This is a genomic window from Pseudomonas sp. TE21435 (assembly GCF_056279265.1).
Genome location: NZ_JBWBQZ010000001.1, coordinates 4,741,332 through 4,796,770, shown reverse-complemented (window position 1 = coordinate 4,796,770; position 55,439 = coordinate 4,741,332). Strand labels below are relative to the sequence as shown.

Here is a 55,439-nt window from a genome sequence, read left to right as displayed (position 1 = left end):
AAGGAGTGACCAGCGTGCGCTCGAGCTTCGTGCTCAACCAGGTGCTGGCCAGCACCGAGCTGCCATTGACCCACCTGCGTTGAATCCCTGCGCGCCCGGCGTATGATCGGGCTTTGCGCTTGCCTGGAGTAAACCGATGGATCCCGCCGTATTCGAAGAGTGGATGATGATCATCCTCGTCACCGTGCTGATCGCCTTCATGGGCTTCATCGTCTGGGACCTGGCGAAGAAGTCCAAGGCGGGGCGCTTTGGCACGCTGATCCTGTTCTTTGTGCTGGGCCTTGGCGTGCTGGCGTTCATCATCAAGAGCGTGGTCGTGGGGTTTCTGGAAGGGGTCTGACGACCCCAACGCCGGGGCGGCGACTACAGCTTCGCCGCCACTTCCCGCCATCGCCCCTGCTCCAACCCTTCGATCGTCCAGTCACCGATACGCACCCGTACCAGACGCAAGGTCGGCAGCCCCACCGCCGCCGTCATCCGCCGCACCTGGCGATTACGGCCTTCACGGATCACCAGCTCCAGCCAGGCAGTCGGCACGCTCTTGCGAAAACGTACCGGCGGATTGCGCGGCCACAACTCGGGCTCCTCGAGCAGACGTGCCTGCGCCGGCAGCGTGGGCCCGTCGTTGAGTTCGACGCCCTCGCGCAGGCGCAGTAGCTGCTCCTCGCTCGGCTCGCCCTCTACCTGCACCCAGTAGGTCTTGGCCAGCTTGTGCCTGGGGTCGGCGATCCGCGCCTGCAGGCGCCCGTCGTTGGTCAGCAGCAGCAGGCCTTCGCTGTCGCGGTCCAGGCGCCCGGCCGGGTAGATGCCGGGGATGTCGATGAAATCCTTGAGCGTGGCGCGCCCCTCGCCGTCGCTGAACTGGGTGAGCACATCGAACGGTTTGTTGAACAGGATCAGGCGCGGCTCGGCCGGCGGCGCCTTGGGCTGGCGACGCGGGCCGGTGGTTCGCGCCGCAGGGCGGCGCGGGGTGCTACGGGGTGGCAGGGGCATGGATCCTCAGCGGAACGGCGGCTCATCGAAGCTGCGCAGTTTACGCGAGTGCAGCGAGTTGAGCTCGGTGCGCAGCAGGTCGAGGGCGGCGATGCCGATCTTCAGATGCTGGCTGACCGCGCGGTTGTAGAAGGCGTTGGCCGACCCCGGTAGCTTGATTTCGCTGTGCAGCGGCTTGTCGGAAACGCACAGCAAGGTGCCGTAGGGGACACGCAGGCGGTAACCCTGGGCCGCGATGGTGCCACTTTCCATGTCCACCGCCACGGCACGGGACAGGTTGATCAACGGGCGCTCCTGTGCCCAGCGCAGCTCCCAGTTGCGGTCGTCGTAGGTGAGCACGGTGCCGGTGCGCAGGCGCTTCTTGAGCTGCTCGCCACGTTCGCCGGTGACCTGCGCGGCCGCTTCCTGCAACGCCAGCTGCACCTCGGCCAGGGCCGGGATCGGGATGTTCGGCGGCACGACCCGGTCGAGGATGCCGTCGCGGCGCATGTAGGCATGCGCCAGCACGTAGTCGCCGATGGTCTGCGACTGGCGCAGGCCGCCGCAGTGGCCGATCATCAGCCAGCAGTGCGGACGCAGCACCGCCAGGTGGTCGGTGATGTTCTTGGCATTGGACGGGCCGACGCCGATGTTGACCAGGGTCACGCCATCGCCGTCGGCGGCGATCAGGTGGTAGGCCGGCATCTGGTAGCGGTGCCAGACCACGCTGGCGACCAGGGCCTGGGCCTCGCCGTTGTCCATGCCCTTCTCGATGACCACGTTGCCCGGCAGGACCATGCGCACGAAGCGTGGGTCCTCGCGCAGTTGCTCAAGGCCATGGGCGATGAACTGGTCGACGTAGCGATGGTAGTTGGTCAGCAGGATCCATGGCTGCATGTGCCGCCAGTCGCTGCCGGTGTAGTGCACCAGGCGGCGCAGGGAGAAGTCCACGCGGGCGGCGTCGAACAGCGCCAGCGGCAGGGTTTCGGCGCTTTCCCAGTCGTATAGGCCATCGGCGGTGTTGTCGGTGGCCGCCGACAGGTCGGTACTGGGGAACACCCGCGCCAGTTGCGCCGCGGTGATGCCGCTGCCCGCCAGCTCATCGCCCTGGTCAACCACGTAAGGGTAAGGAATGTTCTGTTCGCTGACACCGACTTCCACCGTCACGGTGTAGTCGTGCATCAACGGGCGCAGCTGTTCGAGCAGATAACCACGAAACGCCGCAGGTTGGGTGACAGTGACGCTGTATGTGCCATCCACCTGGACCTTGGCGTAGGCACGCGTGGTCGCGGCGACTTCACCCTGGCTGGAATAGATGAGGCGCAGGGCCGGGTAGCGAAACAGCGCGCGTTCTTCGTCACCGGGCTCGGTGCGGTCTTTCAGGTAGCGCTTGAGGGCCTGGCTCAGGGCACCGGTGGCCTGTTCATGCAAGGCCGCCAGACGGTCGACGGCCTGTTCGGGGGTATCAACGACTACAAACGCTTGGCTCACGCTGGGCTTCCTGTCTTATGGAATGCATGACAACCATCTTGCCTGCGTTGCAGGGTAAAAACACCCCCGCGATGGCGTTATCCGGCCCACACCGGCGTGGCCCTGGCTACCAGTGCCGCAGCATCAACCCCGCGCGGCAATGCGCCGTACACGCGACCACCGCCGCCCAGCCGACTGCCGATGAACGCGTCGCTCACCGTGGCGTTGCCCGCCTCCAGCAACAGCTTGGCCTGCAACGCCACGGCAATGTCCTCGGTCAGTTGCCGGGCGCGATACTGGATATCGCCGGTATCGGCGAACGCGCCCTTGAGGTTGCCGATGAACGCCGCCAGGCGTGGGTCGCCATGCCCGTCCCCCAGCTCGGTAAACAGCGCCTCCAGCACACCCGGCTCCTTCGACAAGGCGCGCAGCACGTCCAGGCACTGCACATTGCCCGAGCCCTCCCAGGTCGAGTTGACCGGCGCCTCGCGGTACAGCCGCGGCAGGATGCTGTCCTCGACGTAGCCGGCACCGCCCAGGCACTCGGCGGCCTCGTTGATCATCCCGGGGGCGCGCTTGCAGATCCAGTACTTGCCCACGGCCGTCACCAGGCGGGCGAAATGTGCCTGCTGCGGGTCGTCGAGCCGATCAAGCGCCTGGCCCATGCGCAGGCTCAGGGCCAATGCGGCCTCGCTTTCCAGGGCAAGGTCGGCAAGCACGTTCTGCATCAAGGGCTGCTCGGCCAGCACGCGCCCACCGACCTTGCGGTGGGCACAGTGATGCGCGGCCTGGGTCAGGGCCTGGCGCATCAATGCGCTGGAGCCGACCATGCAGTCGAAGCGGGTCATGGCCACCATTTCGATGATGGTCGGCACGCCGCGCCCCTCCTCGCCCACCATCCACGCCAGGGCGCCACGGAACTCCACTTCGCTGGAGGCGTTGGAACAGTTGCCCAGTTTGTTTTTCAGGCGCTGGATATAGAACTGATTGCGGTTGTCGTCAGGGCGGTGCCGAGGCAACAGGAAGCAGCTCAGGCCCTTGTCGGTCTGCGCCAGGGTGAGGAAGGCATCGCACATGGGTGCCGAGCAGAACCATTTGTGCCCCACCAGTTCATAGGGCTGGCCTGCACCGGGCGCGCCGACTGGGTAAGCGCGGGTGGTGTTGGCGCGCACGTCGGTACCGCCCTGTTTTTCAGTCATGGCCATGCCGAGGGTGACACCAGCCTTGTGCCGGTCGCCGACGTTGCGCGGGTCGTACTCACGGGCAAGGACCTTCGGCAGCCAGTAGCCGGCCAGCTCAGGCTGCAGCCGCAGGGCCGGCACGGCAGCGAAGGTCATGGTCAGCGGGCAGCCGGTACCGGCCTCGGCCTGGCTGTGCAGGTAGGTCATCGCGGCCCGCGCCACGTGGGCACCGTCCCGTGGCTCGGCCCACGGCAGCGAGGGCAAGCCGTGCTCGACGGCGGTACGCATCAACTGGTGATACGCGGGGTGGAACTCCACCAGGTCGATGCGGTGGCCATAGCGGTCATGGCTGCTGAACTCGGGCTTGTGGGCATTGGCCAGGAAACCCGCCGTCATCAGCGGCCCACCGGCCAGGGCACCGTAGGCATCGATCCGCGACTCGGCCCAGCCGGCGCCGAAACGCCGCGACCACTCCTGCAAGGGCTGGTCTAGGCGGTAGAGGTTGGCACCGTCGAGGGACGGCGGCTGGTTGGTGACTTCGTGGGTTTCAGCGAACTGGTGCAGGTTCATCGGGGCCTCCTGGATCCGCTCATGGCTGGATAACCCAGTGAAGCACCGCGGGCCGGTCAGTCAAAGTGACAAAACGGACTACATCGGGGGCACCTCTGTTCAGAAGCGGTCCAGGCTCGAGGCGGCACGGGCCGGTGGAGCCTGCACCTGTGCCACCATCAGGGGCAGCGTCAGCTCGAACCGACTGCCCAGCCCCTGCGTGGACTCATGGGACAACGTGGCCCCGATCAACTCGCTCAACTGGCGGCAGATGGACAGGCCAATCCCCAATCCGCCATAGCGCCGGGTCATCGAACCGTCCACCTGGAAGAAGCGCTGGTACAGCACCGCCTGATCCAGGTCGTCGAAGCCGATGCCGCTGTCACTGACCGTGAGGCTCAGGGCCAGGCTGTCAGGTCCGGTTCGCCGGCCACGGGCCTGCACGGTGACACCGCCCTGGTGGGTGAACTTCAGCCCGTTGTCCACCAGGCACGCCAGGCAGCGGGCGAGCTTCTGTGCATCGCCGACCAGGCTGTCGGGCAGGTCGGCGGGGATGTCCAGGCTCAGGTACAGGCCCTTGGCCAGCGCCTGGCTGGCATAACCGGCCCGCAGTTCCTGAAGCAGCCGCCGCAGGCTGAACGCCATGCCATGGTTACGCAGGCGCCCGGCCTGCAGCTCGGTGAGGATGAGGATATCGTCGACCATCGCCATCATGTCCTGGGCTGACCCCCTGGCGGTGCGATGATACTGGGCCTGCTCGGCGCTCATGGGCAGGGTGTGCAGCAGTTCCAGCGAACCGATCACGCCGTTCATCGGCGTGCGCAACTCGTGGGTCACGGTGGCGAGGAACTCGTCCTTGAGCCGGTTGCTGCGGGCCAGTTGCAGGTTCAGTTGCTCCAGGGTGCGTCCGGTGTCACGCAGGGTCTGCGCCTGCTGCTCGCGCAAGCTGTTGATGCGGTCGGCCAGGGCCAGCGACAACAGCGCCACCTCCAGCGCCGCGCCAAGCTGGCTGGCGTACATGGTGATGAACACGTTGGGCAGGTGCCCAAGCACCATCAAGGTGTTGACCAGCCCGCCGACGAGGAAGGCCGTCCAGGCGATGATGAACCAGCGCGCAACGCGCAAGCCGCGCCACCAGGCATACAACCCCGCACTGAAGATGCTCACGGTGAACAACAGTGCCAGCAGCGTGGCCATGCGCAGCGCCACGCCGTAACGCAGGGTCACCGCCAGCACCATCACCAGCGCACCACCTGCCATCAACCCCTTCAGCAGGCGGTCGAGGCCACGGCTGAGGTTGCCCAGTTGCAGGAAATGGCGGGCGAACTGGCAGCCGAACAACCCGGCGGCGCCGATGAACAATGGCGTGGCGGCATTTGCCCACCAGGGGTTGTCCGGCCAGAAGTAGGCGATGCCGGCACCGTTGACCGAAACCTGGTACAGGCCGAACGAGGCAATGTAGAGGATGTAGTACAGGTAGCTGACATCACGCACGCTGAGGTACAGGAACAAGTTGTAAACCAGCATTACCAGCAGCACGCCGTAGATCATGCCCAGCACGTAAAGACGCGTGGGCTGGTCTTCCAGATAGGCCTGGGCCGACCACAATGTCAGCGGCGCCTGGATCGAACCCTGGCTGTGCAGGCGCAGGTAGACGGTCGTCGCCTGGCCGGGGTGCAGCGGCAGCTCGAACAGGTAGTTGTTCTGGCGGATCTGCCGGCTGGCATAGGGCAAGGCATCACCTGTGCGCTGGGCCAGGCGATAGGTGCCCTGCGCGTCCGGCAGATAGAGTTCCAGATGATCCAGCGGCGGGTAGGCAAGCTCCAGCAACCACTGGCGTGGTGCTGGCGAAGATGTGGCTGAATAGGCGAGATCGACACGGAGCCAGAAAACGGAGGTCGAATAGCCGGCGTTGAGCACCTCGTCGTGATGGGCATGGAAGCGTCCGGCGAATGCGGCGGTACTGACCTGGGCGATGCTGGCGCTGCCATCGTGGTCTTCATAGACCTGCATGTAGCGGCCCAGCGGCAAGCGCCCGGTGGAGTCGTCGAATTCGACCGCTCCGGCAAGCAGGGGCAAGCAGCCCAGAAGCACAATCAGCAAATAGCGCATACAGCCCCAGCATGGCCTGTCCGGTCGCGTCGCGGTTGCCTCCCTTCCCTTTGAGACGACGTGATCCGGCAGAACCCGTTCATCGAGTTATCCGAGCACTCTAGCATAGCCTCCAGCACTGCTCGGCAGCTACTGAGATTTTCAATGCAGAGGCTCTAGGACGCACGTTTCAGAATATCCAACAAAACCAACCTGACCACTTGATCAGCAATTCTCTCGCCGCGACCGAACCGCACAAAAAGGTTTGGTGATAAGCTCGCCGACCATGAATACCTACAGCTCCCGCCCCGTTGTCCTCTGTCTCTCCGGCCACGACCCCAGTGGTGGCGCCGGGCTGCAGGCAGATATCGAAGCCCTGATCGCCCAGGGTTGTCACGCCGCACCCGCCGTGACCGCCCTGACCGTGCAGGATACCGTCAACGTTTCCGACTTCCGCGTGCTTGACCGCGAGTGGGTGCTGGCCCAGGCCAACGCCGTGCTGGCCGACTCCCCGGTAGCCGCGGTGAAGCTGGGCATGCTCGGCTCGATCGAGATGGTCGACACCGTCGCCGAACTGCTGTCCGCCCACCCGCACCTGCCTCTGGTCTGCGACCCCGTTCTGCGCGCCGGTGGCGGTGGTCGCCTGGGCAAGGACGAAGTCGGCTACGCGTTGCGCGAACGCCTGCTGCCGCTGGCCACCATCGCCACGCCGAACCTGCCGGAAGCACGCATTCTGGCGGAACTGCCCGAAGGCACCGCGGACGAGTGCGCCGAGAAATTGCTGCCGTTCTGTAGACACCTGTTGATTACCGGCGGTCACGGCGACGAGGTGGAAATCCACAACCGCCTGTATAGCCGCGACGGTCAGCAGCACACCTGGACCTGCCAACGCCTGCCGGGGAGCTACCACGGCTCGGGCTGCACCCTGGCCAGCGCCCTTGCCGGCCGCCTGGCTCTCGGCGAAGCATTGACCAGCGCCGTGCGCAGCGCCTTGGACTACACCTGGCGCACCCTGCGCGACGCAGAACAGCTGGGCAAGGGCCAGTACGTGCCGCGCCGCCTGCCCCTGGATTTCTGTTCCTGACACGAGGCCCTCCGATGAAGCTCCGCGGTCTGTACGCGATCACCGACAGCCAGCTGCTGGCCGGCCGTTTCCTCTCCCACGTTGAAGCGGCGCTGGAAGGTGGCGTTCGCCTGTTGCAATACCGCGACAAGAGCGACGATACCGCCCACAGACTGCGCGAGGCAGAAGCGTTGAAGACGCTGTGTGAGCGTTACGGCACCGAGCTGATCATCAACGACGACGCCGAACTGGCGGCCCGCCTGGGCGTTGGCGTGCACCTCGGCCAGACCGATGGCCCGCTCACACCGGCCCGCGCCTTGCTCGGCCGCGAGGCGATCATCGGTTCGACCTGCCACGCCAGCCTGGACCTCGCGCGGCAGGCCGCCAGCGAAGGCGCCAGCTATGTCGCCTTCGGCCGCTTCTTCAATTCCGTCACCAAACCGGGCGCGCCCGCCGCCAGCGTCGAACTGCTGGAGCAGGCCCGCGCCCAGGTCAAGCTGCCGATCGCGGTGATCGGCGGCATCACCCTCGACAACGCCGCCCCGCTGGTTGCCCATGGCGCCGACTTGCTGGCGGTTATCCACGGCCTGTTCGGTGCCGACAGCGCGCAGGAAGTCACCCGCCGCGCCCGCGCCTTCAACGCCCTGTTCGCTTGCTGATTTCGAGAGAAGATCCCATGTCCCGTTCCGAAGCCCTGTTCGCCCAAGCCCAGAAACACATCCCCGGTGGCGTCAACTCGCCGGTTCGCGCCTTCAAGAGCGTCGGTGGCACTCCGCTGTTCTTCAAGCACGCCGAAGGCGCCTACGTCATCGATGAAGACGACAAGCGCTACGTCGACTATGTCGGTTCCTGGGGCCCGATGATCCTCGGCCATGCCCATCCGGACGTGCTGGACTCCGTACGCAAGCAGTTGGAGCACGGTTTGTCCTACGGCGCGCCGACCGCCATGGAAACCGAGATGGCCGACCTGGTCTGCTCGATCGTGCCGTCGATGGAGATGGTGCGCATGGTCAGCTCCGGCACCGAAGCGACCATGAGCGCCATCCGCCTGGCCCGTGGCTACACCGGCCGTGACGCCATCATCAAGTTCGAAGGCTGCTACCACGGTCACTCCGACAGCCTGCTGGTCAAGGCCGGCTCCGGCCTGCTGACCCAGGGCGTGCCAAGCTCGGCCGGTGTGCCGGCGGACTTCGCCAAGCACACCCTGACCCTGCCGTTCAACGACATCGCCGCCGTCGAGAAGACCCTGGCCGACGTCGGCCAGACCGTGGCCTGCATCATCGTCGAGCCAGTGGCCGGCAACATGAACTGCGTGCCGCCGGCGCCGGGCTTCCTCGAAGGCCTGCGCGCATTGTGCGACAAGCACGGCGTGGTACTGATCTTCGACGAGGTGATGACCGGCTTCCGCGTTTCTCTCGGCGGTGCCCAGGGCCACTACGGCATCACCCCCGACCTGTCGACCTTCGGCAAGATCGTCGGCGGTGGCATGCCGGTCGGCTGCTTCGGCGGCAAGCGCGAAATCATGGGCTGCATCGCCCCGCTGGGCCCGGTCTACCAGGCCGGCACCCTGTCGGGCAATCCGCTGGCCATGGCCGCCGGTCTGACCACCCTGAAGCTGATCAGCCGCCCGGGCTTCCATGACGAGCTGAGTGCCTTCACCAGCCGCATGCTCGATGGCCTGCAACAGCGTGCCGATGCCGTGGGTATCCCGTTCGTCACCACTCAGGCGGGCGCCATGTTCGGCCTGTACTTCAGCGGCGCCGACGATATCGTCACCTTCGACGACGTGATGGCCAGCGATGCCGAACGCTTCAAGCGCTTCTTCCACCTGATGCTCGAAGGCGGCGTGTACCTGGCGCCAAGCGCCTTCGAAGCGGGTTTCACCTCCATTGCCCATGGCGACAAGGAGCTGCAGATCACCTTGGATGCGGCCGAGCGGGCATTTGCCAAGCTGAAGTAAGGGTGTTCCTGTCTCGGCCTGATCGCGGCCTTGCCCCACGATCAGGCCGGGCCAAGCAAGCCTGTGAACCCCATCACAACCCGCTACGTCCCATCCGGCTGTAGAAATTCGCGTAAATCTTTGTAAGGTAGGCGCTGCTTATCCCATAATGTGCCACCAGAGACATTGGCCGTAGCTTTGCAGAGGTAAGTCGATCCCCATGAACCGCACCGGCCGCGCCCTTACCCTGGGCTGCCTGTTGCTTCTTCAGCCCCTGCTGGCCTTGGCGGAGGGCGGTAATTCGTTGCTGATTCCAGCGACGGGCCGCTGCGCCCTCGATACCGCGCCCGAAGACCTGCCCAATGCCCTGAAGGCCTGCGAGCAGACCGCTCAGTCAGGGGATGCCGAAGCGCAGTACGAGCTGGGCGAGTTCTACTACAGCGGCACACCGCGCCAACTCGACAACGCGCTCAAGTGGTTCGAGAAAGCCTCGCTGCAAGGCCAGGCGCAGGCACAATACCGTCTTGGCTCGATGTTCTTCCACGGTGAAGGGGTCAAGGCCAACAACGTGCAAGCCTACATCCTGCTCAAGATCGCCGCGGTCAACGGTGCCGAAGACGCCCTGGACATGGCCGACGAAGTCACCGAACAGATGCCCCGCGACGAGCTCGAGCACGCTACCCAGGTACTCGGCCAGATCTTCCGCAAATACCTGCTGGAACTGCAGAACGCCGAAGGGCGCACACCTTTCTCTCCTCTTCCCTGAACCGTTGCCCGGCCCGGCGCTGGCCCCGGCATCATCGATTCGTCAACTTGCCCTGCCATGCTTTGACGCACGGATCGGACGCTTCCCAGCGACCCTTGATCGTTTCAGTGCTTTCGCCACTGCCACTCAAGGGTTATTCTTGAGTTCACATTCATTGCCGTCGAGCGGCTAAAAACGACCTTGAACGCACCCATACAACCCCATCGCTTTATCCTCGAGCCCTTCGAGGCCCATCGCTTCGCCAACCTGTGCGGCCAGTTCGACGAGCACCTGCGCCTGATCGAACAACGCCTGGCCATCGAGATCCGCAACCGCGGCAATCAGTTCGAACTGATCGGCGAGCCCAAGACCACCTCCGCCGCCGAGCAACTGCTGCGCCGCCTCTATCGCGAAGCCAAGGCGAACGAGCTGTCACCGGAAACGGTGCACCTCTATCTCCAGGAGTCGACGATCGAGAACATCGAGAATCCGGCCGTCAACGAAGTCAGCGTCTCGCTGCGCACGCGCAAGGGCAATATCCGCCCGCGCGGCGTCAACCAGCAGCGCTACGTCAAGGAAATCCTGGCCAACGACATCAACTTCGGCATCGGCCCGGCCGGTACCGGCAAGACGTACCTGGCCGTGGCCTGCGCGGTCGATGCGCTGGAGCGTGAACAGGTGCGCCGCATCCTGCTGGTGCGCCCGGCGGTCGAGGCTGGCGAAAAGCTCGGCTTCCTGCCCGGCGACCTGGCCCAGAAGATCGACCCGTACCTGCGCCCGCTCTACGACGCGCTCTACGAGATGCTTGGCTTCGAGCACGTGGCCAAGCTGATTGAGCGCCAGGTGATCGAGATCGCGCCGCTGGCCTACATGCGCGGCCGCACCCTGAACAACAGCTTCATCATCCTCGACGAGAGCCAGAACACCACGCTCGAACAGATGAAGATGTTCCTCACCCGCATCGGCTTCGGCTCGACCGCGGTGATCACCGGTGACATCACCCAGGTCGACCTGCCCCGCGGCACCAAGTCGGGCCTGGCCCATGTGATCGAGGTGCTCAAGGACGTGCCAGGCATCAGCTTCACCCATTTCCAGCCCAAGGACGTGGTACGCCACCCGTTGGTGCAGCGTATCGTCGAAGCCTACGACCGCTTCGAAGCCCGTCAGTCCAAGCCCGAGGCACCCGGCAAAGATGCTTGAACTCGATCTGCAACGGGCCACGGACGCCGCTGCCCCCGATGACGCCGCCTTCCGCCGCTGGTGCGAACTTGCCCTGCGCCAGCGCAGCGCCGACTCGGAAATGACCATCCGCCTGGTCGACGCCGCCGAAGGTCGCGAGCTGAACCACACCTACCGGCACAAGGACTACGCCACCAACGTGCTGTCCTTCCCCGCCGACGTCCCCGACGAGCTGCTCGACATCCCGCTGTTGGGCGACCTGGTGATCTGCGTGCCGGTGGTCGAGCGCGAGGCCGCCGAACAGGGCAAGTCCCTGGAGGCGCACTGGGCGCACCTGGTCATCCACGGCTGCCTGCACCTGCTCGGCTACGACCACATCGAAGACGATGAAGCCGAGGAAATGGAAGCGCTGGAACGGCAATTGCTGGCGGAACTGGGTCACCCGGACCCTTACGCCGACGACGAAACCGAAACAATCACACACTGATACTGCAAGGATCACGAGTAACCGCCATGAGCGAAGACCGATCGAGCAACGGGCAGAAGTCCTGGTTGGGTAAGCTGACCCAGGCTTTTGCCCATGAGCCGAAAAACCGCCAGGAGCTCCTTGAGCTGCTGCGCGAAGCCCATCAGAACAAACTGCTCGACAGCGAAGCGCTGACCATCGTCGAAGGCGCCATCCAGGTCGCCGACCTGCAGGTACGCGACATCATGGTGCCGCGCTCGCAGATGATCAGCATCAAGGCCAACCAGTCGCCCCGCGAGTTCCTGCCGGCAGTGATCGATGCCGCGCACTCGCGCTACCCGGTGATTGGCGAGAGCCACGACGATGTGCTCGGCATTCTGCTCGCCAAGGACCTGCTGCCGCTGATCCTCAAGGAGAATGGCGACAGCTTCAACATCAAGGACCTGCTGCGCCCGGCCACCTTCGTGCCCGAGTCCAAGCGCCTGAACGTGCTGCTGCGCGAGTTCCGCGCCAACCACAACCACATGGCCATCGTCATCGACGAATACGGCGGCGTGGCGGGGCTGGTGACCATCGAGGACGTGCTCGAGCAGATCGTCGGCGATATCGAGGACGAGCATGACGTCGAGGAAGACAGCTACATCAAGCCGCTGCCCAGCGGCGACTTCCTGGTCAAGGCACTGACCCCGATCGAGAACTTCAACGAGTTCTTCGACAGCGAATTCTCCGATGACGAGTTCGACACGGTCGGCGGCCTGGTGATGAGTGCGTTCGGCCATTTGCCCAAACGTAACGAAACCACCGAGATCGGCGGCTACCGCTTCCGCATTCTCAATGCCGACAGCCGCCGGATACACTTGCTGCGCCTGACACCGATCAACCGTTAAGGACGAACATGCGCTGGATCACCCGCCCCGGCTGGCCCGGTAACCTGCTGGCCATGGCGGCCGGCGCCTCCACCCTGCTGGCCCTGGCCCCCTTCGACATCTGGCCGCTGGCCCTGCTGTCCATCGCGCTGTTCTATGCCGGGCTGCGCGAGCTGAGCCCGCGACAGGCCCTGGGCCGGGGCTGGTGCTTCGGCTTCGGCCTCTACGGCGCCGGCACCTGGTGGATCTACGTCAGCATGAACACCTACGGCGGCGCCTCGCCGCTGCTGGCGATCCTGCTGCTGCTGGCATTCTTCGCCTGCCTGGCTTTCTTCTTCGCCTTGCCCGCCTGGCTCTGGGCACGCTGGCTGCGTCGCGACGAGGCGCCGCTGGCAGACGCCTTGTGCTTTGCCGCCCTGTGGTTGCTGCAGGAGGCCTTCCGGGGCTGGTTCCTCACCGGCTTTCCTTGGCTCTACGCAGGCTACAGCCAGCTCGACGGCCCACTGGCGGGCCTGGCGCCGCTGGGCGGCGTGTGGCTGATCTCGTTCGCCCTGGCGCTTACCGCCGCCTTGCTGTGCAACCTCCATCGCCTGCGCCAGCGCCGCTCGTTCCTGGCCGTTGGTGCGGTGCTGCTGGTGGCGCCATGGATCATCGGCCTGGCCCTGAAGGATCACGTCTGGACCAAGCCGGCAGGTGATCCGCTGAAGGTCGCGGCCCTGCAAGGCAACGTCGAGCAGGACCTGAAGTGGGACCCGGCGCATGTCGATGCGCAACTGGCGCTGTACCGCGACATGAGCTTCAGCTCCAGGCCCGTCGACCTGCTGGTTTGGCCGGAAACCGCCGTGCCGGTGCTCAAGGACCAGGCCCAGGGCTACATCGACATGATGGGCAACTTTGCCGCCGAGAGGCACTCGGCACTCATCACCGGCGTGCCGGTGCGGCAGATGGTCCACCACCAGCGCCGCTACTTCAACGGCATCACCGTGACCGGCGAGGGCGACGGCACCTACCTCAAGCAGAAGCTGGTGCCCTTCGGTGAATACGTTCCATTGCAGGACATGCTGCGCGGCCTGATCGAGTTCTTCAATTTGCCAATGTCGGATTTCGCCCGTGGTCCCGAGGACCAGCCATTGCTGCAGGCCAAGGGTTACCAGATCGCTCCGTACATTTGCTACGAAGTGGTCTATCCCGAATTCGCCGCAAGCCTGGCCGCACGCAGCGACCTGCTGCTGACCATCAGCAACGACACCTGGTTCGGCACCTCGATCGGCCCGCTGCAGCACCTGCAGATGGCTCAGATGCGCGCGCTGGAGGCCGGCCGCTGGATGATCCGCGCCACCAACAACGGTGTGACCGCGCTGATCGACCCGTTCGGCAGGACCACCGCGCAGGTCCCGCAGTTCCAGCGTGCGGTCCTGTACGGCGAGGTGGTGCCGATGCAGCAACTGACGCCGTACCTGCAATGGCGCTCGTGGCCGCTGGCGATCGTCTGCGTGCTGCTGGTGGGCTGGGCCTTGCTGGCCGGGCGCATCGCACGCACCGTCTGAAGCATCCCTTGGGCCGCGTAGCGGCCCAAGTCTTAGTAGAACAGGCGATACCCCACTAACCCCGCCGCCTCGTTGAGCAACTGCCCGCTCTGCCACATTGCCCGGTTTTCCGGCAGCAACCCCGCGAACGGCCGCGCATGATCGCGCCCCAGGAACCCCACCGGCGCCGGCACCACTTCGAACCCGGCCCGCTCGAAACTCCAGCGCGAGCGCTGCATGTGCCAGGCCTGCGTCACCACCACCACCCGCTTGATACCCAGCGGTTGCAACACCTTGGCGCTGAACTCGGCGTTTTCCCAGGTGGTGTGGCTGGCTTCCTCCTTCCAGGAAACCTTTACGCCAAAGTCCGCCTCCAGGCGGTCAGCCATCAGTTGGGCCTCACTGGGCGGCGTGCCATAGTGCAAGCCACCGCTGGTCAGCACCGGCAGCCCTGAGGCCTTGGCCAGTTGCGCGGCGTAGCGCATGCGCTCGAGGGCAACATAGGTTGGCTGATCAAGGCCACCCCAGGCCGGATCGCCGCGCTCCCGTCCGGCGCCCAGGACCACGATGGCGTCGGCCCTGGATGCCAGGCCTGCCCACCCCTCGAGCGCCAACGCAGGTTCTGTTTCAAGGGTTCGGGCAACTTGCTCGACCGTCAGTGGCAAGCTCATCAGCCACAAGCCACCCAGCCCCAGGGTGAAACAGGCCGCGGCCAGGCGCGGACGGCGCCGGCGCCACCACCAGGCGGCCAGCAGCAACAGGAACAGGACGCCAGGCGGCATCAACCATTGTTTGATGAAAAAGCGGATCGGCATCACACACCTCCATGGAAGGCGTGCAGCCTAAGAGGATCGGCACCGGGCCTCAAGGGCAACCGGCGCCGATCGATGCGTGCATTGCGAAAACCGGCGCGTCGTCGCGCCTGCAACCCTGAACGGCTATCGGGACGGCAATGTCCTGGAGCTGGCTGGGGCGCCGGGGCGCCTGCGGTCCTTGAGCCAGACAATCCTGGCCGAGGACGGCTCCGGTTGCGGGTAGGCACCGGCACTGGCAAATCGGCCTTCCGGGAGGGATTCCAGGTAGGCTTTGATCACCTCGAACTCGGCATGGCTCAGGCCACGCAATTCCAGTTCGGCAGGCATCTCGTCGCGCAATCGCACGGAGGTTCTGGCCACTTCCAGTGCCAGGCCCAAACGGTCGATCAAGCGCTCGTAAAGCTCCGGTTTGCTTGCGGTTAGTTGCGACTCTCCCATCCGTTCACCTCATTGAAGGTAAGAATATCTCCCCCCACAGATGAGCTTAGCGTCACTCGTAAAAGCGGCCGGGCGCCGCGACCAACGGCCCGCGCGGCGGGCGATGCAATCAGGGTTTCCCACGATGCGCGGCGCTCATGTATGCTACGGCGTTCACTCTTGCAGATCCCGGAGTGCCGGACGCAGCGAGGTCGAGCTGCCTGGAACATGTCTCTTATCTCTCAATACAAAGTAGCCATGCACGAACAATACACGCCCCGTGATGTAGAAGCCGCCGCCCAGAATGCCTGGGACGAGCAACAATCGTTCGCTGTCACCGAACAGCCAGGCAAAGACACCTACTATTGCCTATCGATGTTCCCGTACCCGAGCGGCAAGCTACACATGGGCCACGTGCGCAACTACACCATCGGTGACGTGATTGCCCGCTACCAGCGCATGCTGGGCAAGAACGTCCTGCAACCGATGGGCTGGGACGCCTTCGGCATGCCGGCGGAAAACGCCGCGATGAAGAACAACGTCGCCCCGGCCAAGTGGACCTACGAGAACATCGACTACATGAAGACCCAGCTCAAGAGCCTGGGTCTGGCCATCGACTGGTCGCGTGAAGTCACCACCTGCAAGCCGGACTACTACCGCTGGGAGCAGTGGCTGTTCACCCGCCTGTTCGAGAAAGGCATCATCTACCGCAAGAACGGCACCGTGAACTGGGACCCGGCGGACCAGACGGTCCTGGCCAACGAGCAGGTCATCGATGGCCGTGGCTGGCGCTCGGGCGCGCTTATCGAAAAGCGCGAAATCCCGATGTACTACTTCCGCATCACCGACTACGCCGACGAGCTGCTGGAAAGCCTCGACGAGCTGCCGGGCTGGCCCGAGCAGGTCAAGACCATGCAGCGCAACTGGATCGGCAAGTCCCGCGGCATGGAAGTGCAGTTCCCCTATGACAAGGCGAGCATCGGTCATGAGGGCACCCTGAAAGTCTTCACCACCCGTCCGGACACCCTGATGGGCGCCACCTACGTTGCCGTCGCCGCCGAACACCCGCTGGCCACCCAGGCCGCCCAGGGCAACCCGGCGCTGCAGGCGTTCATCGACGAGTGCAAGAGCGGCAGCGTCGCCGAGGCCGACATGGCCACGCAGGAGAAGAAGGGCATGGCCACTTCCCTGTTCGTCGAGCACCCGCTGACCGGCGAAAAGCTGCCGGTATGGGTCGCCAACTACGTGCTGATGCACTACGGCGATGGCGCTGTCATGGCCGTGCCGGCGCACGACGAGCGCGACTTCGAGTTCGCCCACAAGTACAACCTGCCGGTCAAGGCGGTGGTGCGCACCAGCGTCGGCGACGAAGTCGGCAGCGAGTGGCTGGCCGCCTACGGCGAACATGGCCAGCTGATCAACTCCGGCGAGTTCGACGGCCTGGACTTCCAGGGCGCCTTCGATGCCATCGAGGCCGCGCTGATCAGCAAGGACCTCGGCAAGTCGCGCACCCAGTTCCGCCTGCGCGACTGGGGCATCAGCCGCCAGCGCTACTGGGGTTGCCCGATCCCGATCATCCACTGCCCGTCCTGCGGCGACGTGCCGGTGCCGGAAGACCAGCTGCCCGTTACACTTCCGGAAAACGTGGTACCGGACGGTGCCGGTTCGCCCTTGGCGCGCATGCCCGAGTTCTACGAGTGCACCTGCCCGAAATGCGGCACCGCGGCCAAGCGCGAAACCGACACCATGGACACCTTCGTCGAGTCGTCCTGGTACTTCGCCCGCTATGCCTCGCCGAACTACGATAAAGGCTTGGTCGACCCTAAAGCCGCCAACCACTGGCTGCCTGTCGACCAGTACATCGGCGGCATCGAGCACGCCATCCTGCACCTGCTGTATGCGCGCTTCTTCCACAAACTGATGCGTGACGAAGGCCTGGTCACCTCCAACGAGCCGTTCAAGAACCTGCTGACCCAGGGCATGGTCGTCGCCGAAACCTACTACCGCGTCGCCAGCAACGGCGGCAAGGACTGGTTCAACCCGGCCGACGTCGAGATCGAGCGTGACGCCAAGGCCAAGATCATCGGCGCGCGCCTGAAGACCGATGGCCTGCCGGTGGAAATCGGCGGCACCGAGAAGATGTCGAAGTCGAAGAACAACGGCGTCGACCCGCAGTCGATGATCGAGCAGTACGGCGCCGACACCTGCCGCCTGTTCATGATGTTCGCCTCGCCACCCGACATGAGCCTGGAATGGTCCGACTCCGGCGTCGAAGGCGCCAGCCGCTTCCTGCGCCGCGTCTGGCGCCTGGCCCAGGCCCACGTGGCCCAAGGCCTGCCGGGCACGCTGGACATCGCCGCCCTGAGCGACGAGCAGAAGGTCATCCGTCGCGCCATCCATGCCGCGATCAAGCAGGCCAGCACCGACGTGGGCCAGTACCACAAGTTCAACACCGCCATCGCCCAGGTGATGACCGTGATGAACGTGCTGGAGAAGGCGCCACAGGCGACCGCCCAGGACCGCGCCCTGCTGCAGGAGGGCCTCGAGGCCGTGACCCTGCTGCTGGCACCGATCACCCCGCACATCTCCCATGAGCTGTGGAAGCAGCTGGGCCACGACCAGGCGGTGATCGATGCGAACTGGCCGATTGTCGATGAAGGCGCCCTGGTACAGGACACCGTGACCCTGGTGGTACAGGTCAACGGCAAGCTGCGTGGCCAGGTGGAGATGCCAGCCGCTGCCAGCCGCGAGGAAGTCGAGGCCGCCGCTCGCAACAACGAGAACGTCCTGCGCTTCACCGACGGCCTGACCATCCGCAAGGTCATCGTCGTTCCGGGCAAACTGGTCAACATCGTCGCCAACTGATGGCAACGCCCGCCTGTATATCCTGCAGGCGGGCGTAATCGGTCCACGAGGGAGCAACACACATGATCAAACGCAATCTGCTGGTAATGGGCCTGGCTGTCTTGCTCAGCGCCTGCGGTTTCCAGCTGCGCGGCACCGGCACCAACGAACTGAGCATCAAGGAAATTGACCTCGGCGCCCGTAACGAATACGGCCCGACCGTCATGCAGCTGCGCCGCACCTTGCAAAGCAGCGGCGTGAAAGTCTATTCCGGCGCCCCCTACAAGCTGGTGCTCACCAACGAGCAGGAAACCCAGCGCGCTGCAACCTACAGCGGTGGCAACCGTTCGGCCGAGTACGAACTCACGACCGTGCTGAACTATACGATCGAAGGCCAGAACGACAGCATGTTGCTTGAAGACAAGCTGCAAGTGCAGAAGTACTACGTCTACAACGGCAACAACATCACCGGCTCCGGCCAGGAAGCGAACCAGGTCCGCGAGGAAATGCGTCGTGACCTGGTACAGGCCATGATGGCTCGCCTCCAGCAACTGACCCCGACGCGCCTTGACGAGCTGCAACGCAAGGCCAACGAGCGCGCCGAAGCCGAGGCTCGCGCCCTGAAGGAAGCCCAGCGCATCCAGGACGAGACGCCTCAGCAGTCGCCGCTGGAAGTCCCGGCTCCCTGAGCCTGAACGGGGCACCTGAGGTGCCCCGCCCTTCGCCATGAAGCTCTCCCCCGCCCAACTCAACAAGCACCTGCAAGGCCAGCTGGCGCCCGTCTACATCGTCAGCGGTGACGACCCGCTGCTGTGCCAGGAGGCCGCCGACGCCATCCGCGGCGCCGCGCGCCAGCAGGGCTACGACGAACGCCAGGTGTTCAGCGCCGATGCCAACTTCGACTGGGGCAACCTGCTGCTGGCCGGGGCCAGCCTGTCGTTGTTCGCCCAGCGCCGGCTGCTGGAGCTGCGCCTGCCCTCGGGCAAGCCCGGCGACAAAGGCGCTGCCGCGCTGATGGAATACTGCGCCAACCCGGCCGAGGACACGCTGCTACTGATCAGCCTGCCCAAGCTCGATGGCAGCGCGCAGAAAACCAAGTGGGGCAAGGCCTTGATCGAAGGCGCGCACTGCCAGTTCATCCAGATCTGGCCGGTGGACGCCCAGCAACTACCGCAATGGATCAACCAGCGCCTGTCCCAGGCCGGCCTGTCGGCCCAGCGTGACGCCGTCGACTTGATCGCCGCCCGGGTCGAGGGCAACCTGCTGGCCGCCGCCCAGGAGATCGAGAAGCTCAAGTTGCTCGCCGAGGGCAACCAGATCACCGTTGAAACCGTCCAGGCCGCTGTCGCCGACAGCGCCCGCTTCGATGTGTTCGGGTTGGTCGATGCCATTCTCAATGGCGAAGCAGCCCATGCCCTGCGCATGCTCGAAGGACTGCGCGGTGAAGGTGTCGAGCCGCCGGTCATCCTCTGGGCCCTTGCCCGCGAACTGCGCTTGCTCGCCGGGCTCGCACAGCAGTTCAGCCAGGGCGTGCCGCTGGACAAGGCCTTCAGCCAGGCGCGCCCACCGGTGTGGGACAAGCGCCGACCGCTGGTGAGCAAGGCCCTGCAGCGCCTTTCGGCGCAACGCTGGGCCATGCTGCTGCAGGATGCCCAGCGGATCGATGCGCAGATCAAGGGCCAGGCCGAAGGCTCGCCGTGGACCAGTCTGGCACGCCTGTCGCTGCTCATGGCCGGACAGCGCCTGGCGCTGCCCGCCGAATAAAGCGCATCGCGGGTCACGCCCGCGATGAGCCCCGCTGCCATAAACACAATCAATTGGCTCACATGGCGCTACAGGCCTACAGTGCGCCCGCAATCCACCCCGACCGGGAATCCACCATGAGCAAGAAGCAAAAAAAGCACGGTCCCAACAAGGCCAAGTCGATCATCGCCCAACCGCTGTTCCGCTGCCGCCAGGAACAGGCAGGAAAAGGCAAAGGCAGCTACCGCCGCGAAGCCTTCCAATCGAGAGATTGGGAGGCTTCCTGCTTTATGGCCGCCTGAAAAGGCATGAAATGCGCAGGCATGGTATGGTCGGCACCTGACCTGCAATTCTGGATCTGTGCATGCCCTCTCGTCTCACTCTCCGCTGGCAACCCCGCCAGCTGATCGCGGCCACAAGCTTCATCCTGCTCGTCGCCTGCGCCGAGAAACCCACCGCCGCCGATGCCCTGCCGCTGGCACCCGCCCAGCCCGCACCCGTCGTTACGCTGCCCGGCACCACGCCCGATAGCAGCAGCGAAATCCAGCCCCTGCAGACCTTCGCCCAATGGCAGGCCGGTTTCCGCGAGCAAGCCCTGCAAGCCGGGATCAGCGCCAGTCTGTTCGACCGTGCCTTCCTCGGCGTCACCCCGGACATGGACGTGATCAAGGCTGACCGCAGCCAGCCGGAGTTCACCCGCCCGGTCTGGGAATACCTGGACGGTGCCCTGTCGCCGCTGCGCGTACGCAACGGCAAGAAACTGCTCGAACAGAATGCCGAGCTGCTGGCACGCATCGAGCAACGCTACGGCGTCGACCGCCAGGTGCTGGTCTCGGTGTGGGGCATGGAGAGCAACTTCGGCCAGTTCCAGGGCAGCAAGTCGGTGATCCGTTCGCTGGCCACCCTGGCCTATGAAGGCCGCCGCCCCCAGTTTGCCCAGGACCAGCTGATCGCCGCCCTGCAGATCCTGCAAAACGGCGACATCCAGCCTGACGCGATGCGCGGCTCCTGGGCCGGCGCCATGGGCCAGACCCAGTTCATCCCGACCACCTACCTCACCCACGCGGTGGATTTCGACGGTGATGGTCGCCGTGACATTTGGAACAGCACCGCCGATGCGCTGGCCTCCACCGCGCACTACCTGCAGGCCTCCGGCTGGAAGCGTGGCCAGCCTTGGGGCTTCGAGGTACAGGTACCTGCCGGCTTCGACTGGTGGCTGGCCGATGGCAGCCAGCGCAAGAGCGTCAGCGAATGGTTGCAGCTGGGCGTGAAACTGCCCGCCGGCACCGCATTGCCCGCAGGCAGCAACCAGCTGTCCGCTGCCCTGCTGCTGCCCGCCGGTGCCCGTGGGCCGGCGTTCCTGGTGCTGGACAACTTCCGCGCGATCCTCAAGTACAACAACTCGTCCTCCTACGCGCTGGCGGTGAGCCTGCTGGGGGATCGCTTCTACGGTTGGGGGTTCATTGCCGGCAGCTGGCCGAAAGAAGACCTGCCGCTGAGCCGCAGCGAACGTATCGAGCTGCAGACCTTGCTCAACGCCAGTGGCCATGAGGCGGGCAATCCCGACGGGATCATCGGCGCCAATACCCGCAAGGCCATTCGCAATGCGCAGCAGGCGCAGGGCTGGCCGGCGGATGGTTATCCGACGCACAAGCTGCTCGACAGCCTGCGTCGCTAGCAAATACTGGGGCCGAAAAACGGCCCCAACTTTTTCAGGCCTTGAACAAGGCCTGTTCGAGCACCAGGCGCTTTTCTCCCGCGTCGAGCCTTACCCGTGCCCCCAACGGCAGGCACACATTCGGGTCACAATGCCCGCTGCGCCACCCCGCCAGCACCGGCACCCCGAGCGGGCCGAAGGTATCCAACAGCAAGGGCGTCATGGCCGCGACCGTGATACCGGCAAAATCCCCCACCAGTACGCCACGCACACCCTCCAGCTTGCCGGCCAGGCGCAATTGGGTTAGCAGGCGGTCGACACGATAGAGCGGCTCGTTGACGTCCTCGATGAACAGGATGCTGCCCTGGGTATCGACTTCGCCCAAGGTCGCCAATGTTGCCCCAAGCACGGAAAGGTTGCCGCCAACCAACCTGCCACTGGCCACTCCGGGAATGACTCCGGTCAGCGCAAAATCCGCCGGATGGGCAATCTCGTCCCCCGCCACCACCTGCCCGCCAAGCAGGTCGAACAATGAGCGCACGGTCGGCTCCGGCTTCGCTCCCAGCAAGTCGGCATTGAGCATCGCCCCATGGAAGGTCACCAACCCCGCATGCCGGTTGATCGCCGTATGCAACGCGGTGATATCGCTGTAGCCCACCAGTGGCTTGGGGTGACGGCGGATCAAGTCGAAGTCGATACGGTCCAGCAGGCGCATGCTGCCGTAGCCACCGCGCATGCACAGGATCGCGTCGATGTCCGGGGCGCGGAACGCGTCATGCAGGTCTCGCAGGCGCTGCTCGTCGCTGCCCGCCAGGTAGCCGTCCGCCTGCAGCACCCCGGGGTAGATCCGGCACTGGTGGCCACGCTTCGCGAACCATTGGCGAGCCTTGTCGGTATCCAGCCGCGCCGGGCCAGCCGGGGCGATGATGGCGAAACGGGCGTTGCCAGGCAGTGCCTTGGGCAACAGGGGTTCAGCGGTCTCCAGGCAATTCATCGCGCCACTCCTTGCAGCTCGTCGCTTGAAACATGCAGCTCAAAAAAAATGCCGATGCCGCCTTCCGGCGCGCATCGGCATATCCCGCTCAAGCCCGACTCAGAGCTTGATCTTGGCTTCGTGAGCCTGCTGGTCGGCATGGTACGACGAGCGTACCAGAGGACCGGAGGCGACGTTCTTGAAGCCCATCTTGTAACCTTCCTCGGCGAACCAGGCGAAGGTGTCCGGGTGCACGAAGCGCTGTACCGGCAAGTGGTTGCGCGACGGCTGCAGGTACTGGCCGAGGGTGAGCATGTCGATATCGTGCTCGCGCATGCGGTGCATCACCTCGATGACCTCCTCGTCGGTCTCGCCCAGGCCCAACATCAGGCCGGACTTGGTCGGTACGTGCGGGACCATCTGCTTGAACTTCTGCAGCAGGTCCAGCGACCAGTCGTAGTCCGAGCCCGGGCGTGCGGCCTTGTACAGGCGCGGCACGGTCTCGAGGTTGTGGTTGAACACGTCCGGCGGGGTTTGCGCGGTGATTTCCAGCGCCACGTCCATACGGCCGCGGTAGTCCGGCACCAGGGTTTCCAGTTGCACGCCCGGCGACAGCGCGCGGATCTCGCGGATGCAGTCGGCGAAGTGCTGGGCACCGCCATCACGCAGGTCGTCGCGGTCCACCGAGGTGATCACCACGTACTTGAGGCGCAGATCGGCGATGGCCACGGCCAGGTTCTTCGGCTCGTCGACATCCAGCGGCTTCGGCCGGCCGTGACCGACGTCGCAGAACGGGCAGCGGCGGGTGCAGATGTCGCCCATGATCATGAAGGTGGCGGTACCGCCAGAGAAGCACTCACCCAGGTTCGGGCAGGAGGCTTCTTCGCATACGCTGTGCAGCTTGTGCTTGCGCAGCAGTTGCTTGATGCGGTCGACTTCCGGGGAAACCGGTATGCGCACGCGAATCCAGTCGGGTTTTTTCAGCAGCTCTTCGGTGGGGATGATCTTCACCGGGATACGTGCCACTTTGTCGGCCCCACGCAACTTCACGCCGGCTTCCACTTTTTTAGGAGCAGGGCGTGGGGTGACGTCTTGCGTCGGGATCAGGTTCGGCACGGCTTCTTGCACAGTTGTCATAATCAGTCGATTCCGCCCGTCAGGGTCGTCTGCTCAGCATAGTCGAGGTGCTTGACCAGCTGTCCGCGCAGCCTTGTCCTGACCTCAATGAGTTCGATCGGACCTGCCAGGTCGCGCAGCTGGGTCATGGCCAGCCCCGCATACCCACAGGGGTTGATTCGGCGGAATGGCGCAAGGTCCATGTCCACGTTCAGGGCAAGGCCGTGGAACGAACGGCCATTGCGGATTCGAAGGCCAAGGGACGCGATCTTCGCGCCATCGACATAGACGCCCGGGGCGTCGGGTTTGGCCAGCGCCTGCACGCCATAGCTGGCGAGCAGGTCGATGAGGGTCTGCTCGATGCGGCTGACCAGCTCGCGCACGCCGATACTCAGGCGGCGCACGTCCAGCAGCAGGTAGGCCACCAGCTGGCCGGGGCCATGGTAGGTGACCTGGCCGCCGCGGTCGGTCTGCACCACTGGTATCTCGCCGGGGATCAGCAGGTGCTCGGCCTTGCCGGCCTGGCCTTGGGTGAACACCGGAGGATGCTCGACCAGCCAGACTTCGTCCAGGCTGTCCGGGCCACGCTGCTCGGTAAAGCGACGCATGGCCTCCAGCACCGGTTCATAGGGCTGCAGGCCAAGATCGCGAAAACCGAGGCAAGCGGGCATCACAGCACCATTTTCACGATGCCGGTAGCGCGCAAGGCGCTGTTGATGTCGTGCAACTGGTCCTCACCGGTGGCAACGATATGCAGTTGCACCGTGGTGTACTTGCCTTCCTTGCTCTGGCGTTCGGCCAGCGTCGAGAGGTCGACCTTGGCGTACTTGCTGAGAATCTCGATTACCGTGTCCTTGAAACCGACAACGGTGTCACCGATCACCTTGATCGGGTAATCCTCGCAGGGGAATTCGATCTTGTGCGACTTGACGTCTTCTTCGCTCATGGCGGAAACGGCCTCGTAAGCCGTGGCAGCAGCGCCCCCGCCTGGTTCACGGGGGCGTGCAAGTCACGTATCAGTTGAACAAACCGTAGAAGAACAGGCGGATGCTGTCCCACATACGGCCGAAGAAACCTGCTTCCTCGACACCGTCAAGGGCGATGAGGTCGGCACTGTGAACCACTTTCTCGTCCAGTTTGACTTCCACTTTGCCGATCACGTCACCTTTGGCGATGGGCGCGGTCAGTTGCGGGTTCATGGTCATCGAAGCCTGGAGGCGTTTCAATTGGCCTTTAGGCATGGTCATGGTCAGGTCGTTGGCCAGGCCGGCTTTCACCTGGTTGGTCGCGCCTTTCCATACCGGGGCTTGGGTCAGCTCGGTGCCTTTCTGGTAGAAGGTCTGGGTTTCGAAGAAGCGGAAACCGTAAGTCAGCAGCTTCTGGGTCTCGGCGGCCCGCGATTGCTCGCTGTTGGTACCAAACACCACGGCGATCAGACGCTGGCCGTCACGCACGGCCGAGGCGACCATGCAGTAGCCGGCTTCGTCGGTGTGGCCGGTCTTCAGGCCGTCGACGGTCTTGTCGCGCCACAGCAGCAGGTTGCGGTTAGGCTGCTTGATGTTGTTCCAGAAGAACTCTTTCTGCGAATAGATGGCGTAGTGCGCAGGATCTTCGTTGATGATCGCGCGCGCCAGCAGGGCCATGTCGTGGGCCGAGGAGTAATGCTCCGGGTTCGGCAGGCCGGTGGGGTTCATGAAGTGGCTGTTGGCCATGCCCAGGTCGGTGGCGGTCTTGTTCATCATGTCGGCGAAGGCATCTTCGCTGCCGGCGATGTGCTCGGACAGGGCGACCGATGCATCGTTGCCGGACTGGATGATGATGCCGTGCAGCAGGTCGCTGACGGTCACCTGGCTGCCGACCTTGATGAACATGCGCGAACCGCCGGTGCGCCAGGCGTTCTCGCTGACGGTCACCGGGTCGTTCTCGCCAATCTGGCCACGACGGATGTCCAGGGTGGCGATGTAGGCGGTCATCAGCTTGGTCAGGCTGGCTGGCGGCAGGCGCTCGTCACCGTTGTTCTCGACCAGCACGTTGCCGCTGGACGCGTCCATGAGTACATAGGACTTGGCGGCCAGTTGCGGTGGTGCCGGCATCATCTGCTCCGCTGCGAAGGCAGCAGGGGTGATCAGCAGCAGAACAGGCAGGCAAAGTCGTTTGGCAAGGTTGGTGATGTTCATCCGTCTCTCGTAAATCGCTAATGGTCTGATGTTCCGTGGGCAAGTTCATTTGCCCAGCGCCCCGTCAGTCTAGTTTTATGGCCTGTGGCCTGGCCCAAAAAGTGCGGCGTAATGCCGCTGCGGGCAAAAACGGGCATTGTACATATCATTGCCCGGCAATTCATGAACAAACCGACAGGTCGGCGTATCGGTTCATCGCGGGGCAAGCCCGCTCCCACGCCGTTCGGAGCACCTGACGTGGGAGCGGGCTTGCCCCGCGATGAAGCTGAAGCGACCGATCAGTCAGTGACCACCTTGGCCTGACCGAGATTGGCCAGGCGAATGCTGTCCTGGGCCTGCTGGATCTCACCCTGGCTGCTGATCGGTCCCAGGCGTACACGGTGCAGGGTCTGCTGGTTGCGCACGACGGAGCTGATGAATACCGGCGCGCTGACCATGGTGCTCAGCTTCGAGCGCAGCAATTCGGCGGCGTCCGGGTTGGCGAACGCGCCCACTTGCAGGATGCTGCCGCCGCTGGCGTTCGGCACATTGTTGCCGCCCACCTGCACCGGCACCACCGGCGCCGCGTGCTGCTGCGGCGGCGGGGTCCACTGCTCGACGCGTCCGGTGCTGGCGGCGATCGGCTGGGCCTGGGCCACCTGCGGCTCCTTGAGCACCATCGGCGGCTGCTGGCCACGCTGGGCCCACCATTGCTGCGGGTCGATGCCTTCGACGCGCACGTGCGCGGTGCCGCTTTCGGCATAGCCCAGCTTCTTCGCAGCAGCGTAGGACAGGTCGATGATACGGTCGGAATAGAACGGGCCACGGTCGTTGACCCTCAGGATCACGCTGCGCCCGTTGGCCAGATTGGTCACCCGCACGTAGGCCGGCAGCGGCAGGGTCTTGTGCGCCGCGCTCATGCCATAGAGGTCATAGAGCTCGCCGTTGGCGGTGTTCTGGCCATGGAACTTGGTGCCGTACCACGACGCTGTGCCTTCGGCGCGGTAGTTGCGCGAATCCTGCATCGGGTAGTAGGTCTTGCCCAGCACCGTGTACGGGTTGGCCTTGTAGTTGCCGGTGTGCACGGTCGGGGTGGCGTCGGGGATCTTGTTGACGTCCACGTCCCACCAAGGCGCGCCATCCTTGTGGGCACGGTTGATGTCCAGGCCCGGTTGCGCACGCACGGTGTTGCCGCTCTGCGGGGTGGAGGGCCGACTGGACGAGCAACTGGCCAGCACCAGGCCGACGGCGACGCAGGTCAGCAGTTTTGCGGCATTTGCAGTGAAGAGTTCGCGCATTTACTTGACGCCCCGTGCCAGAACCAGCTGTTCCGAAAGCTGATGCACCGCCATGGCATACATCACGCTGCGGTTGTAGCGAGTGATCGCGTAGAAATTCTTCAGGCCCATCCAGTACTCAGGGCCGTATTCACCTTCCAGGCGGAAGGCGGTGACCGGCAGATCATCGCGCAGCGCATCATGACTCGACCAGCCCAGCGCCCGCAACTGCGCGACCGTCTTCACCGGCTCGATGCCGCTGGTCAGGCCTTCGTCGGCGCGCTCGCCACGCACGCTGGCGCGGCTGACCACAGGCTCCCCGGCCACCCAGCCGTGGCGCTTGAAGTAGCTGGCGACACTGCCGATGGCATCGTCCGGGTTGTTCCAGATATTGATGTGCCCGTCGCCGTCGAAGTCCACGGCATAGGCACGGAAGCTGCTCGGCATGAACTGCGGCAGGCCCATGGCGCCGGCGTAGGAGCCCTTGAGCGTGAGCGGGTCAAGTTGCTCTTCGCGGGCCAGCAGAAGGAATTCGCGCAACTCCTTGCGGAAGAATTCGGCGCGTGGCGGGTAATCGAAGCCCAGCGTGGACAGCGCGTCGATGACGCGATAGTTGCCGGTATTGCGGCCGAAGAAGGTTTCCACCCCGATGATCGAGACAATCACCTGCGCCGGCACGCCGTATTCCTGCTCGGCGCGGGCCAGCACGGCCTCGTGCTGGCGCCAGAAGTCCACACCACGGGCGATGCGCGCATCGGTGATGAACATCGGGCGGTATTCCTTCCACGGCTTGACCCGTTCGGCCGGCCGCGAGATCGCATCGAGGATCGCCTGCTTGCGCTGCACCTCGCGGAACACACCCATCAGCTGCTCGCCGGCAAAGCCATAGTCGCGAGTCATCTCGCCAACGAACTCGGCCACTTGCGGCGACCCGTCATAGTCACCGGCATTGGCCTGCTGGACTGCGCCGAGCAAACCCAACGCGCCGAACCACGGCGCCAGGCGGGCAGCCCAGCCACGCACTGCTTGCATGAAATTCTTCACCTTTTTCAAACCTGTGCGATCCATTTGCGGTGCGTATGGATCGACATCAGAACGCCAAACGCTGACAGCAGCGTCACCAACGAAGTTCCGCCATAGCTGATAAAGGGCAGCGGCACGCCCACCACGGGCAGAAGGCCGCTGACCATACCGATATTGACGAACACATAAACAAAGAAGGTCATGGTCAGGCTGCCCGCGAGCAGCTTGCCGAACAGGGTCTGGGCCTGGGCGGTGATCATCAGCCCGCGACCGATCAACAGGATGTAGATCAGCAGCAGCAGGCAGATGCCGACCAGGCCGAACTCCTCGCCGAGCACGGCGATGATGAAGTCGGTGTGGCTCTCGGGCAGGAAGTCCAGGTGCGACTGGGTACCCAGCAGCCAGCCCTTGCCGAACACACCGCCCGAACCGATCGCCGCCTTCGACTGGATGATGTTCCAGCCGGTACCCAGCGGGTCGCTTTCCGGGTCGAGGAAGGTCAGTACGCGCTGCTTCTGGTAGTCATGCATGACGAAGAACCACATCGCCACCGCCACCGGCACCGCCGCCGCGATCACACTGACGATCCAGCGCCAGCGCAGCCCCCCCATGAACAGCACGAACGCTCCCGAGGCCAGGATCAGCAACGCCGTACCCAGGTCGGGCTGACGCACGATGAGGATGAACGGCATGCCGATCAGGATCAGGCTGATCGCCACATGCTTGAGGTGTGGCGGCAAGGTGCGTTTGGACAGGTACCAGGCGATGGTCGCCGGCATGATGATCTTCATGAATTCCGAGGGCTGGAAGCGGATCACCCCGGGAATATTGATCCATCGCGTCGCGCCCATGGCGTTGTGGCCCATCACGTCCACCACGATCAACAGGAACACCCCTGCCAGGTAGGCCAGTGGCACCCAACGCGCCATGAAGCGCGGCTCGAGCTGGGCGATGATGAACATTGACACCAGCCCGATGCCGAACGAGCTGGCCTGCTTCATCAGCAGGTCCCAGTTCTTGCCGCTGGCCGAATACAGCACGAACAGGCTGCCGGCGGCGAGCGTCAGCAGGATAAGCAGCAAGGGGCCGTCGATATGGATGCGCTGCAGGAAGCTGGCGCGCCTGCGCATCACGTCCTCGCTGGAGAGCATGCGGTCGAAGTTGTTCTTCACGGGGCCGATTCCTGGGCGACTGTAGCAGGGGCGAACTCGGGCTTGAGCCGGCCATTCTCGTCAAGCAGCCAGGCATCCATGACCTGACGTACCACGGGGGCAGCGACACCGGAGCCGGACTCGCCGTTCTCGACCATCACCGAGACCACGATCCTGGGGTCGTCGGCCGGGGCGAAGGCGACAAACAGGGCATGGTCGCGGTGTCGTTCCTGGAGTTTGTTGCGGTCGTACTTCTCGCCCTGCTTGATCGCCACCACCTGGGCGGTACCGCTCTTCCCGGCGATGCGGTACTGCGAGCCGATGGCGGCCTTGCGGGCGGTCCCGCGGGCGCCATGCATCACCTGCTCCATGCCGTGGGTGACCCGGGCCCAGTCGGACTTATCGCGCAGAACAATGTTTTCCATGGGGTTCTCGTCCACCGGTGGCTGGCCTTCTATGGTCTTGGCCAGGTGCGGGCGGTTCCACACGCCTTTGTTGGCGATCAGCGCGGTGGCCTGGGCCAGTTGCAGCGGCGTGGTCTGCATGTAGCCCTGGCCAATGCCGAGAATCAGGGTTTCGCCGGGGAACCAGGCCTGGCGGCGGGTGGCGCGCTTCCATTCGCGGGACGGCATCAAGCCGGGCGACTCCTCGAACATGTCCAGGGCGACTTTCTGCCCGATACCGAACTTGTTCATGTAGCTGGACAGCCGGTCGATGCCCATCTTGTGCGCGAGGTCGTAGAAGTACGTGTCGTTTGACCGCATGATCGCCACATCCAGATCAACCCAGCCATCACCGCTGCGGTTCCAGTTGCGATATTTGTGATCGTAGTTGGGCAGTTGGTAGTAACCCGGGTCGAACACCCGGCTGCCCGCCGTCACCACGCCACTGTCGAGCCCGGCGATCGCCACCGCAGGCTTGATGGTCGAGCCCGGCGGGTAGAGGCCGCGCAGCACGCGGTTGAACAGCGGCCGGTCGATCGAGTCGCGCAGTTCGGCGTAAGCCTTGAAGCCGATGCCGGTGACGAATAGATTGGGGTCGAAACTCGGCTGGCTGACCATCGCCAGCACTTCGCCGGTGCGCGGATCGAGGGCGACGATGGCGCCACGGCGCCCGCCCAACGCCTGCTCGGCGGCTTCCTGCAGCTTGATGTCGAGGCTCAGGACAATATCCTTGCCCGGCTTCGGATCGGTACGCTTGAGCACCCGCAGTACGCGCCCCCGAGCGTTGGTCTCGACTTCCTCATAGCCCACTTGGCCATGCAGTTCGTCTTCGTAGAAGCGCTCGATGCCGGTCTTGCCGATATGGTGGGTGCCGCTGTAGTTCACCGGGTCGAGTGTCTTGAGCTCCTTCTCGTTGATCCGCCCGACATAGCCCACCGAATGGGCGAAGTGCGCGCCCTGGGGATAGTGGCGGACCAGCTGCGCGGCCACTTCCACACCAGGCAGACGGAACTGGTTGACCGCGATGCGGGCAATCTGTTCTTCGTTGAGCTCGAACAGGATCGGCACCGGCTCGAATGGCCTGCGCCCCTGCTTCATGCGTTTCTCGAACAGGGCACGGTCGTCAGGGGTAAGCTCGAGCACCTCGACGATCACGTCCAGCACTTCCTGCCACTTGCCAGCATTGCCGGCGCGCTCGCGGGTCATCACCAGGCTGAAGCTGGGGCGGTTGTCGGCCACCACCACACCGTTGCGGTCGAAGATCAGCCCGCGGGTCGGCGGGATCGGCTGCACATGCACCCGGTTGTTCTCCGACAGCGTCGAGTGATAGTCGTACTGGATGACCTGCAGGTAATACAGCCGGGCGATCAATACGCAGACGAGCAGCACCACCGCCACGGCGCCCACGACGACGCGGTTGCGCACCAGGCGGGCGTCTTTCTCGTGGTCCTTGAGGCGGATCTGCTGCGGCATCGGACAGGCTTACAGGTTCATTTGTGGTAGGGATGCCCGGACAACACGGTCCAGGCGCGGTAGATCTGCTCGCCGATGAGTATCCTTACCAACGGGTGCGGCAACGTCAGCGGCGACAGCGACCAGCGCTGTTCGCTGCGCGCGCAGACTTCCGGCGCCAGCCCTTCCGGGCCACCCACCATCAGGTTGACCGTGCGCGCATCCAGGCGCCAACGGTCCAGTTCGCCCGCCAGTTGCTCGGTACTCCAGGGCTTGCCATGGACCTCGAGGGTGACGATGCGTTCCCCAGGCTGCACCTTGCTCAGCATCGCCTCGCCCTCCTGACGGATCAGGCGGGCGACATCGGCGTTCTTGCCGCGGGTGTTCAGCGGGATTTCCACCAGCTCCAGCGCAAGCTCGGGGGGCAGGCGCTTGGCATATTCATGCCAGCCTTCCTCGACCCACTTGGGCATGCGCGAGCCGACCGCGATCAGACGCAGACGCACGGCGCTTCCTTATTCCCGGTCTTTGAGCTTGTCGGTGAAGTAGTCGCTGGCGTTTTCCGGGCTGTGGTGCTTGGCATCGGCGGCACGGCTCTGCTCGGCGCCCAACCACAGGCGCTCCAGGTCGTAGAACTGGCGGGCAGCGGCAGTCATCATGTGCACGATGACGTCGTTCAGGTCCAGCAGCACCCAGTCGCTGTCGCCCTTGCCTTCTTCACCCAGCGGCTGTGCGCCTTGTTTCTTGACCGCTTCACGGACCTTTTCCAGCATCGCGTTGATCTGGCGGTTGGAGGTACCGGTGGCAATGATCATGTAGTCGGTCAGGCTGTGCTTCTCACGCACGTCGATGACCTGGATGTCCTGGGCCTTGACGTCCTCCAGAGCCGTGATGGTCAGTTTGACCAGCTCTTCGCCACTGATGCCATTGATTTTCTGCTTGCTCATATAAAACTCGTTCAACTCGTTGGATGAGGCGCCCACTGGCGCCGTCAGTTGGACACACGATACAGGTCGTGTGCCTCGATATAGGCCAGTACTGCGTCCGGCACCAGGAACCGCACCGACTTGCCGCTGGCCAGCAGCTGTCGGATTTGCGTGGCGGACACCGCAAGCGGAGTCTGCCAGACGAACGAAATGTGCCCCGCCGGGCCGGACATGGCGGTGGGATCGCTCTCCGAGCGCGCCGCCAACAGGTTGCGCAGCTCGTCAGGGGGTTCGACATCGGCATCCGGGCGTTGCAGCACCAGGATGTGACAGTGTTGCAGCAGCTCTTCCCAGCGATGCCAGCTGGGCAGGCCGCAGAATGCGTCCCAGCCCAGCACCAGGAACAACTGGTCGTGCGCGCTCAGTTCGCCGCGGATCGACTCCAGTGTGTCGATGGTGTACGACGGCTTGTCGCGGGCCAGCTCGCGGGCGTCCACGCTCAGGCGCTCGACACCCTGCACGGCGCCGCGCACCATGGCCAGGCGATCCTGCGCGGCCACCTGCGGGGTGTCGCGGTGAGGCGGCCGGGCGTTGGGCAGCAGGCGCAGTTCGTCCAGGCACATGAATTCGGCCACTTCCAGCGCACTGCGCAGGTGACCGATATGCACCGGGTCGAAGGTGCCGCCGAGAATGCCGACGCGCCGGACTGCGACAGGGTTGCTCAACTCAGCACGGCTCCTGGCCGCGCAGCTGGCCATCGCCGATCACCACGTACTTCTCGCAGGTCAGGCCTTCCAGGCCGACCGGGCCGCGGGCATGCAACTTGTCGGTGGAGATACCGATTTCCGCGCCCAGGCCGTATTCGAAGCCGTCGGCGAAGCAGGTCGGGGTGTTGAGCATGACCGATGCCGAGTCGACCTCGGCCATGAAGCGCCGGGCCTGGCCCTGGTGCTCGGTGATGATCGAATCGGTGTGGTGCGAGCCGTAATGGTTGATGTGCTCGATGGCCTGCTCCAGGCCGTCGACAACGCGAATCGACAGGATCGCGTCGAGGTATTCAGTGTGCCAGTCGTCTTCGCTGGCTGGCTTGGCGGCGATGAACGCCCGGGTGCGCTCGCAACCGCGCAGCTCGACGCCCTTGTCCTGGAAACGGCGGGCCATTTCCGGCAGGAAGCGCTCGGCCACCGACTGGTCCACCAGCAGCGTCTCCATGGCGCCGCAGATACCGTAACGGTAGGTCTTGGCGTTGAAGGCAACGCGCCAGGCCTTGTCCAGATCGGCGTGGGCATCGACGAAGATGTGGCAGATACCGTCCAGGTGCTTGATCACCGGTACCCGGGCATCGCGGCTGATGCGTTCGATCAGGCCGCGGCCGCCACGGGGCACGATGACATCGACGAATTCCGGCATGCTGATCAGCGCGCCCACGGCTTCGCGGTCGGTGGTCTCGACCACCTGCACCACTGCCGGCGGCAGGCCGGCCTCGGCCAGGCCCCGCTGGATGCAGGTGGCGATGGCACGGTTGGAATGGATGGCTTCGGAGCCGCCACGCAGGATGGTGGCGTTGCCCGACTTCAGGCACAGGCTGGCGGCGTCGATGGTCACGTTGGGGCGCGACTCGTAGATGATCCCAATCACTCCCAGCGGCACGCGCATCTTGCCGACCTGGATCCCCGACGGGCGGTAGCTCATGTCGCGGAGGGCACCGACCGGGTCCGGCAGGCTGGCCACCTGGCGTAGGCCGGTGATCATGCCGTCGATGCGCGCCGGGGTCAGCGCCAGGCGCTCGAGCAGCGCGGGTTCCAGGCCGTTCTTACGGCCATTGGCCAGGTCCTGTTCGTTGGCTGCGGTGAGCGCGTCGCGGGCCGCGTCGAGAGCGTCGGCGGCGGCCTGCAGGGCGCGGTTCTTCTGCGCGGTGCTGGCACGGCCGATCACCCGCGAGGCCTCACGGGCGGCGCGACCCAGGCGGGTCATGTAGTCAAGAACGGACTCGGTCATGGGTTCGGTGTCTTGGCAAAGGGGAAATCGGCTGATTATAACTGGAGCGCTCGGGTACGCCCAGCGGCGGGTGGCGGATGGTAGAAAATGGCTGCCGCCAATACGTAGGAAAGATGTAACCACCCGTATCGAAAATTACTTCGCCATGATCGCGGGGCAGGCCCGCTGCCACGCCCGGCGCGCCGTCCAGGCTTTGACGCGGGAGCGGGCGTGCCCCGTAGTGGGGTCAATCTGATTCAGCCTCGATTAAGCCATTCATTGCTATCATCCCCGCCTTCACAGCCACGAACCGCCCGTATGTCCGCCCCAGCCCCCTGCCCGGCCCGCGCCCTGCCCGACAGTTTCTTCGATCGCGATGCGCAGACCCTCGCCCGCGACCTGCTGGGCAAGGTCATCCGTCACCGCCAGGGCGACCTCTGGCTGGCGGCGCGCATCATCGAGACCGAGGCCTACTACCTCACCGACAAGGGCAGCCACGCGTCACTGGGCTTCACCGAGAAGCGCAAGGCGCTGTTCCTCGATGGCGGGCATATCTACATGTACTACGCCCGCGGTGGCGATTCGCTGAACTTCAGCGCCCAGGGCCCGGGCAACGCGGTGCTGATCAAGTCCGCCTACCCCTGGACCGACGCCATTTCCGATGCCAACAGCCTGGCCCGGATGCAACTGAACAATCCCGACGCCAGCGGCGGGCTGCGCCCGCCCGAGCGCCTGTGCAACGGCCAGACTCTGTTGTGCCGCGCCATGGGCCTGAAGGTACCGCACTGGGATGCCCGGCGCTTCGACCCTGAGCGCCTGTACGTCGAGGACTGCGGCATCGAGGTACCCCGGGTGATCAAGACCACGCGCCTGGGCATTCCCCATGGCCGCGACGAACACCTGCCCTATCGCTTCGTAGACGCCGAATTCGCGCGTTTCTGCACCCGAAACCCGCTGCGGCGCGGCCAGGTCGAAGGGCAAGATTTCTTCATGCTTGAACAAGGAAACTGAACCATGGGCCAATGGCTGGACAGCCTGACCACCTGGCTTGGCGCCAACCCTCAGTGGCTGGGCCTGGCAATCTTCCTCGTGGCCTGCGTCGAATGCCTGGCCATCGCCGGCATCATCGTGCCTGGCACCGTGCTGCTGTTCGCCGTCGCCGTGCTGGCCGGCAGCGGCACCTTCAGCCTGGGCGAAACGCTATTGCTGGGTTTCCTCGGTGGCATGCTCGGCGACGCGATCTCTTATGCCATCGGCAAGTACTTCCACCAGAACATCCGCCGCCTGCCGTTGCTGCGCAGCCACCCGGAGTGGATTGGCAGCGCCGAGGCGTACTTCCAGCGCTATGGTATCGCCAGCCTGCTGGTCGGCCGCTTCATCGGCCCGCTGCGGCCGATGCTGCCGATGGTCGCCGGCATGTTCGATATGCCCCTGCCGCGCTTCATCGCGGTCAGCCTGGTGGCTGGCGCCGGTTGGTCGGTGGCCTACCTGCTGCCCGGCTGGGCCACCGGCGCGGCGATGCGCCTGCCACTGCCGGAAGGCTTCTGGCTGGACGCGGGGATTGTCATGGGCACCCTGGCGGTGCTGATCGGCCTGAGCCTGAGCACCAGCATTCGCGATCAACGCCACGGCACCCGCCTGATCGCCGCCCTCAGCGGCCTGGCGGTAGCAGCACTGTTCATCGGCTGGCGCTATTTGAGCGAATTCGACCAGGGCGTGATGACCCTGGTGCAGGAGCACCGCAGCCAGGCCATCGACGGCGCCGTGGTGGTGATCACCCGCCTGGGCGACTTCCGTACCCAGTTCTTCCTCGGTGGCTTGCTCACGGGCCTGTTGCTGCTGGCCCGGCAATGGCGCCACGCGCTGTTCGCCGGCGCGACACTGATCGGTACAGCCCTGGCCAACGGCACGCTGAAATGGCTGTTCGCCCGCGCCCGCCCCGAGGTGTTGACCGACCCGCTGACCAGCTACAGCATGCCCAGCGGGCATAGCTCGGCATCGTTCGCCTTCTTCCTGGTGCTGGCGGTGCTGGCTGGGCGCGGCCAGCCGCCGCGCATGCGCCTGACCTGGGTGCTACTGGGGTGCATTCCAGCCCTGTCCATCGCGCTGTCGCGGGTATACCTGGGTGCGCACTGGCCGACCGATATCCTTGCTGGCGCGCTGCTGGCATGCTGCGTGTGCGCGCTGAGCCTGACCTTGGTGCAATATCGCCAGCCGCTCACGGCGCTGCCGCAGCGGGTATGGTGGCTGGTATTGCCTGCGTGCATCGCGTTGCTGACATTCTTTGCCCTGCACGCACTGCCCAAGGCGTTGCTGCGCTACCAATACTGACGGCCATCACTGGGCAGCCCGCTCCTACCGAACATCGGAGCGGGCCTGGATGGTTCAGGCGAACAATTCGCCCTGGATGCGCTCCAGCAACGCCTGGATTGCCTCCAGCCTGAGCTGTGGCGAATCGATTGCCAGCAAGTCGAGCTTGTCCTCCTCCATGAACGGCAACAGGTAGGCCAGCTGGTTGCCCAACGATTGGCGCCCGTCTACGTCACGCGGCATGTCCAGCGCCTCAACCATCGGGTGTTCGCCCAGGGCCAGCAGCAGCGCCAGCAGGTCATCGTCCTGCTCCTGCAGCGGCCCATCCGCCAGTTCCGACAGCCACTGCACCTGGCCGACCATCAACTGGTCCTTCTGCACCTCGGTGCGCTCGACACGAAAACGCCGCACGCCCTCTACGCGGATGCCCAGCAGGCCGTTGTCCTGCTGCACGAAGTCGCGGATCAGCGCCTCGCAGCCGACCGACGCCACCACCGGCGCCGCCTTGCCCACCTGCTCGCCTTCCAGGATGCATACCACGCCAAAGCCTTCACCCTGCTTCATGCAACGGCCGATCATGTCCAGGTAGCGCGCCTCGAAGATCTGCAGATCGAGCAGGCAACCGGGGAACAGCACGGTATTGAGGGGAAACAGCGGTAATGTCATGTCGATTCCTCAAGCCACCAGGCTGACCGCCAACGGCAGGAACACCGCCGTGGCCACCCCCATCAGGCTCATCGCCAGCGCGGCGAAGGCGCCGCATTCGTCACTTTCCTGCAAAGCCACCGATGTGCCCACCGCGTGAGCGGTGACGCCCAGCGCCATGCCCCGGGCCTCGGGGCTGAGCACGCCGAAGCGGCTTAGCAGCGCCGGGCCGAAGATCGCACCGATCACCCCGGTGATCAGCACGAACACCGCGGCGAGGGCCGCCACACCACCAATCTGCTCGGCCACCAGCATGGCAATCGGCGAGGTAACCGACTTCGGCGCCATGGTCATCAGGATCATGTGCTCGGCGCCAAACCACCAGCCCAGCGCCAGGCATGCCACGGTGGCGAACAGGCCTCCGATTACCAGCGTAGTAAATGTCGGCCAGAACAGCTGGCGGATCCGCCGCAGGTTCAGGTAGAGCGGCACCGCCAAGGCCACGGTGGCCGGGCCCAGGAGGATGTTCATGATCTCGGTGCTCTTGCGGTACTCGGCGTAGTCGATGCCGCAGACAAGCAGGATGCCGATCACCCCCAGCATCGACACCAGCACCGGTTGCAGGAAGATCCAGCGGGTCTTTTCATAACCTGCCAGCACCAGCTGGTAGGCGGCCAAGGTGATGCCGATGCCGAACAGCGGATGGTGGATGACCGCGTCGAGCGCGCCTTGCCAATCGAGGGTCATAGCTGCTCCTCGTGCTTGCCCTGGCGCTGGATGAGTTTCTGCATCAGCACGCCGACGAACACCAAGGTCGCCAGGCAGGAAATCAACAGCGCCCCGACGATGGCCCAGAAGTCCGCCGCGATGTCCCTGGCATAGACCATCACCCCCACCGCCGGCGGCACCAGCAGCAGCGGCAGGTAGCGCAGCAGGCTGCCAGCGGCCTCGTTGAGCGGCTGGCCGACTTCGCCACGAACCATCAGGAACACCAGCAGCAGCAACAGGCCGATGATGGGTCCGGGCAGGATGTGCAGGAACAAATGGTTGATCGCCGTTCCCAGCAACTGGAACAGCACCAGCCAGGTCAGACCACGCAACAGCATAGGGACCTCCGTCAGAACATGGCGGCCATTATAAGCACGCTAAGCAATTGCCTATAAGGCGATATTCGGCGAAAAACGGGCAACTTGACTGAAACGGTGCAGCGTGCTGATCTTGAACATTCGTACCAAATGACAATCTGGAGATGTCGCGATGCCCTATGTACCCGTTACAGAGCTTTCGCAGTACGTTGGCAAGGAGCTGGGCCGTTCCCAATGGCTGAAGATCGACCAAGAACGCATCAATCTGTTCGCCGAAGCCACCGGCGATTTCCAGTTCATCCATGTCGATCCGGTGAAAGCGGCCAAGACCCCGTTCGGCAGCACCATCGCTCATGGCTTCCTTACCCTGTCGCTGATCCCCAAGCTGATGGAAGACATTCTCGTGCTGCCCGAAGGGCTGAAGATGGTGGTCAACTACGGCTTGGACAGTGTGCGTTTCATCCAGCCGGTGAAGGTCGACAGCCAGGTACGACTCAAAGTCGACCTGACCGACGCCACCGAAAAGAAGCCCGGGCAATGGCTGCTCAAGGCCACGGTCACCCTTGAAATCGAAGGCGAAGAGAAGCCGGCCTACATCGCCGAACCACTGTCACTCTGCTTCGTCTGATCACCACACCGCGCCTGGTGCAGACGCACGGGGCGCGCAGCGCCCCAATTCACGGCCTGGCGTATTCTGCGGCATACTCGGCGCATCGTTTTCCCCGGAAGCCGCCATGCGCCCCCTGCTCCCTCTCACCCTGATCCTGCTGCTCGCCGCTTGTGGCGAAGGCGAATCCCTGTCTCCGCCGGACGCGCGCCTGCCCGATGGCGGTCGCTACCGTGGCCAGGTGGTGAACGGCCTGCTGCAGGGCGAGGGGCGTATCGACTACCCCAACGGCAGCTGGTACGCCGGCAACTTCAAGGATGGCCAGTGGCACGGCCAAGGTGAATGGCATGGCAGCAACGGCGAGGTCTACCGTGGACAGTTCAGTGAAGGCCTATTCCAGGGCCTGGGCGACCTGACCACGCCCGGCAGCCACTACGCCGGCACCTTCAAGCATGGCCGCCGGGATGGCGAAGGCACCCTCAAGCAACACGACCAGACCTACCGCGGCCAGTTCAAGGACGACCAGTACGAAGGCGCGGGGCAGTTGGAGCTGGCTGACGGCAGCCGCTACCAGGGCCTGTTCGCCAAGGGCAAGCCGAACGGTGCCGGGGTACGCAGCGATGCCAGCGGCAACCAGTTCAGCGGCCACTTCATCGAGGGCCAACTACAGGGTGCCGGCACCTACGACAGCGCCGACGGCGAACAGTACATCGGCGAGTTCAAGGATAATCGCCTCGAGGGCCGTGGCCGCTACGAGAGCGCCGAAGGCGACGTCTGGATCGGCGACTTCAAGGACGGATCGCTGGCCGGCCAGGGCGAACTGCTGGGCAGCGATGGCAGCCGCTACAAGGGTGGCTTCCGTGACTGGCGCTTCGCTGGCACCGGCACCTTGCAACTGGCCGACGGTAGCCAGTATGTCGGCGGTTTCGCCGACGATGCCTACCACGGGCGTGGCAAGCTGACCCACCCGGATGGTCGCAGCGAAGCCGGCACCTGGGTCAACGGCGTGCGCGTGCGCGACGCCCAGGGCAAGCTTTTGCCCGACCCGCTCGACCTTGCCCTGCTCAACCAGGGCAAGCTGCTGGCCGACGCCCTGGCCAAGGTGCCGGCGTCGATCCCGCCGGTGCAGCTGTACAGCCTGGTGGTGGCCGGCGACGGCCAGCAGAGCGTGTTCCTGCGCGAAGCCGACTATGTCAGCAACATGCTCAAGGTGCGTTTCGGCGCCCATGGCCAGGTCACCCTGGTCAACCACCGCGACCACCTGGCCGATCGGCCCATGGCCACCCGCGAGAACCTCACCCGCGCCGCCCGCACCCTGGCCGAGCGCAGCGGCCCCGAGGACCTGGTGTTCATCTACCTGACCAGCCATGGCAGCCACGATCACCAACTGGTGCTCGACCAGCCACGCCTGCAACTGGCCGATTTGTCCGCCGACGAGCTGGCCAGCGCCCTTGCCCCACTGAAGGACCGCGACAAGGTGATCGTCATCTCCGCCTGCTATTCCGGTGGCTACATCGCCCCGCTCAAGGACGACCGCACCCTGGTCATGACCGCCGCCCGGCCTGACCGGGTGTCATTCGGCTGTTCGGAAGAGGCCGACTTCACCTACTTCGGCGACGCCCTGTTCGCCCAGGCGTTGAACCAGACCGACGATCTGAAACAGGCGTTTGAACTGGCGCGGCAAAGCGTTGCCGAACGAGAACGAAGGGAAGGTTTCGAAGCCTCTGAGCCGCAGCTCTGGGCGCCGCCGGCGGTGATCAGCCACTGGCAGCGTCTGCGCCGCCAACAAGCCGAGCACGCCCTGCGCAATGAAGCCCAGCCAGCTTCGGGGGATCAGGCAAAAAACCCTGCTGCCCACTAAGCTGTGTAGTAACGAGGGAGAGACACCATGTACCTGACGCCTCAGCATGTCCTGCTTGCCGGTGCCACGGGTCTGACAGGTGAACACCTGCTCGACCGCCTGCTCAACGAGCCCACCATCAGCCGCGTACTGGCGCCCACGCGCCGCCCACTGGCCGAGCACCCGCACCTGGAAAACCCGGTGGGTGACCCGGCCATGTTTCTCCCGCAACTGGCCGGACGTGTCGACATCGCCTTCTGCTGCCTGGGCACCACCCTCAAGCAGGCCGGTTCCGAGACGGCCTTCCGCGCTGTGGACCTAGACATGGTCGTGGCCTTCAGCAAACGCGCCCGGGAGTTGGGCGCCCGCCATCTGCTGGTGATCAGCGCCCTGGGCGCCGATCCGAAGTCGTCGATCTTCTACAACCGGGTCAAGGGCGAGATGGAGGAAGCCCTAAAGCAGCAGGATTGGCCGCAATTGACCATCGTGCGGCCTTCACTGTTGCTGGGCGAGCGGATCGAGCCACGGCTGGGTGAGCGCATGGCCGCACCGTTCGCCCGCCTGATACCGGGCAAGTACCGCGGCATCGAGGCTTGCACCCTGGCCCGGGCGCTGTGGCGCCTGGCGCTGGAGGAGGAGGACGGGATTCGCGTGGTCGAGTCGGACGAGTTGCGCAAGCTGGGGAAAAAATAGTCAATCCTGAGCCGCCCCAATCGCCGGCAAGCCGGCTCCCACAGGTGATTGCGTAACCCTGTGGGAGCCGGCTTGCCGGCGATTGGGCTGCGCAGCAGCCCTTGGTTATTAAAGACCGCCCGTGGCGTTGAACCCCACCCCCGCCGCTGTCAGCAACGACAACGGCAGCAGCAGCGTATCGAGCAACGCGCTCCCAGGCAGGTCCAGCCCCGGATAGGCCGGCGCCTCGGCCCCGAACCGGTCCTCTGGGCAGCACCCGCCATTGATCACGTACAGGTCAAGCCGTGTCCCGGCATACACCACCGGCGCCCCGGGCTTGTTGGCATCCAGGGTGCGCACCGTGGCGCAGCCACCGAGCTGGGCCAGCATCAGCAGCCCCAGCACCAGCCGCCTCAATCATCGACCCCATGATGATGCTCGCCCCAGCGCGGCAGCATGTCCTGCGGGATATTCAGCAGGTTCAGGATGCGTGCCACGACGAAGTCGACCAGGTCGTCGATGGTCTGCGGCTGGTGATAGAAGCCCGGCGCCGCCGGCAGGATCACCGCACCCATCTGCGACAGCTTGAGCATGTTCTCCAGGTGGATGGTCGAGAATGGTGCCTCGCGCGGAACCAGGATCAACTGACGACGTTCCTTGAGAGTCACGTCGGCCGCCCGCTCGATCAGGTTGTTGCAGGCACCGGTGGCAATCGCCGACAAGGTGCCGGTGGAACACGGCACCACCACCATCGCCGCCGGCGCGCCGGAGCCCGAAGCCACCGGCGACATCCAGTCCTCCTTGCCATACACGCGGATCTGCCCGTCGGCCGCGCCGGTGTACTCGGTCAGGAACGCCTGCATGGCCTGGGGCTTGGCTGGCAACACCACGTCGGTCTCTGTAGCCATCACCAGTTGCGCGGCCTTGGAGATGAGGAAATGCACCTCGCGGTCCTCGCGCACCAGGCAATCGAGCAGGCGCAGGCCATACTGCGCCCCGGAGGCGCCGGTCATGGCCAGGGTGATGCGTTCCGGTCCGCTCACTTCAGCGCCTCGGCCAGCTTGCCGTGCAGGCCGCCGAAGCCGCCGTTGCTCATGATCACCACATGGGTGCCCGGGCGGGCCTGGCCCTTGATGCGCTCGATGATCGCCTCGAGGCTGTCGGCCACCACGCTCGGCACCTTGCACTGCGCGGCGGTGCCGGCCAGGTCCCAGCCCAGGTTGGGCGGTGCGTACCAGATCACCTGGTCGGCGTCGTTGACGCTTTCCGGCAGGCCGTCGCGGTGCGCGCCCAGCTTCATGGAGTTGGAGCGCGGCTCGATCACCGCAATCACCGGAGCCTCGCCTACGCGCTTGCGCAGGCCATCGAGGGTAGTGGCGATGGCGGTCGGGTGGTGGGCGAAGTCGTCATAGATGGTCACGCCCTGAACCTCGGCAACCAGTTCCATGCGGCGCTTGACGCTCTTGAACGCGCTCAGGCCTTCGATACCCATGGCCGGCGCGACACCGACATGACGGGCGGCTGCCAGGGTGGCCAGGGCGTTGGCGACGTTGTGCTGGCCGGTCAGCGCCCAATCGACCACGCCTTGCGCCTGGCCTTCGAACAGCACTTCGAAGCGCGATCCGTCGGCGCTGAGCAGGCGCGCCTGCCACTGGCCACCCTCGCCCGTGGTCTGCACCGGGGTCCAGCAGCCCATGCCGATGACGCGCTCCAGCGCCTGCTCGGTGGTCGGGTGAATGACCAGGCCCTCACTGGGAATGGTGCGAACCAAGTGGTGGAACTGCCGCTCGATGGACGCCAGGTCGGGGAAGATGTCCGCGTGATCGAACTCGAGATTGTTGAGGATCGCGGTACGCGGATGGTAGTGCACGAACTTGGAGCGCTTGTCGAAGAAAGCGCTGTCGTATTCGTCGGCCTCGACCACGAAGAACGGCGTATCGCCCAGGCGCGCCGACACCGAGAAGTTCTGCGGCACGCCGCCGATCAGGAAGCCCGGGCTCATGCCGGCGTGTTCCAGCACCCAGGCCAGCATGCTGCTGGTGGTGGTCTTGCCATGGGTGCCGGCCACGGCCAGTACCCAGCGGCCCTGCAGCACATGGTCGGCCAGCCACTGCGGGCCCGATACGTACGGCAGGCCCTTGTTCAGCACGTACTCCACCGCCGGGTTGCCCCGCGACATGGCGTTGCCAACCACCACCAGGTCGGGTGCTGGCTCCAGCTGGGCCGGGTCGTAGCCTTGGGTCAGCTCGATGCCCTGGGCCTCGAGCTGGGTGCTCATCGGCGGATACACGTTGGCGTCGGAGCCGGTGACGCGGTGGCCAAGGTCCTTGGCCAGCACCGCCAGCGAACCCATGAAAGTGCCACAAATACCGAGAATATGAATGTGCATGATCGACCTCGCAAAACATCGAGGCAGGGTAGCCCAGGGCGAGGGAAATCGCACCCGCTGTTTCGCTCAGCAGGCCTTGGCTATGCCATGTTTGCGCAGTTTTCGATACAAGGTATTGCGGCTGATGCCCAGGTGCTCGGCGACGCGGGTCATGTGCCAGTGGTTTGCCTCCAGGGCGCTGAGCAAGGCCTGGCGCTCGGCATCTCCAAGACACACACGACCATCGTGGGAGCGGCGGTGCGCCGATGCGACTTGCTCCACGATGGCGTTGGCAGGACCCGCTCCCACGTTGCGCACCATTTGCGGGAGGTCCGGATACTCGATTCGCCCCTCCTCGCACAATGCCACCAGCGTGCGCAGCACATTGCGCAACTGCCGCACGTTCCCTGGCCAGGCAAAATCCAGCAGCGCCTGCCGTGCCTTCGGTTCGATTTCGATAACCTGCCCCTCGGCCTCCTGTGCCAGCAGGAAATCCAGCAGCTGTACCTTGTCGCTGCGTTCGCGCAACGCCGGCAAGGCCACCTCCAGGCCGTTGAGCCGGTAGTAAAGGTCTTCGCGGAACCCGCCTTGCGCCACCCGGTCCAGCAGGTCACGGTGGGTGGCGCTGATGATCCGCACATCCACCGCCTGCGGCTCACCACCGATCGGCACTACCTGGCGCTCTTCCAGTACCCGCAGCAAGCGAGTCTGCAGCGCCAACGGCATGTCGCCGATCTCGTCCAGCAGCAAGGTGCCGCCATCGGCCTGCAGCAGCTTGCCGCGCATGCCTTCCTTGCGCGCACCGGTGAAACTGCCGCCGCGATAGCCGAACAGCTCGCTCTCGATCAGACTCTCCGGAATCGATGCGCAGTTGATCGCCACGAACGGCTTGTCATGGCGTGCGCTGGCCTGGTGCACCGCCTGGGCAAAAGCTTCCTTGCCGCACCCGGTTTCGCCGCGCAACAGCAGCGGCACGTCACGTTCGAACACCCGCACGGCGCGGCGAAAGTCCTCGCGCAAGGCCGGATCGAGCAGGCAGATGCCCGGCGCAGCGGTCTGGGGCAAGGCCACCGGCACCGACCACACCGGTGCCCGCGCCTGGCCGCGCAGGCTGGCGAAGACCTGGCGACCGTCGCGGGTATACAGCGGCCACGCGCTGCTGCCCTGGGGCGTGGCGCGGCTGAACAATTCGTCGTGGCTGCAGGCGAAGAACCTGTCCAATGGCTTGCCCAGCACCCCACCACGGATAGTACCCAGCAGGTTCAACGCGCTCTGGTTGGCGGCGCAGATCCGCCCGTCGCCATCAAAGGCCAGCAGGCCCTCGCTGAACAGCCCGACCGACTCGGCCTGCAGGTGGAAACGCAGCAGCCATTGCTGCTCGAAGTGGCGCAGGAAGTAGCAGCTCTCGATCATCTTCGCCGACAGGTTGACCAGCGCCATGGTGTGGAACTGGCTCTGGCGCGAGACATCGGGCCGCGCCGACGACACATCGAGCACCGCCAGCAACTCGCCGTGTGGGTCGAATACCGGGCTGGCCGAGCAGGTCAGCCCGGTATGGCGGCCACGGAAGTGCTCGTCCTGGTGAATGGTCAGGGCCTGGCGCTCGACCAGGCAGGTACCGATACCGTTGGTGCCCTCGCGGGCCTCGCTCCAGTCGGCGCCGAGCCACAGCCCGGCACGCTCGAAGATGCGCTGCTCGCTGGGCGCGGTGACGCAGTTGAGGATCACCCCGCGAGCATCGGTCAGCAACACCGCGTGCCCGGCACCGGACAACTGCTGGTGCAGGCTGTTCATCTCGTTGTCGGCGATCTGCAGCACCTGGCGCAGGCGCTCGCGGCTCTCCAGCAGGCGGCCGTGTTCGAGCACCACCGGTGCCTGGATCCGCGCGGGGTCGAGGTGGTAGTCCTCCAGGCAACGTAGCCAGGAGCGGGCGATGGACGGGTCGCTGCCCGGCCCGCTGGTCTGGCCTTGGGCGACCGTGAGCACTTGCTGGGCATGGCGGCTGAACGGATTGCTCTGCATTTCTTGTTGTTCTCCGCAGATAGAGCGTGCCGTCAGCATCCTCCAGGCGTGGACGCTTTGCAACGTTGCACCGACCCTGCGGTCACGACCTGTGTCGCAAAGGGTACAAAGTGTCACCCTGGCCGTGCCGAGGCTGGCACAGGTCATTTCGATAGCAGCGCTGCCCTTGACCCAAGTCATTGATACACAAGGGCCTCCAGGCGCTGGCCCGACCTTTGCTCTACGCTTGGTAACTCCGCAACAATCACAACGACCAGGAGACACATCATGCGTTATGCACATCCCGGCACCGAAGGCGCGAAGGTCAACTTCAAGAGCCGCTACGGCAACTACATCGGTGGTGAGTTCGTGGCGCCGGTGAAGGGGCAGTATTTCGAGAACACCTCCCCGGTCAACGGCAAGCTGATCGCCGAGTTCCCCCGCTCCACCGCCGAAGACATTGAAAAGGCCCTCGACGCGGCCCACGCTGCCGCCGATGCCTGGGGCCGCACTTCGGTGCAGGACCGTTCCAACGTCCTGCTGCGCATCGCCGACCGCATCGAACAGAACCTCGAGCTGCTGGCCATCACCGAAACCTGGGACAACGGCAAGCCGATCCGCGAGACCCTCAACGCCGACATCCCACTGGCGGTCGATCACTTCCGCTACTTCGCCGGCTGTATCCGCGCCCAGGAAGGCGGCGCCGCCGAGATCAACGAAAACACCGTGGCCTATCACATCCACGAGCCGCTGGGCGTGGTCGGGCAGATCATCCCGTGGAACTTCCCGCTGCTGATGGCCGCCTGGAAGCTTGCCCCGGCCCTCGCTGCCGGCAACTGCGTGGTGCTCAAGCCCGCCGAGCAGACCCCGCTGGGTATCACCGTGCTGATGGAACTGATCGGCGACCTGCTGCCCAAGGGCGTGCTCAACGTAGTGCAAGGCTACGGCCGTGAAGCGGGCGAAGCCTTGGCCACCAGCAAGCGCATCGCCAAGATCGCCTTCACCGGCTCCACTCCGGTCGGCGCGCACATCATGAAATGCGCCGCCGAGAACATCATCCCCTCCACCGTCGAACTGGGCGGCAAGTCGCCGAACGTGTACTTCGAGGACATCATGCAGGCCGAGCCGAGCTTCATCGACAAGGCGGCCGAAGGCATGGTGCTGGCGTTCTTCAACCAGGGCGAGGTGTGCACCTGCCCATCGCGTGCCCTGGTGCAGGAGTCAATCTACCCGCAGTTCATGGAAGTGGTGATGAAGAAGGTGCTGCAGATCAAGCGCGGCGACCCGCTGGACACCGACACCATGGTCGGCGCCCAGGCTTCGCAGCAACAGTTCGAGAAGATCCAGTCCTACCTCAAGATCGCCCAGGAAGAGGGCGCCGAGCTGCTGACCGGCGGCAAGGTCGAGCAACTCGAAGGCGCGCTGGCCAGCGGTTACTACATCCAGCCGACCCTGCTCAAAGGCAACAACAAGATGCGCGTGTTCCAGGAGGAGATCTTCGGCCCAGTGGTCAGCGTCACCACCTTCAAGGACGAGGCCGAGGCCCTGGCGATTGCCAACGACACCGAGTTCGGCCTGGGCGCCGGCGTGTGGACCCGCGACATCAACCGCGCCTATCGCATGGGTCGCGGCATCAAGGCCGGCCGCGTATGGACCAACTGCTACCACCTGTACCCGGCGCATGCCGCGTTCGGTGGCTACAAGAAGTCCGGTGTCGGCCGTGAAACCCACAAGATGATGCTCGACCACTACCAGCAGACCAAGAACCTGCTGGTGAGCTACGACATCAACCCGCTGGGCTTCTTCTAGATCGTGGATTAGGGCTGCTTTGCAGCCCTTTCGCCGCGGTTCGTCGCCACGGCAAGCCGGCTCCCACAGGGACTGCGCATTGCTCTGTGGGAGCTGGCTTGCCAGCGATGAAGCAACCACCGTTATCAGGCCATTTGCGGTTGCCGTGCAGCACCTGCTCTGGCTCGCTTCCTGCAGTACCTATCACCATCGGCCCGGAACCCTTCCGGCCACCAAGAAGAAAAACAGGTGAATCCATGCCAAGCGATCATTCCGCCGGCGCGCCGGCAAGCTCCTCCGTCGACTTCGAAAAGGTCGGCTCGGACTATTTCCAGCAACGTGAACTGAAGAAAGGTGCCGCCGGCTGGGTCCTGCTGGTGGGCCTGGGCGTGGCCTATGTGATCTCCGGCGACTACGCCGGCTGGAACTTCGGCCTGGCACAAGGCGGCTGGGGCGGCATGTTCCTCGCCACCCTGCTGATGGCCACCATGTACCTGTGCATGTGCTTTTCCCTGGCGGAACTGTCGTCGATGATCCCCACCGCCGGCGGCGGCTACGGCTTCGCCCGCAGCGCCTTCGGCCCCTGGGGCGGCTTCCTCACCGGCACGGCGATCCTCATCGAGTACGCCATCGCGCCCGCAGCCATCGCCGTGTTCATCGGTGCCTACTGCCAGTCGCTGTTCGGTATCGGCGGCTGGATGATCTACCTGGCCTTCTACATCGTGTTCATCGGCATCCACATCTTCGGGGTCGGCGAGGCGCTGAAGCTGATGTTCATCATCACCGCGGTTGCCGCCATCGCCCTGGCCGTATTCCTGATCGGCATGGTGCCGCATTTCGATGCAGCGAACCTGTTCGACATCGCCAAGACCGACGCCGTCGGCGCCAGCAGCTTCCTGCCGTTCGGCTATGTCGGGGTCTGGGCGGCGATCCCCTATGCGATCTGGTTCTTCCTCGCGGTCGAAGGCGTGCCACTGGCCGCCGAAGAGACCAAGAACCCGAAGCGTGACCTGCCCCGTGGCCTGATCGGCGCGATGCTGGTGCTGCTGGCCTTCGCCTTGTTGATCCTGGTGGTCGGCCCCGGTGGCGCCGGTACCGAAGCCCTCAAAGCCTCGGGCAACCCGCTGGTCGAGGCGCTGTCGAAGGCCTACGGCGGTTCCACCTGGATGGGCGGCTTCGTCAACCTGGTGGGCCTGGCCGGCCTGATCGCCAGTTTCTTCTCGATCATCTATGCCTATTCGCGGCAGATCTTCGCCCTTTCCCGCGCGGGCTACTTGCCACGCAAGCTGTCCGAAACCAACAAGAGCAAGGCCCCAGTGCTGGCCCTGGTGATCCCCGGGATCATCGGCTTCGCCCTGTCGCTGACCGGCCAGGGCGACCTGCTGATCCTGGTGGCGGTGTTCGGCGCCACGCTGTCCTACGTGCTGATGATGGCCGCGCACATCACCCTGCGTATCCGTCGCCCTAAAATGGAGCGTCCGTACCGCACCCCCGGCGGCATCTTCACTTCGAGCGTGGCCCTGGTGCTGGCCTGCATCGCCGTGGTCGCCGGCTTCCTGGTCGACCCCCGGGTGGTGATTGGCGCCGCGGTGATCTATGCAGTATTAATTGCCTACTTTGCGTTCTACAGCCGCCACCACCTGGTGGCCGGTACACCGGAAGAGGAATTCGCCGCGATCCAGAAGGCCGAAGAGGCCCTGCACTGATTGCCGACTTGCGCCGCAGGCCAGCCCTGCGGCGCCCTGGAGATTCTGTATGGCAAGTTTCACGCATACCGTGGGCCACCAGGTCTACCGCTTCGACAGCCTCAAGGAGGTGATGGCCAAGGCCAGCCCGGCACGCTCGGGCGACTACCTGGCCGGCGTCGCCGCCAGTAACGACGGCGAGCGGGTGGCCGCGCAGATGGCCCTGGCCAACATCCCGCTCAAGCACTTTCTCAGCGAAGCGCTGATCCCCTACGAACAGGACGAAGTCACCCGCCTGATCATCGACACCCACGACACCGCAGCCTTCGCCACGGTCAGCCACCTGACCGTCGGCGGCTTGCGCGACTGGCTGCTCAGCGACCAGGCCGACGAACACAGCCTCAGGGCCCTGGCCCCTGGCTTGACGCCGGAAATGGCCGCCGCGGTGTCGAAGATCATGCGTGTGCAGGACCTGGTGCTGGTGGCGCAGAAGATCCGCGTGGTCACCGCGTTCCGCGGCACCATGGGGCTGCGCGGGCGGCTGTCGACCCGCCTGCAGCCCAACCACCCCACCGACGAGCCGGCCGGTATCGCCGCGAGCATTCTCGACGGCCTGCTGTACGGCAACGGCGATGCGATGATCGGCATCAACCCGGCCACCGACAGCATCGCCTCGATCTGCGCGCTGCTGGAAATGCTCGACGCCATCATCCAACGTTACGACATCCCCACCCAGTCCTGCGTGCTGACCCACGTCACCACCTCGATCGAGGCGATCAACCGCGGTGTGCCGCTGGACCTGGTGTTCCAGTCCATCGCCGGCACCGAGGCGGCCAACGCCGGCTTCGGCATCAATCTCAACGTGCTGCAGGAAGGCTACGAGGCCGGCCTGTCACTCAAGCGCGGCACGGTCGGGCAGAACCTGATGTACTTCGAGACCGGCCAAGGCAGCGCCCTGTCGGCCAACGCCCACCACGGTGTCGACCAGCAGACCTGCGAAACCCGCGCCTATGCGGTGGCCCGGCACTTCAAGCCGTTCCTGGTCAACACCGTGGTCGGCTTCATCGGCCCTGAGTACCTGTACAACGGCAAGCAGATCATCCGCGCCGGCCTCGAGGACCACTTCTGCGGCAAGCTGCTGGGTGTTCCGATGGGCTGCGACATCTGCTACACCAACCACGCCGAAGCCGACCAGGACGACATGGACACCCTGCTCACCCTGCTGGGCGTCGCCGGGATCAACTTCATCATGGGCATCCCCGGCTCCGACGACATCATGCTCAACTACCAGACCACCTCGTTCCACGACGCGCTCTATGCCCGCCAGACCCTGGGCCTGAAGCCCGGGCCGGAATTCGAGGCGTGGCTGGAGCGTACCGGCATCTTCACCCAGGCCGATGGCCGCATCCGCTTCGGCGACAACCTGCCGCCGGCCTTCCGCCAGGCCCTGGCACAGCTGGCCTAGAGGTAAGCATGGAACGACACGCACCCACCCCCGACAACCCCTGGCTGGCCCTGCGCAACCTCACCCCCGCGCGTATCGCCCTGGGCCGCACCGGCATCAGCCTGCCGACCGGCGCCCAACTGGACTTCCAGTTCGCCCATGCCCAGGCCCGCGACGCCGTGCACCTGCCCTTCGACCACGTCGGCCTGCGCCAGCAGCTCAGCGAGCGCGGGCGCGACAGCCTACTGCTGCACAGCGCCGCCAGCGACCGCCACCAGTACCTGCAACGCCCGGACCTGGGCCGCCGCCTGCACGACGACTCGGCCCAGTGCCTGCGCGAGCACGCCCAGACCAACCCCGGCGGCGTCGACCTGGCCATTGTCGTCGCCGATGGTCTCTCGGCGCTAGCCGTGCACCGCCACACCCTGCCCTTCCTGAGCCGCTTCGAGGAACAGGCCGCCGCCGATGGCTGGAGCAGCGCCCCAGTGATCCTGGTGGAGCAGGGCCGGGTCGCAGTGGCCGACGAAGTGGGCGAGCTGCTCGGCGCGCGCATGACGGTGATGCTGATCGGCGAACGCCCAGGCCTGAGTTCACCCGACAGCCTGGGCCTGTACTTCACCTACGCACCCAAGGTCGGCCTGACCGACGCCTACCGCAACTGCATTTCCAATGTACGCCTCGAAGGCCTGAGCTACGGCATGGCCGCTCATCGCCTGCTGTACCTGATGCGCGAGGCCTGCAGGCGCCAGCTGTCGGGGGTGAATCTGAAGGACGAAGCCGAGGTCCATAGTATCGACAGCGAAGATTCTGCCGGGAAAAGCGGAAACTTCCTGCTCGGTGAAGGGTAAAAAACATGTCACCGAAGGCGGATTGCGCTTCTAGCCTGCTTTAGGCAGCATGCCAGTGGACGCTGCTGGCAATCCGCCGTATTCCCAATGGACTCAGAGGCCCGCCCATGCGCATTATCCAGGCAACCTTGGAACACCTCGACCTGCTCACCCCGCTGTTCGTGAAATACCGCGAGTTCTATGGGCAACTGCCTTACCCGGACAGTTCGCGGGCCTTCCTCGAGAAGCGCCTCAAGCGCAAGGAGTCGATCATCTACCTGGCCCTGCCGGATGATGGCGATGACCGCCTGATGGGCTTCTGCCAGCTCTACCCGAGCTTCTCGTCGCTGTCGCTCAAGCGCGTGTGGATCCTCAACGATATCTACGTCGCCGAAGACTCGCGGCGCATGCTGGTGGCAGACAACCTGATGCGCGAGGCCAAGAAGATGGCCAAGAAATCCAACGCCGTGCGCATGCGCGTGTCCACCAGCAGCGACAACGAAGTGGCTCAGAAGACCTACGAATCCATGGGCTTTCGCAAAGACACCGAGTTCGAGAACTACATCCTGCCGATCAGCCAGGATTGAGCAAGCCACGTACCGGGGAGCGGGCTTATAGCGCGGTTGCCGCGATGGCCCCAGCGCGGGGCAAGCCCGCTCCCATGAACACGAACGCGATCCCACAGTCGTAACCCCTCGCTACAAACTCTCCGGGCACGATCTGGACTTCGCCGTATAATCCCCCTCCTGTCATGTGAGAAAAGTTACCGGCACAACCGGTAAACCCTCCCCAACCATGGCGCTGTCCGTCATCGCGTGCCCGTGGAAGCGGGTCAAGAACACAGGTGCTGTACATGGATTTCAACCCGCTGGACCTCATCCTGCATCTCGATGCCTACCTCGATCTGCTGGTCAACAACTACGGTCCCTGGATCTACGCCATCCTTTTCGCCGTGATCTTCTGCGAGACCGGCCTGGTGGTCATGCCGTTCCTGCCGGGTGACTCGCTGCTGTTCATCGCCGGCGCCGTGGCCGCCGGTGGCGGGATGGATCCGGCGCTGCTGGCCGGCCTGCTGATGGCCGCGGCGATTCTCGGCGACAGCACCAACTACGTGATCGGGCGCACGGCGGGCGAGCGCCTGTTCCGCAACCCCAACTCGAAGATCTTCCGCAAGGACTACCTGCAGCGCACCCACGACTTCTACGAGCGCCATGGCGGCAAGACCGTCACCCTGGCGCGCTTCCTGCCGATCCTGCGTACCTTCGCGCCGTTCGTCGCCGGTATCGCCCACATGCACTATCCGCGCTTCCTGGCCTTCAGCGTCGCTGGCTCGCTGCTGTGGGTGGGCGGACTGGTGACGCTGGGCTACTTCTTCGGCAACGTGCCGTTCATCAAGCAGCACCTGTCGCTGATGGTGGTGGCGATCATCCTGCTGTCGCTGGTGCCGATGATCCTCGGCCTGCTGCGCGGCCGCTTCGGTCGCACGGCCAAGGCCCACTGACCTGGGCATGTGGTCGTTCAGCGCCTGGCGGCGCCGGCGCACCCTGGCCCGCTATCCGGTCGATCCACAGCTGTGGCAGGTGATCCGCGAACGCCTGCCGCTGCTCGACGGCATCAGCGACGAAGAAGACCGCTGGTTGCGTGACGCCTGCGTGCTGTTCCTGCGCGACAAGCACCTGACCACCCTGCCCGGGGTCGAGCTGGACGACGAGCAGCGCCTGTTCCTCGCCGCCCAGGCCCAGTTACCGCTGCTGCACCTGGGCGAACTGAACTGGTACCAGGGCTTCCACGAGATCATCCTCTACCCGGACGACTTCAAGAGCCCCCAGCGCCACCGCGACAGCAGCGGGGTCGAGCATGTCTGGGACGCCGAGCACAGCGGCGAAGCCTGGCAGCAGGGGCCGGTGATCCTCGCCTGGCCCGGCGTCCTGAGCAGCGGCGGCTGGGAGGCCTACAACCTGGTCATCCACGAACTGGCGCACAAGCTGGACATGCTCAATGGCGATGCCAACGGCCTGCCACCCTTGCACAACGGCATGCGCGTGGAGGACTGGGCCCAAGCCATGCAGCAGGCCTACGACGAGCTGAACCGCCAGCTCGACGCCAACCCCGACGCCGAGACGGCCATCGACCCCTATGCCGCGGAAAACCCGGCCGAGTTCTTCGCCGTCACCAGCGAATACTTCTTCAGCGCGCCCGACCTGCTGCACGAGGCATACCCGAAGGTCTACCAGCAGCTGTCGCTGTTCTACCGCCAGGATCCGCTGAGTCGCCTGGCACGTCTGCAGGCCGAGCACCCGGACTATCGCGCCAGCCACGGCTGAACGCCGCGCATCAGGCCGGGCGTGGCACCCACTGTGGGAATGTGCCTATAATCGCCGCCACTTTTTTGATCAAACACGGGGGCATTGCCCAATGAGCTACAGCAAGATTCCAGCCGGCAAAGACCTGCCGAACGACATCTACGTCGCCATCGAGATCCCGGCCAACCACGCGCCGATCAAGTACGAGATCGACAAGGACAGCGACACCCTGTTCGTCGACCGCTTCATGGCCACCCCGATGTTCTACCCGGCCAACTACGGCTTCATCCCCAACACCCTGGCCGACGACGGTGATCCGCTGGACGTGCTGGTCGTGACCCCGTACCCGGTCGCCCCAGGCTCGGTGATCCGCGCCCGTCCGGTTGGCGTGCTGAACATGACCGACGACGGCGGCGGCGACGCCAAGGTCATCGCCGTTCCTCACGACAAGCTGTCGCAGCTGTACGTCGACGTGAAGGAATACACCGACCTGCCTGCCCTGCTGATCCAGCAGATCGAGCACTTCTTCGCGAACTACAAGGATCTCGAGAAGGGCAAGTGGGTCAAGATCGAAGGCTGGGACGGCGCCGACGCCGCCCGCGCCGCGATCACCAAGTCGGTCGCAGCCTACAAGGGCTGAACCTGACACGAAGAAAACCCTGCTCCGGCAGGGTTTTTTTATGGGCACCGTCAGCCACCCGGCAGCGGGCCTGAGGCAACGTGTTGGCCCTGCAATTGGGCACCATATCGAATCTTCCTACCTGATCCTCAGCTACCACCTACAAATCGCCATATTTCCTACAAATACCCTCGACATCGGGTTGATTTCCACACCGTTCAACGGGAGATAGACTCGCCGTCATGAAAACATCCGGTGACCGTCTCAAAGCCCTCCTGCTGGAGTGCAACCTGACCCCTTCCGACTTTGCCGCGCAGCGCAAGGTCACGCCGCAGCACGTCAACAACTGGTTCAAACGCGGCGTGCCCCAGGCCAGGCTCGACGAGCTCGCCGACCTGTTCTGCGTGCGCAGGCGCTGGCTGCGCAGTGGCGAGGGCCCGAAGCATCCGACACCGCTCGCACCCGCCCGCTGCGTGCCCCAGGGCATTGCACTGCCACCGCCGCTGCTGGGCCTGGACACAGGCATGGCGCACCTGCCCCTGCATCACCTGCAGCAGGGCAGCCTGCAGGCGCTGCCGGGGCATTACCAGCCGGTTCCCCGCCGAGCCCTGGACGCCTTGCAGGTGTCGACGGAAAAAGCCATCTGCCTCGGTATGCCCGGCAACAACATGCTGCCCCTGCTGCCGGAGGGCACCCTGCTAGCCGTCGACCGCAGCTTCACCCGGGTGGTCGAAGGCGAATGCTACGCACTGCTGCACAATGGCCGCCTGCGGGTGCACCATCTCACCCTGGGCCAGAACGGCACGCTGTGCCTGCACAGCCATGACCGCCTCAACCACCCCTGCGAACGCTACACGGCCTATCAACGCCGCGTGCAGAAGGTGGAAATCCTCGGCTGGGTGTTCTGGTGGTCGTGCCTGCGCCCTGCGCGCCCAGGCTGAAACACCTCGCACCACTTTTTGCTGGGCAGGGGCCACACACACGGGTATGCTACGCGGCACATCATGCCCCCTGATGGTGCAAGCCGCATTCCAGAGGGCCTGGCGACGCCTCACACAGCCGTCCGCCATCTTTTTCAGGCCATGTTGCCAACCGTTTAAGGCGGTTGCGGCTTATCAAAAATGAGCCAAGACCGTCCCCGAGAAGCCGGCCACAAGCCGGCTTTTTAATGCCTGTCGACAAGCAAGGCACCCCTCAGAATCGCGCCACCATCCCCACCCGCCAGGTC

Annotated in this window: 56 protein-coding genes (2 of these 56 cut by a window edge); 29 read left to right on the top strand and 27 right to left on the bottom strand. The window is 64.8% G+C overall.

What is annotated here, in order from left to right; all coding sequences use genetic code 11:
* Both ACZ9C1_RS21750 and ACZ9C1_RS21745 read left to right on the top strand, forming a co-directional pair.
* Nucleotides 1-83, top strand: partial view of an Lrp/AsnC family transcriptional regulator gene (locus ACZ9C1_RS21750; protein WP_011535815.1) — the end only. 394 nt of this gene lie to the left of the window's left edge; only the last 83 of its 477 coding nucleotides appear in the window; its start codon lies off the left edge, out of view; the stop codon is at nucleotides 81-83.
* 53 nt (nucleotides 84-136) lie between these two features.
* A complete protein-coding gene (locus ACZ9C1_RS21745) occupies nucleotides 137-340 on the top strand; it encodes a DUF2788 domain-containing protein (protein ID WP_023631482.1) in 204 nt (67 codons plus the stop codon).
* Between the two features lie 23 nt (nucleotides 341-363).
* Here ACZ9C1_RS21745 and ACZ9C1_RS21740 read toward each other — a convergent pair whose 3' ends face one another.
* The 4 genes from ACZ9C1_RS21740 to ACZ9C1_RS21725 form a co-directional block, all read right to left on the bottom strand.
* Nucleotides 364-993 carry a pseudouridine synthase gene (locus tag ACZ9C1_RS21740; RefSeq protein WP_277502668.1) on the bottom strand — a complete coding sequence of 210 codons (630 nt, stop codon included), beginning with the start codon at nucleotides 991-993 and terminating at the stop codon, nucleotides 364-366.
* A gap of 6 nt (nucleotides 994-999) precedes the next feature.
* Nucleotides 1,000-2,463 carry an AMP nucleosidase gene (gene amn, locus ACZ9C1_RS21735; RefSeq protein WP_023632409.1) on the bottom strand — a complete coding sequence of 488 codons (1,464 nt, stop codon included), beginning with the start codon at nucleotides 2,461-2,463 and terminating at the stop codon, nucleotides 1,000-1,002.
* Nucleotides 2,464-2,540: 77 nt separating this feature from the next.
* Nucleotides 2,541-4,193, bottom strand: a complete 1,653-nt coding sequence (locus ACZ9C1_RS21730) for an acyl-CoA dehydrogenase family protein (RefSeq protein WP_102684168.1) — start codon at nucleotides 4,191-4,193, stop codon at nucleotides 2,541-2,543.
* Between the two features lie 99 nt (nucleotides 4,194-4,292).
* Complete coding sequence (locus tag ACZ9C1_RS21725; RefSeq protein ID WP_277502664.1) at nucleotides 4,293-6,284, bottom strand: sensor histidine kinase; 1,992 nt, start codon at nucleotides 6,282-6,284, stop codon at nucleotides 4,293-4,295.
* A 265-nt stretch (nucleotides 6,285-6,549) separates the two neighbouring features.
* On the opposite strand from ACZ9C1_RS21725, the gene ACZ9C1_RS21720 reads away from it, so the two are divergent.
* From ACZ9C1_RS21720 to lnt, 8 genes are all read left to right on the top strand, one after another.
* Nucleotides 6,550-7,347 carry a hydroxymethylpyrimidine/phosphomethylpyrimidine kinase gene (locus ACZ9C1_RS21720; RefSeq protein WP_102684169.1) on the top strand — a complete coding sequence of 266 codons (798 nt, stop codon included), beginning with the start codon at nucleotides 6,550-6,552 and terminating at the stop codon, nucleotides 7,345-7,347.
* A 14-nt stretch (nucleotides 7,348-7,361) separates the two neighbouring features.
* Nucleotides 7,362-7,985: a thiamine phosphate synthase gene (gene thiE, locus ACZ9C1_RS21715; protein WP_277502662.1), complete on the top strand. Its 624-nt coding sequence runs from the start codon at nucleotides 7,362-7,364 to the stop codon at nucleotides 7,983-7,985.
* 17 nt (nucleotides 7,986-8,002) lie between these two features.
* Nucleotides 8,003-9,286: a glutamate-1-semialdehyde 2,1-aminomutase gene (hemL, locus tag ACZ9C1_RS21710; RefSeq protein ID WP_277502661.1), complete on the top strand. Its 1,284-nt coding sequence runs from the start codon at nucleotides 8,003-8,005 to the stop codon at nucleotides 9,284-9,286.
* Between the two features lie 199 nt (nucleotides 9,287-9,485).
* Nucleotides 9,486-10,031 (top strand): tetratricopeptide repeat protein, encoded by a 546-nt coding sequence (locus ACZ9C1_RS21705; RefSeq protein WP_102684172.1) that lies wholly within the window; start codon nucleotides 9,486-9,488, stop codon nucleotides 10,029-10,031.
* Nucleotides 10,032-10,211: 180 nt separating this feature from the next.
* On the top strand, nucleotides 10,212-11,210 hold the full coding sequence (locus tag ACZ9C1_RS21700) for a PhoH family protein (protein WP_139668302.1): 999 nt from the start codon (nucleotides 10,212-10,214) through the stop codon (nucleotides 11,208-11,210).
* Nucleotides 11,203-11,676 (top strand): rRNA maturation RNase YbeY, encoded by a 474-nt coding sequence (gene ybeY, locus ACZ9C1_RS21695; RefSeq protein WP_023630353.1) that lies wholly within the window; start codon nucleotides 11,203-11,205, stop codon nucleotides 11,674-11,676. The genes ACZ9C1_RS21700 and ybeY overlap by 8 nt, the downstream gene beginning before the upstream one ends.
* Nucleotides 11,677-11,702: 26 nt before the next feature.
* The gene (locus ACZ9C1_RS21690) at nucleotides 11,703-12,542 is read left to right on the top strand and encodes an HlyC/CorC family transporter (protein ID WP_023630352.1); all 840 of its coding nucleotides are present in this window, start codon (nucleotides 11,703-11,705) and stop codon (nucleotides 12,540-12,542) included.
* Between the two features lie 8 nt (nucleotides 12,543-12,550).
* Nucleotides 12,551-14,068 carry an apolipoprotein N-acyltransferase gene (lnt, locus tag ACZ9C1_RS21685; RefSeq protein WP_476254359.1) on the top strand — a complete coding sequence of 506 codons (1,518 nt, stop codon included), beginning with the start codon at nucleotides 12,551-12,553 and terminating at the stop codon, nucleotides 14,066-14,068.
* 32 nt (nucleotides 14,069-14,100) lie between these two features.
* Here lnt and ACZ9C1_RS21680 read toward each other — a convergent pair whose 3' ends face one another.
* Together ACZ9C1_RS21680 and ACZ9C1_RS21675 are read right to left on the bottom strand one after the other, a co-directional pair.
* A complete protein-coding gene (locus tag ACZ9C1_RS21680; RefSeq protein ID WP_102684176.1) occupies nucleotides 14,101-14,862 on the bottom strand; it encodes a YdcF family protein in 762 nt (253 codons plus the stop codon).
* A gap of 123 nt (nucleotides 14,863-14,985) precedes the next feature.
* A complete protein-coding gene (locus ACZ9C1_RS21675) occupies nucleotides 14,986-15,300 on the bottom strand; it encodes a hypothetical protein (protein WP_046857271.1) in 315 nt (104 codons plus the stop codon).
* A gap of 237 nt (nucleotides 15,301-15,537) precedes the next feature.
* On the opposite strand from ACZ9C1_RS21675, the gene leuS reads away from it, so the two are divergent.
* The 5 genes from leuS to ACZ9C1_RS21650 all read left to right on the top strand — a co-directional run bounded on the left by leuS (nucleotide 15,538) and on the right by ACZ9C1_RS21650 (nucleotide 21,544).
* The gene (gene leuS / locus ACZ9C1_RS21670; protein WP_457378591.1) at nucleotides 15,538-18,144 is read left to right on the top strand and encodes a leucine--tRNA ligase; all 2,607 of its coding nucleotides are present in this window, start codon (nucleotides 15,538-15,540) and stop codon (nucleotides 18,142-18,144) included.
* Nucleotides 18,145-18,206: 62 nt separating this feature from the next.
* Nucleotides 18,207-18,812, top strand: coding sequence for an LPS-assembly lipoprotein LptE (locus ACZ9C1_RS21665; RefSeq protein ID WP_102684178.1), 606 nt, complete (start codon nucleotides 18,207-18,209; stop codon nucleotides 18,810-18,812).
* 37 nt (nucleotides 18,813-18,849) lie between these two features.
* The gene (holA, locus tag ACZ9C1_RS21660; RefSeq protein WP_277502652.1) at nucleotides 18,850-19,887 is read left to right on the top strand and encodes a DNA polymerase III subunit delta; all 1,038 of its coding nucleotides are present in this window, start codon (nucleotides 18,850-18,852) and stop codon (nucleotides 19,885-19,887) included.
* A 116-nt stretch (nucleotides 19,888-20,003) separates the two neighbouring features.
* On the top strand, nucleotides 20,004-20,168 hold the full coding sequence (gene arfA, locus ACZ9C1_RS21655; RefSeq protein WP_102684180.1) for an alternative ribosome rescue factor ArfA: 165 nt from the start codon (nucleotides 20,004-20,006) through the stop codon (nucleotides 20,166-20,168).
* A gap of 62 nt (nucleotides 20,169-20,230) precedes the next feature.
* Nucleotides 20,231-21,544, top strand: a complete 1,314-nt coding sequence (locus tag ACZ9C1_RS21650) for a lytic murein transglycosylase (protein WP_046857275.1) — start codon at nucleotides 20,231-20,233, stop codon at nucleotides 21,542-21,544.
* Nucleotides 21,545-21,578: 34 nt separating this feature from the next.
* Here ACZ9C1_RS21650 and ACZ9C1_RS21645 read toward each other — a convergent pair whose 3' ends face one another.
* The 13 genes from ACZ9C1_RS21645 to ACZ9C1_RS21585 form a co-directional block, all read right to left on the bottom strand.
* Complete coding sequence (locus ACZ9C1_RS21645; protein WP_476254358.1) at nucleotides 21,579-22,517, bottom strand: S66 peptidase family protein; 939 nt, start codon at nucleotides 22,515-22,517, stop codon at nucleotides 21,579-21,581.
* Between the two features lie 99 nt (nucleotides 22,518-22,616).
* On the bottom strand, nucleotides 22,617-23,633 hold the full coding sequence (gene lipA, locus ACZ9C1_RS21640; RefSeq protein WP_476254357.1) for a lipoyl synthase: 1,017 nt from the start codon (nucleotides 23,631-23,633) through the stop codon (nucleotides 22,617-22,619).
* A gap of 2 nt (nucleotides 23,634-23,635) precedes the next feature.
* Nucleotides 23,636-24,283, bottom strand: coding sequence for a lipoyl(octanoyl) transferase LipB (lipB, locus tag ACZ9C1_RS21635; RefSeq protein ID WP_102683781.1), 648 nt, complete (start codon nucleotides 24,281-24,283; stop codon nucleotides 23,636-23,638).
* Entirely contained in the window at nucleotides 24,283-24,558 is a 276-nt protein-coding gene (locus ACZ9C1_RS21630; protein WP_023630272.1) for a DUF493 domain-containing protein, read from the bottom strand. Before ACZ9C1_RS21630 ends, lipB begins: the two co-directional genes overlap by 1 nt.
* A gap of 70 nt (nucleotides 24,559-24,628) precedes the next feature.
* Nucleotides 24,629-25,789 carry a D-alanyl-D-alanine carboxypeptidase family protein gene (locus tag ACZ9C1_RS21625; RefSeq protein ID WP_046857279.1) on the bottom strand — a complete coding sequence of 387 codons (1,161 nt, stop codon included), beginning with the start codon at nucleotides 25,787-25,789 and terminating at the stop codon, nucleotides 24,629-24,631.
* Nucleotides 25,790-26,067: 278 nt separating this feature from the next.
* Complete coding sequence (locus ACZ9C1_RS21620; RefSeq protein WP_046857280.1) at nucleotides 26,068-27,066, bottom strand: septal ring lytic transglycosylase RlpA family protein; 999 nt, start codon at nucleotides 27,064-27,066, stop codon at nucleotides 26,068-26,070.
* Nucleotides 27,067-28,077, bottom strand: a complete 1,011-nt coding sequence (gene mltB, locus ACZ9C1_RS21615; RefSeq protein WP_277502643.1) for a lytic murein transglycosylase B — start codon at nucleotides 28,075-28,077, stop codon at nucleotides 27,067-27,069. It lies immediately after the preceding gene.
* 17 nt (nucleotides 28,078-28,094) lie between these two features.
* Nucleotides 28,095-29,198, bottom strand: a complete 1,104-nt coding sequence (gene rodA, locus ACZ9C1_RS21610) for a rod shape-determining protein RodA (protein WP_177485983.1) — start codon at nucleotides 29,196-29,198, stop codon at nucleotides 28,095-28,097.
* 38 nt (nucleotides 29,199-29,236) lie between these two features.
* Nucleotides 29,237-31,135, bottom strand: a complete 1,899-nt coding sequence (gene mrdA / locus ACZ9C1_RS21605) for a penicillin-binding protein 2 (protein WP_110703229.1) — start codon at nucleotides 31,133-31,135, stop codon at nucleotides 29,237-29,239.
* A gap of 17 nt (nucleotides 31,136-31,152) precedes the next feature.
* The gene (gene rlmH / locus ACZ9C1_RS21600; RefSeq protein ID WP_023631106.1) at nucleotides 31,153-31,620 is read right to left on the bottom strand and encodes a 23S rRNA (pseudouridine(1915)-N(3))-methyltransferase RlmH; all 468 of its coding nucleotides are present in this window, start codon (nucleotides 31,618-31,620) and stop codon (nucleotides 31,153-31,155) included.
* 9 nt (nucleotides 31,621-31,629) lie between these two features.
* Complete coding sequence (rsfS, locus tag ACZ9C1_RS21595; RefSeq protein WP_102683784.1) at nucleotides 31,630-32,061, bottom strand: ribosome silencing factor; 432 nt, start codon at nucleotides 32,059-32,061, stop codon at nucleotides 31,630-31,632.
* Between the two features lie 44 nt (nucleotides 32,062-32,105).
* Entirely contained in the window at nucleotides 32,106-32,798 is a 693-nt protein-coding gene (nadD, locus tag ACZ9C1_RS21590) for a nicotinate-nucleotide adenylyltransferase (RefSeq protein WP_102683785.1), read from the bottom strand.
* Nucleotides 32,767-34,038, bottom strand: coding sequence for a glutamate-5-semialdehyde dehydrogenase (locus tag ACZ9C1_RS21585; RefSeq protein WP_111533149.1), 1,272 nt, complete (start codon nucleotides 34,036-34,038; stop codon nucleotides 32,767-32,769). The genes nadD and ACZ9C1_RS21585 overlap by 32 nt, the downstream gene beginning before the upstream one ends.
* Nucleotides 34,039-34,335: 297 nt before the next feature.
* On the opposite strand from ACZ9C1_RS21585, the gene ACZ9C1_RS21580 reads away from it, so the two are divergent.
* Both ACZ9C1_RS21580 and ACZ9C1_RS21575 read left to right on the top strand, forming a co-directional pair.
* Nucleotides 34,336-35,028 (top strand): DNA-3-methyladenine glycosylase, encoded by a 693-nt coding sequence (locus ACZ9C1_RS21580; RefSeq protein WP_102683787.1) that lies wholly within the window; start codon nucleotides 34,336-34,338, stop codon nucleotides 35,026-35,028.
* Nucleotides 35,029-35,031: 3 nt separating this feature from the next.
* Entirely contained in the window at nucleotides 35,032-36,348 is a 1,317-nt protein-coding gene (locus ACZ9C1_RS21575; protein WP_277502636.1) for a bifunctional DedA family/phosphatase PAP2 family protein, read from the top strand.
* Between the two features lie 54 nt (nucleotides 36,349-36,402).
* Here ACZ9C1_RS21575 and ACZ9C1_RS21570 read toward each other — a convergent pair whose 3' ends face one another.
* From ACZ9C1_RS21570 to ACZ9C1_RS21560, 3 genes are read right to left on the bottom strand one after another with little or no spacing between them, the layout of a single operon-like run.
* Complete coding sequence (locus ACZ9C1_RS21570) at nucleotides 36,403-36,993, bottom strand: LON peptidase substrate-binding domain-containing protein (RefSeq protein ID WP_102683789.1); 591 nt, start codon at nucleotides 36,991-36,993, stop codon at nucleotides 36,403-36,405.
* A gap of 9 nt (nucleotides 36,994-37,002) precedes the next feature.
* A complete protein-coding gene (locus ACZ9C1_RS21565; protein WP_102683790.1) occupies nucleotides 37,003-37,719 on the bottom strand; it encodes an LrgB family protein in 717 nt (238 codons plus the stop codon).
* Nucleotides 37,716-38,078: a CidA/LrgA family protein gene (locus ACZ9C1_RS21560; RefSeq protein WP_277502634.1), complete on the bottom strand. Its 363-nt coding sequence runs from the start codon at nucleotides 38,076-38,078 to the stop codon at nucleotides 37,716-37,718. The genes ACZ9C1_RS21565 and ACZ9C1_RS21560 overlap by 4 nt, the downstream gene beginning before the upstream one ends.
* Nucleotides 38,079-38,229: 151 nt before the next feature.
* Here ACZ9C1_RS21560 and ACZ9C1_RS21555 point away from each other — a divergent pair, with 151 nt between their 5' ends.
* From ACZ9C1_RS21555 to ACZ9C1_RS21545, 3 genes are all read left to right on the top strand, one after another.
* Nucleotides 38,230-38,685, top strand: coding sequence for a MaoC family dehydratase (locus ACZ9C1_RS21555; protein ID WP_023631661.1), 456 nt, complete (start codon nucleotides 38,230-38,232; stop codon nucleotides 38,683-38,685).
* 106 nt (nucleotides 38,686-38,791) lie between these two features.
* A complete protein-coding gene (locus tag ACZ9C1_RS21550; RefSeq protein WP_277502632.1) occupies nucleotides 38,792-40,525 on the top strand; it encodes a C13 family peptidase in 1,734 nt (577 codons plus the stop codon).
* 27 nt (nucleotides 40,526-40,552) lie between these two features.
* Nucleotides 40,553-41,197: an oxidoreductase gene (locus ACZ9C1_RS21545; protein ID WP_102683793.1), complete on the top strand. Its 645-nt coding sequence runs from the start codon at nucleotides 40,553-40,555 to the stop codon at nucleotides 41,195-41,197.
* Nucleotides 41,198-41,305: 108 nt separating this feature from the next.
* On the opposite strand, the gene ACZ9C1_RS21540 is transcribed toward ACZ9C1_RS21545, so the two are convergent.
* The 4 genes from ACZ9C1_RS21540 to ACZ9C1_RS21525 form a co-directional block, all read right to left on the bottom strand.
* Complete coding sequence (locus ACZ9C1_RS21540) at nucleotides 41,306-41,566, bottom strand: YceK/YidQ family lipoprotein (protein WP_372241201.1); 261 nt, start codon at nucleotides 41,564-41,566, stop codon at nucleotides 41,306-41,308.
* Between the two features lie 23 nt (nucleotides 41,567-41,589).
* A complete protein-coding gene (gene ubiX, locus ACZ9C1_RS21535) occupies nucleotides 41,590-42,219 on the bottom strand; it encodes a flavin prenyltransferase UbiX (RefSeq protein ID WP_011532009.1) in 630 nt (209 codons plus the stop codon).
* Complete coding sequence (gene mpl, locus ACZ9C1_RS21530) at nucleotides 42,216-43,565, bottom strand: UDP-N-acetylmuramate:L-alanyl-gamma-D-glutamyl-meso-diaminopimelate ligase (protein ID WP_277502629.1); 1,350 nt, start codon at nucleotides 43,563-43,565, stop codon at nucleotides 42,216-42,218. The genes ubiX and mpl overlap by 4 nt, the downstream gene beginning before the upstream one ends.
* A 66-nt stretch (nucleotides 43,566-43,631) precedes the next feature.
* Nucleotides 43,632-45,566 (bottom strand): sigma-54-dependent Fis family transcriptional regulator, encoded by a 1,935-nt coding sequence (locus ACZ9C1_RS21525; RefSeq protein WP_476254356.1) that lies wholly within the window; start codon nucleotides 45,564-45,566, stop codon nucleotides 43,632-43,634.
* Nucleotides 45,567-45,833: 267 nt separating this feature from the next.
* Between ACZ9C1_RS21525 and exaC the strand changes: the two genes are divergently transcribed.
* The 9 genes from exaC to ACZ9C1_RS21480 all read left to right on the top strand — a co-directional run bounded on the left by exaC (nucleotide 45,834) and on the right by ACZ9C1_RS21480 (nucleotide 55,152).
* The gene (exaC, locus tag ACZ9C1_RS21520; RefSeq protein WP_139668263.1) at nucleotides 45,834-47,354 is read left to right on the top strand and encodes an acetaldehyde dehydrogenase ExaC; all 1,521 of its coding nucleotides are present in this window, start codon (nucleotides 45,834-45,836) and stop codon (nucleotides 47,352-47,354) included.
* Nucleotides 47,355-47,590: 236 nt separating this feature from the next.
* Complete coding sequence (gene eat / locus ACZ9C1_RS21515) at nucleotides 47,591-49,039, top strand: ethanolamine permease (RefSeq protein ID WP_476254355.1); 1,449 nt, start codon at nucleotides 47,591-47,593, stop codon at nucleotides 49,037-49,039.
* A 49-nt stretch (nucleotides 49,040-49,088) separates the two neighbouring features.
* On the top strand, nucleotides 49,089-50,483 hold the full coding sequence (locus ACZ9C1_RS21510; RefSeq protein WP_476254354.1) for an ethanolamine ammonia-lyase subunit EutB: 1,395 nt from the start codon (nucleotides 49,089-49,091) through the stop codon (nucleotides 50,481-50,483).
* Nucleotides 50,484-50,491: 8 nt separating this feature from the next.
* On the top strand, nucleotides 50,492-51,310 hold the full coding sequence (gene eutC, locus ACZ9C1_RS21505; protein WP_476254353.1) for an ethanolamine ammonia-lyase subunit EutC: 819 nt from the start codon (nucleotides 50,492-50,494) through the stop codon (nucleotides 51,308-51,310).
* Between the two features lie 107 nt (nucleotides 51,311-51,417).
* Nucleotides 51,418-51,876: a GNAT family N-acetyltransferase gene (locus ACZ9C1_RS21500; protein ID WP_139668258.1), complete on the top strand. Its 459-nt coding sequence runs from the start codon at nucleotides 51,418-51,420 to the stop codon at nucleotides 51,874-51,876.
* A 266-nt stretch (nucleotides 51,877-52,142) separates the two neighbouring features.
* Nucleotides 52,143-52,790, top strand: a complete 648-nt coding sequence (locus ACZ9C1_RS21495) for a DedA family protein (protein WP_102683801.1) — start codon at nucleotides 52,143-52,145, stop codon at nucleotides 52,788-52,790.
* 7 nt (nucleotides 52,791-52,797) lie between these two features.
* Complete coding sequence (locus ACZ9C1_RS21490; RefSeq protein WP_102683802.1) at nucleotides 52,798-53,613, top strand: M90 family metallopeptidase; 816 nt, start codon at nucleotides 52,798-52,800, stop codon at nucleotides 53,611-53,613.
* Between the two features lie 91 nt (nucleotides 53,614-53,704).
* Entirely contained in the window at nucleotides 53,705-54,232 is a 528-nt protein-coding gene (gene ppa / locus ACZ9C1_RS21485; protein WP_016484715.1) for an inorganic diphosphatase, read from the top strand.
* Between the two features lie 221 nt (nucleotides 54,233-54,453).
* Nucleotides 54,454-55,152, top strand: a complete 699-nt coding sequence (locus ACZ9C1_RS21480; RefSeq protein WP_110704162.1) for a LexA family transcriptional regulator — start codon at nucleotides 54,454-54,456, stop codon at nucleotides 55,150-55,152.
* Nucleotides 55,153-55,405: 253 nt separating this feature from the next.
* Here ACZ9C1_RS21480 and ACZ9C1_RS21475 read toward each other — a convergent pair whose 3' ends face one another.
* On the bottom strand, nucleotides 55,406-55,439 hold the final stretch of the coding sequence (locus ACZ9C1_RS21475; protein ID WP_476254352.1) for a TonB-dependent receptor. It continues 2,894 nt past the right edge of the window; only the last 34 of its 2,928 coding nucleotides appear in the window; its start codon lies beyond the right edge, outside the window — the gene reads right to left on this strand; its stop codon occupies nucleotides 55,406-55,408.

Coding starts and splice junctions, on each gene's coding strand:
- ACZ9C1_RS21745 (WP_023631482.1), top strand. CDS start 137: ATGGATCCCGCCGTATTCGAAGAGTGGATGATGATCATCCTCGTCACC.
- ACZ9C1_RS21740 (WP_277502668.1), bottom strand. CDS start 993: ATGCCCCTGCCACCCCGTAGCACCCCGCGCCGCCCTGCGGCGCGAACC.
- ACZ9C1_RS21730 (WP_102684168.1), bottom strand. CDS start 4,193: ATGAACCTGCACCAGTTCGCTGAAACCCACGAAGTCACCAACCAGCCG.
- ACZ9C1_RS21725 (WP_277502664.1), bottom strand. CDS start 6,284: ATGCGCTATTTGCTGATTGTGCTTCTGGGCTGCTTGCCCCTGCTTGCC.
- ACZ9C1_RS21720 (WP_102684169.1), top strand. CDS start 6,550: ATGAATACCTACAGCTCCCGCCCCGTTGTCCTCTGTCTCTCCGGCCAC.
- thiE (WP_277502662.1), top strand. CDS start 7,362: ATGAAGCTCCGCGGTCTGTACGCGATCACCGACAGCCAGCTGCTGGCC.
- hemL (WP_277502661.1), top strand. CDS start 8,003: ATGTCCCGTTCCGAAGCCCTGTTCGCCCAAGCCCAGAAACACATCCCC.
- ACZ9C1_RS21705 (WP_102684172.1), top strand. CDS start 9,486: ATGAACCGCACCGGCCGCGCCCTTACCCTGGGCTGCCTGTTGCTTCTT.
- ybeY (WP_023630353.1), top strand. CDS start 11,203: ATGCTTGAACTCGATCTGCAACGGGCCACGGACGCCGCTGCCCCCGAT.
- ACZ9C1_RS21690 (WP_023630352.1), top strand. CDS start 11,703: ATGAGCGAAGACCGATCGAGCAACGGGCAGAAGTCCTGGTTGGGTAAG.
- lnt (WP_476254359.1), top strand. CDS start 12,551: ATGCGCTGGATCACCCGCCCCGGCTGGCCCGGTAACCTGCTGGCCATG.
- ACZ9C1_RS21680 (WP_102684176.1), bottom strand. CDS start 14,862: ATGCCGATCCGCTTTTTCATCAAACAATGGTTGATGCCGCCTGGCGTC.
- ACZ9C1_RS21675 (WP_046857271.1), bottom strand. CDS start 15,300: ATGGGAGAGTCGCAACTAACCGCAAGCAAACCGGAGCTTTACGAGCGC.
- leuS (WP_457378591.1), top strand. CDS start 15,538: ATGCACGAACAATACACGCCCCGTGATGTAGAAGCCGCCGCCCAGAAT.
- ACZ9C1_RS21665 (WP_102684178.1), top strand. CDS start 18,207: ATGATCAAACGCAATCTGCTGGTAATGGGCCTGGCTGTCTTGCTCAGC.
- holA (WP_277502652.1), top strand. CDS start 18,850: ATGAAGCTCTCCCCCGCCCAACTCAACAAGCACCTGCAAGGCCAGCTG.
- arfA (WP_102684180.1), top strand. CDS start 20,004: ATGAGCAAGAAGCAAAAAAAGCACGGTCCCAACAAGGCCAAGTCGATC.
- ACZ9C1_RS21650 (WP_046857275.1), top strand. CDS start 20,231: ATGCCCTCTCGTCTCACTCTCCGCTGGCAACCCCGCCAGCTGATCGCG.
- ACZ9C1_RS21645 (WP_476254358.1), bottom strand. CDS start 22,517: ATGAATTGCCTGGAGACCGCTGAACCCCTGTTGCCCAAGGCACTGCCT.
- lipA (WP_476254357.1), bottom strand. CDS start 23,633: ATGACAACTGTGCAAGAAGCCGTGCCGAACCTGATCCCGACGCAAGAC.
- lipB (WP_102683781.1), bottom strand. CDS start 24,283: ATGCCCGCTTGCCTCGGTTTTCGCGATCTTGGCCTGCAGCCCTATGAA.
- ACZ9C1_RS21630 (WP_023630272.1), bottom strand. CDS start 24,558: ATGAGCGAAGAAGACGTCAAGTCGCACAAGATCGAATTCCCCTGCGAG.
- ACZ9C1_RS21625 (WP_046857279.1), bottom strand. CDS start 25,789: ATGAACATCACCAACCTTGCCAAACGACTTTGCCTGCCTGTTCTGCTG.
- ACZ9C1_RS21620 (WP_046857280.1), bottom strand. CDS start 27,066: ATGCGCGAACTCTTCACTGCAAATGCCGCAAAACTGCTGACCTGCGTC.
- mltB (WP_277502643.1), bottom strand. CDS start 28,077: ATGCAAGCAGTGCGTGGCTGGGCTGCCCGCCTGGCGCCGTGGTTCGGC.
- rodA (WP_177485983.1), bottom strand. CDS start 29,198: ATGCGCAGGCGCGCCAGCTTCCTGCAGCGCATCCATATCGACGGCCCC.
- mrdA (WP_110703229.1), bottom strand. CDS start 31,135: ATGCCGCAGCAGATCCGCCTCAAGGACCACGAGAAAGACGCCCGCCTG.
- rsfS (WP_102683784.1), bottom strand. CDS start 32,061: ATGAGCAAGCAGAAAATCAATGGCATCAGTGGCGAAGAGCTGGTCAAA.
- nadD (WP_102683785.1), bottom strand. CDS start 32,798: ATGGCCAGCTGCGCGGCCAGGAGCCGTGCTGAGTTGAGCAACCCTGTC.
- ACZ9C1_RS21585 (WP_111533149.1), bottom strand. CDS start 34,038: ATGACCGAGTCCGTTCTTGACTACATGACCCGCCTGGGTCGCGCCGCC.
- ACZ9C1_RS21580 (WP_102683787.1), top strand. CDS start 34,336: ATGTCCGCCCCAGCCCCCTGCCCGGCCCGCGCCCTGCCCGACAGTTTC.
- ACZ9C1_RS21575 (WP_277502636.1), top strand. CDS start 35,032: ATGGGCCAATGGCTGGACAGCCTGACCACCTGGCTTGGCGCCAACCCT.
- ACZ9C1_RS21570 (WP_102683789.1), bottom strand. CDS start 36,993: ATGACATTACCGCTGTTTCCCCTCAATACCGTGCTGTTCCCCGGTTGC.
- ACZ9C1_RS21565 (WP_102683790.1), bottom strand. CDS start 37,719: ATGACCCTCGATTGGCAAGGCGCGCTCGACGCGGTCATCCACCATCCG.
- ACZ9C1_RS21560 (WP_277502634.1), bottom strand. CDS start 38,078: ATGCTGTTGCGTGGTCTGACCTGGCTGGTGCTGTTCCAGTTGCTGGGA.
- ACZ9C1_RS21555 (WP_023631661.1), top strand. CDS start 38,230: ATGCCCTATGTACCCGTTACAGAGCTTTCGCAGTACGTTGGCAAGGAG.
- ACZ9C1_RS21550 (WP_277502632.1), top strand. CDS start 38,792: ATGCGCCCCCTGCTCCCTCTCACCCTGATCCTGCTGCTCGCCGCTTGT.
- ACZ9C1_RS21545 (WP_102683793.1), top strand. CDS start 40,553: ATGTACCTGACGCCTCAGCATGTCCTGCTTGCCGGTGCCACGGGTCTG.
- ACZ9C1_RS21540 (WP_372241201.1), bottom strand. CDS start 41,566: ATGCTGGCCCAGCTCGGTGGCTGCGCCACGGTGCGCACCCTGGATGCC.
- mpl (WP_277502629.1), bottom strand. CDS start 43,565: ATGCACATTCATATTCTCGGTATTTGTGGCACTTTCATGGGTTCGCTG.
- ACZ9C1_RS21525 (WP_476254356.1), bottom strand. CDS start 45,566: ATGCAGAGCAATCCGTTCAGCCGCCATGCCCAGCAAGTGCTCACGGTC.
- exaC (WP_139668263.1), top strand. CDS start 45,834: ATGCGTTATGCACATCCCGGCACCGAAGGCGCGAAGGTCAACTTCAAG.
- eat (WP_476254355.1), top strand. CDS start 47,591: ATGCCAAGCGATCATTCCGCCGGCGCGCCGGCAAGCTCCTCCGTCGAC.
- ACZ9C1_RS21510 (WP_476254354.1), top strand. CDS start 49,089: ATGGCAAGTTTCACGCATACCGTGGGCCACCAGGTCTACCGCTTCGAC.
- eutC (WP_476254353.1), top strand. CDS start 50,492: ATGGAACGACACGCACCCACCCCCGACAACCCCTGGCTGGCCCTGCGC.
- ACZ9C1_RS21500 (WP_139668258.1), top strand. CDS start 51,418: ATGCGCATTATCCAGGCAACCTTGGAACACCTCGACCTGCTCACCCCG.
- ACZ9C1_RS21495 (WP_102683801.1), top strand. CDS start 52,143: ATGGATTTCAACCCGCTGGACCTCATCCTGCATCTCGATGCCTACCTC.
- ACZ9C1_RS21490 (WP_102683802.1), top strand. CDS start 52,798: ATGTGGTCGTTCAGCGCCTGGCGGCGCCGGCGCACCCTGGCCCGCTAT.
- ppa (WP_016484715.1), top strand. CDS start 53,705: ATGAGCTACAGCAAGATTCCAGCCGGCAAAGACCTGCCGAACGACATC.
- ACZ9C1_RS21480 (WP_110704162.1), top strand. CDS start 54,454: ATGAAAACATCCGGTGACCGTCTCAAAGCCCTCCTGCTGGAGTGCAAC.